This window comes from Planosporangium mesophilum (assembly GCF_016863255.1).
In the GTDB taxonomy this organism is placed as follows: domain Bacteria; phylum Actinomycetota; class Actinomycetes; order Mycobacteriales; family Micromonosporaceae; genus Planosporangium; species Planosporangium mesophilum.
This window is the reverse complement of the sequence record NZ_BOON01000002.1, coordinates 113019-170427: the sequence shown is the minus strand read 5'-3', so window position 1 is coordinate 170427 and position 57409 is coordinate 113019. Positions and strand designations below refer to the sequence as shown.

General features: G+C 72.6%; 55 protein-coding genes (2 of these 55 only partly in view). 42 read left to right on the top strand and 13 right to left on the bottom strand.

Translation table 11 applies throughout. From position 1 onward, the window contains the following. The 4 genes in view from Pme01_RS01535 to cofC are tightly spaced (at most 51 nt apart) and all read right to left on the bottom strand, a layout consistent with a single transcriptional unit that may run on beyond the window. A protein-coding gene (locus tag Pme01_RS01535; protein WP_205863596.1) for a CYTH and CHAD domain-containing protein crosses the window boundary here: on the bottom strand, positions 1-1055 show its 5' portion. It extends 472 nt beyond the left edge of the window; the window shows 1055 of its 1527 coding nt (coding positions 1-1055); its start codon is at positions 1053-1055; its stop codon lies beyond the left edge, outside the window. Then, a complete protein-coding gene (locus Pme01_RS01530) occupies positions 1048-3366 on the bottom strand; it encodes an RNA degradosome polyphosphate kinase (protein WP_373315429.1) in 2319 nt (772 codons plus the stop codon). Before Pme01_RS01530 ends, Pme01_RS01535 begins: the two co-directional genes overlap by 8 nt. Positions 3367-3417: 51 nt before the next feature. Beyond that, positions 3418-3615, bottom strand: coding sequence for a cold-shock protein (locus Pme01_RS01525; RefSeq protein ID WP_168113028.1), 198 nt, complete (start codon positions 3613-3615; stop codon positions 3418-3420). 23 nt (positions 3616-3638) lie between these two features. Then, on the bottom strand, positions 3639-4244 hold the full coding sequence (gene cofC / locus Pme01_RS01520) for a 2-phospho-L-lactate guanylyltransferase (RefSeq protein WP_239087964.1): 606 nt from the start codon (positions 4242-4244) through the stop codon (positions 3639-3641). A gap of 188 nt (positions 4245-4432) precedes the next feature. Here cofC and Pme01_RS01515 point away from each other — a divergent pair, with 188 nt between their 5' ends. The 5 genes from Pme01_RS01515 to Pme01_RS01495 all read left to right on the top strand — a co-directional run bounded on the left by Pme01_RS01515 (position 4433) and on the right by Pme01_RS01495 (position 9181). Beyond that, positions 4433-5161 (top strand): lysophospholipid acyltransferase family protein, encoded by a 729-nt coding sequence (locus Pme01_RS01515; protein WP_168113030.1) that lies wholly within the window; start codon positions 4433-4435, stop codon positions 5159-5161. A 49-nt stretch (positions 5162-5210) separates the two neighbouring features. Then, complete coding sequence (locus Pme01_RS01510) at positions 5211-6206, top strand: NAD(P)H-dependent glycerol-3-phosphate dehydrogenase (RefSeq protein ID WP_168113031.1); 996 nt, start codon at positions 5211-5213, stop codon at positions 6204-6206. Continuing rightward, on the top strand, positions 6203-7336 hold the full coding sequence (locus Pme01_RS01505; protein ID WP_168113032.1) for a cystathionine gamma-lyase: 1134 nt from the start codon (positions 6203-6205) through the stop codon (positions 7334-7336). Before Pme01_RS01510 ends, Pme01_RS01505 begins: the two co-directional genes overlap by 4 nt. A 9-nt stretch (positions 7337-7345) precedes the next feature. After that, complete coding sequence (locus Pme01_RS01500; RefSeq protein ID WP_168113033.1) at positions 7346-8020, top strand: uracil-DNA glycosylase; 675 nt, start codon at positions 7346-7348, stop codon at positions 8018-8020. A 69-nt stretch (positions 8021-8089) separates the two neighbouring features. Continuing rightward, the gene (locus Pme01_RS01495; protein WP_168113034.1) at positions 8090-9181 is read left to right on the top strand and encodes a D-alanine--D-alanine ligase family protein; all 1092 of its coding nucleotides are present in this window, start codon (positions 8090-8092) and stop codon (positions 9179-9181) included. Positions 9182-9216: 35 nt separating this feature from the next. On the opposite strand, the gene Pme01_RS01490 is transcribed toward Pme01_RS01495, so the two are convergent. Both Pme01_RS01490 and Pme01_RS01485 read right to left on the bottom strand, forming a co-directional pair. Next, the gene (locus Pme01_RS01490; RefSeq protein WP_168113035.1) at positions 9217-9756 is read right to left on the bottom strand and encodes a DUF3515 domain-containing protein; all 540 of its coding nucleotides are present in this window, start codon (positions 9754-9756) and stop codon (positions 9217-9219) included. Between the two features lies 1 nt (position 9757). Beyond that, positions 9758-9991, bottom strand: coding sequence for an Lrp/AsnC ligand binding domain-containing protein (locus Pme01_RS01485; RefSeq protein ID WP_168113036.1), 234 nt, complete (start codon positions 9989-9991; stop codon positions 9758-9760). A gap of 136 nt (positions 9992-10127) precedes the next feature. Between Pme01_RS01485 and Pme01_RS01480 the strand changes: the two genes are divergently transcribed. Further along, the gene (locus tag Pme01_RS01480) at positions 10128-11069 is read left to right on the top strand and encodes a thiamine-phosphate kinase (protein ID WP_168113037.1); all 942 of its coding nucleotides are present in this window, start codon (positions 10128-10130) and stop codon (positions 11067-11069) included. A gap of 28 nt (positions 11070-11097) precedes the next feature. Next, complete coding sequence (locus Pme01_RS01475; RefSeq protein ID WP_168113038.1) at positions 11098-11565, top strand: GNAT family N-acetyltransferase; 468 nt, start codon at positions 11098-11100, stop codon at positions 11563-11565. Positions 11566-11637: 72 nt separating this feature from the next. On the opposite strand, the gene rpmB is transcribed toward Pme01_RS01475, so the two are convergent. Then, complete coding sequence (gene rpmB / locus Pme01_RS01470) at positions 11638-11829, bottom strand: 50S ribosomal protein L28 (protein ID WP_168113039.1); 192 nt, start codon at positions 11827-11829, stop codon at positions 11638-11640. A 169-nt stretch (positions 11830-11998) separates the two neighbouring features. Between rpmB and fakA the strand changes: the two genes are divergently transcribed. Together fakA and recG are read left to right on the top strand one after the other, a co-directional pair. Further along, a complete protein-coding gene (gene fakA, locus Pme01_RS01465) occupies positions 11999-13783 on the top strand; it encodes a DAK2 domain-containing protein (RefSeq protein ID WP_168113420.1) in 1785 nt (594 codons plus the stop codon). After that, on the top strand, positions 13780-15963 hold the full coding sequence (recG, locus tag Pme01_RS01460; protein WP_168113040.1) for an ATP-dependent DNA helicase RecG: 2184 nt from the start codon (positions 13780-13782) through the stop codon (positions 15961-15963). Before fakA ends, recG begins: the two co-directional genes overlap by 4 nt. 43 nt (positions 15964-16006) lie before the next feature. Here recG and Pme01_RS30730 read toward each other — a convergent pair whose 3' ends face one another. Further along, positions 16007-16642, bottom strand: a complete 636-nt coding sequence (locus tag Pme01_RS30730) for a hypothetical protein (protein ID WP_239087955.1) — start codon at positions 16640-16642, stop codon at positions 16007-16009. A 613-nt stretch (positions 16643-17255) separates the two neighbouring features. Between Pme01_RS30730 and rsmD the strand changes: the two genes are divergently transcribed. The 9 genes from rsmD (at position 17256) to mutM (ending at position 23925) form a co-directional block, all read left to right on the top strand. After that, on the top strand, positions 17256-17816 hold the full coding sequence (gene rsmD, locus Pme01_RS01450; protein WP_168113041.1) for a 16S rRNA (guanine(966)-N(2))-methyltransferase RsmD: 561 nt from the start codon (positions 17256-17258) through the stop codon (positions 17814-17816). After that, on the top strand, positions 17813-18298 hold the full coding sequence (coaD, locus tag Pme01_RS01445) for a pantetheine-phosphate adenylyltransferase (protein WP_168113042.1): 486 nt from the start codon (positions 17813-17815) through the stop codon (positions 18296-18298). The genes rsmD and coaD overlap by 4 nt, the downstream gene beginning before the upstream one ends. Before the next feature lie 307 nt (positions 18299-18605). After that, entirely contained in the window at positions 18606-19100 is a 495-nt protein-coding gene (locus tag Pme01_RS01440; protein WP_168113043.1) for a hypothetical protein, read from the top strand. 95 nt (positions 19101-19195) lie between these two features. Then, positions 19196-19768, top strand: coding sequence for a YceD family protein (locus Pme01_RS01435; RefSeq protein WP_203935375.1), 573 nt, complete (start codon positions 19196-19198; stop codon positions 19766-19768). A 5-nt stretch (positions 19769-19773) separates the two neighbouring features. After that, entirely contained in the window at positions 19774-19947 is a 174-nt protein-coding gene (rpmF, locus tag Pme01_RS01430) for a 50S ribosomal protein L32 (RefSeq protein WP_168113045.1), read from the top strand. Positions 19948-20012: 65 nt separating this feature from the next. After that, a complete protein-coding gene (locus tag Pme01_RS01425; protein ID WP_239087954.1) occupies positions 20013-21014 on the top strand; it encodes a phosphate acyltransferase in 1002 nt (333 codons plus the stop codon). After that, positions 21011-21883 (top strand): ribonuclease III, encoded by an 873-nt coding sequence (gene rnc, locus Pme01_RS01420; protein WP_168113046.1) that lies wholly within the window; start codon positions 21011-21013, stop codon positions 21881-21883. The genes Pme01_RS01425 and rnc overlap by 4 nt, the downstream gene beginning before the upstream one ends. A 3-nt stretch (positions 21884-21886) precedes the next feature. Next, positions 21887-23062, top strand: a complete 1176-nt coding sequence (locus Pme01_RS01415) for a mannosyltransferase family protein (protein WP_203935374.1) — start codon at positions 21887-21889, stop codon at positions 23060-23062. Positions 23063-23070: 8 nt separating this feature from the next. Continuing rightward, positions 23071-23925 (top strand): bifunctional DNA-formamidopyrimidine glycosylase/DNA-(apurinic or apyrimidinic site) lyase, encoded by an 855-nt coding sequence (gene mutM / locus Pme01_RS01410; protein ID WP_168113047.1) that lies wholly within the window; start codon positions 23071-23073, stop codon positions 23923-23925. Here mutM and Pme01_RS01405 read toward each other — a convergent pair. Both Pme01_RS01405 and Pme01_RS01400 read right to left on the bottom strand, forming a co-directional pair. After that, positions 23922-24590: a spherulation-specific family 4 protein gene (locus tag Pme01_RS01405; protein WP_168113048.1), complete on the bottom strand. Its 669-nt coding sequence runs from the start codon at positions 24588-24590 to the stop codon at positions 23922-23924. The genes mutM and Pme01_RS01405 overlap by 4 nt on opposite strands. A 28-nt stretch (positions 24591-24618) precedes the next feature. After that, positions 24619-25419 carry a CAP domain-containing protein gene (locus Pme01_RS01400; RefSeq protein WP_168113049.1) on the bottom strand — a complete coding sequence of 267 codons (801 nt, stop codon included), beginning with the start codon at positions 25417-25419 and terminating at the stop codon, positions 24619-24621. A gap of 380 nt (positions 25420-25799) precedes the next feature. On the opposite strand from Pme01_RS01400, the gene Pme01_RS01395 reads away from it, so the two are divergent. The 6 genes from Pme01_RS01395 (at position 25800) to Pme01_RS01370 (ending at position 33685) form a co-directional block, all read left to right on the top strand. Next, positions 25800-25991 carry a hypothetical protein gene (locus Pme01_RS01395; protein ID WP_168113050.1) on the top strand — a complete coding sequence of 64 codons (192 nt, stop codon included), beginning with the start codon at positions 25800-25802 and terminating at the stop codon, positions 25989-25991. A 222-nt stretch (positions 25992-26213) separates the two neighbouring features. Further along, a complete protein-coding gene (smc, locus tag Pme01_RS01390; protein ID WP_168113051.1) occupies positions 26214-29789 on the top strand; it encodes a chromosome segregation protein SMC in 3576 nt (1191 codons plus the stop codon). Then, complete coding sequence (locus Pme01_RS01385) at positions 29786-30427, top strand: HAD family hydrolase (RefSeq protein ID WP_239087953.1); 642 nt, start codon at positions 29786-29788, stop codon at positions 30425-30427. The genes smc and Pme01_RS01385 overlap by 4 nt, the downstream gene beginning before the upstream one ends. A gap of 58 nt (positions 30428-30485) precedes the next feature. Beyond that, the gene (locus tag Pme01_RS01380) at positions 30486-31022 is read left to right on the top strand and encodes a SigE family RNA polymerase sigma factor (RefSeq protein ID WP_168113052.1); all 537 of its coding nucleotides are present in this window, start codon (positions 30486-30488) and stop codon (positions 31020-31022) included. Continuing rightward, the gene (locus Pme01_RS01375) at positions 31019-32428 is read left to right on the top strand and encodes a hypothetical protein (RefSeq protein ID WP_168113053.1); all 1410 of its coding nucleotides are present in this window, start codon (positions 31019-31021) and stop codon (positions 32426-32428) included. Before Pme01_RS01380 ends, Pme01_RS01375 begins: the two co-directional genes overlap by 4 nt. Before the next feature lie 60 nt (positions 32429-32488). Further along, a complete protein-coding gene (locus Pme01_RS01370) occupies positions 32489-33685 on the top strand; it encodes an MFS transporter (protein ID WP_168113054.1) in 1197 nt (398 codons plus the stop codon). On the opposite strand, the gene Pme01_RS01365 is transcribed toward Pme01_RS01370, so the two are convergent. After that, positions 33665-35338, bottom strand: a complete 1674-nt coding sequence (locus Pme01_RS01365) for an alkaline phosphatase D family protein (protein WP_168113055.1) — start codon at positions 35336-35338, stop codon at positions 33665-33667. The two genes, Pme01_RS01370 and Pme01_RS01365, sit on opposite strands and share 21 nt — an antisense overlap. A 127-nt stretch (positions 35339-35465) precedes the next feature. On the opposite strand from Pme01_RS01365, the gene ftsY reads away from it, so the two are divergent. The 12 genes from ftsY to Pme01_RS01305 all read left to right on the top strand — a co-directional run bounded on the left by ftsY (position 35466) and on the right by Pme01_RS01305 (position 51743). Then, positions 35466-36740, top strand: coding sequence for a signal recognition particle-docking protein FtsY (gene ftsY, locus Pme01_RS01360; RefSeq protein WP_168113056.1), 1275 nt, complete (start codon positions 35466-35468; stop codon positions 36738-36740). A gap of 48 nt (positions 36741-36788) precedes the next feature. Further along, positions 36789-37616 (top strand): aminoglycoside phosphotransferase family protein, encoded by an 828-nt coding sequence (locus tag Pme01_RS01355; protein ID WP_240947577.1) that lies wholly within the window; start codon positions 36789-36791, stop codon positions 37614-37616. A 100-nt stretch (positions 37617-37716) separates the two neighbouring features. Further along, a complete protein-coding gene (locus Pme01_RS01350) occupies positions 37717-38403 on the top strand; it encodes a J domain-containing protein (protein WP_168113057.1) in 687 nt (228 codons plus the stop codon). Positions 38404-38684: 281 nt separating this feature from the next. Beyond that, the gene (locus Pme01_RS01345; protein ID WP_205863732.1) at positions 38685-40004 is read left to right on the top strand and encodes an ammonium transporter; all 1320 of its coding nucleotides are present in this window, start codon (positions 38685-38687) and stop codon (positions 40002-40004) included. Positions 40005-40028: 24 nt separating this feature from the next. After that, a complete protein-coding gene (locus tag Pme01_RS01340) occupies positions 40029-40367 on the top strand; it encodes a P-II family nitrogen regulator (RefSeq protein WP_203935373.1) in 339 nt (112 codons plus the stop codon). Positions 40368-40404: 37 nt separating this feature from the next. Continuing rightward, on the top strand, positions 40405-42711 hold the full coding sequence (locus tag Pme01_RS01335) for a [protein-PII] uridylyltransferase (RefSeq protein WP_168113060.1): 2307 nt from the start codon (positions 40405-40407) through the stop codon (positions 42709-42711). 118 nt (positions 42712-42829) lie between these two features. After that, positions 42830-44371: a signal recognition particle protein gene (gene ffh, locus Pme01_RS01330; RefSeq protein ID WP_168113061.1), complete on the top strand. Its 1542-nt coding sequence runs from the start codon at positions 42830-42832 to the stop codon at positions 44369-44371. A gap of 299 nt (positions 44372-44670) precedes the next feature. Further along, positions 44671-46791 (top strand): transglycosylase domain-containing protein, encoded by a 2121-nt coding sequence (locus Pme01_RS01325; RefSeq protein WP_168113062.1) that lies wholly within the window; start codon positions 44671-44673, stop codon positions 46789-46791. 100 nt (positions 46792-46891) lie between these two features. Then, entirely contained in the window at positions 46892-47971 is a 1080-nt protein-coding gene (locus tag Pme01_RS01320) for an amidohydrolase family protein (RefSeq protein ID WP_168113063.1), read from the top strand. 58 nt (positions 47972-48029) lie between these two features. Then, positions 48030-49436, top strand: coding sequence for a proline--tRNA ligase (gene proS / locus Pme01_RS01315; RefSeq protein ID WP_168113064.1), 1407 nt, complete (start codon positions 48030-48032; stop codon positions 49434-49436). Continuing rightward, positions 49436-50095: a DUF402 domain-containing protein gene (locus tag Pme01_RS01310; protein ID WP_168113065.1), complete on the top strand. Its 660-nt coding sequence runs from the start codon at positions 49436-49438 to the stop codon at positions 50093-50095. The genes proS and Pme01_RS01310 overlap by 1 nt, the downstream gene beginning before the upstream one ends. Positions 50096-50168: 73 nt before the next feature. After that, complete coding sequence (locus tag Pme01_RS01305; RefSeq protein WP_168113066.1) at positions 50169-51743, top strand: alpha/beta fold hydrolase; 1575 nt, start codon at positions 50169-50171, stop codon at positions 51741-51743. 47 nt (positions 51744-51790) lie between these two features. On the opposite strand, the gene Pme01_RS01300 is transcribed toward Pme01_RS01305, so the two are convergent. Further along, complete coding sequence (locus tag Pme01_RS01300) at positions 51791-52738, bottom strand: GlxA family transcriptional regulator (RefSeq protein ID WP_168113067.1); 948 nt, start codon at positions 52736-52738, stop codon at positions 51791-51793. Between the two features lie 97 nt (positions 52739-52835). On the opposite strand from Pme01_RS01300, the gene Pme01_RS01295 reads away from it, so the two are divergent. Beyond that, positions 52836-53408 (top strand): cysteine hydrolase family protein, encoded by a 573-nt coding sequence (locus tag Pme01_RS01295; protein ID WP_168113068.1) that lies wholly within the window; start codon positions 52836-52838, stop codon positions 53406-53408. 38 nt (positions 53409-53446) lie between these two features. Here the strand turns inward: Pme01_RS01295 and Pme01_RS01290 are convergent, their stop codons facing one another. After that, the gene (locus Pme01_RS01290) at positions 53447-54661 is read right to left on the bottom strand and encodes a hypothetical protein (protein WP_168113069.1); all 1215 of its coding nucleotides are present in this window, start codon (positions 54659-54661) and stop codon (positions 53447-53449) included. A 282-nt stretch (positions 54662-54943) separates the two neighbouring features. Between Pme01_RS01290 and rpsP the strand changes: the two genes are divergently transcribed. From rpsP to rplS, 5 genes are all read left to right on the top strand, one after another. Continuing rightward, positions 54944-55420: a 30S ribosomal protein S16 gene (rpsP, locus tag Pme01_RS01285; RefSeq protein ID WP_168113070.1), complete on the top strand. Its 477-nt coding sequence runs from the start codon at positions 54944-54946 to the stop codon at positions 55418-55420. Continuing rightward, positions 55395-55652, top strand: a complete 258-nt coding sequence (locus Pme01_RS01280; protein ID WP_168113071.1) for an RNA-binding protein — start codon at positions 55395-55397, stop codon at positions 55650-55652. Before rpsP ends, Pme01_RS01280 begins: the two co-directional genes overlap by 26 nt. 6 nt (positions 55653-55658) lie before the next feature. After that, positions 55659-56186, top strand: coding sequence for a ribosome maturation factor RimM (gene rimM, locus Pme01_RS01275; RefSeq protein ID WP_168113072.1), 528 nt, complete (start codon positions 55659-55661; stop codon positions 56184-56186). A 69-nt stretch (positions 56187-56255) separates the two neighbouring features. Continuing rightward, positions 56256-57020, top strand: coding sequence for a tRNA (guanosine(37)-N1)-methyltransferase TrmD (gene trmD / locus Pme01_RS01270; RefSeq protein WP_168113073.1), 765 nt, complete (start codon positions 56256-56258; stop codon positions 57018-57020). 96 nt (positions 57021-57116) lie between these two features. Then, positions 57117-57409: the 5' portion of a 50S ribosomal protein L19 gene (gene rplS, locus Pme01_RS01265; RefSeq protein ID WP_168113074.1), read on the top strand. It continues 64 nt past the right edge of the window; the window shows 293 of its 357 coding nt (coding positions 1-293); the start codon lies at positions 57117-57119; its stop codon lies beyond the right edge, outside the window.

Below are 57409 nucleotides of genomic sequence, written 5' to 3'. Positions count from 1 at the left end.
AGTTCCAGGTAGCGCGGGGAGTCCAGCGCCGCCTCGAGGGCGCTGAGCGCCTCCTCCTGCCTGTCTGCGAGGTCGGCGTCGAAGCGGGTCAGCGCCGTCTCGTCGAGCGACGCCAGCGGGTCCGTACCCGCGGTGCGCTCCAGGCGCGACCGCAGCACCTCCGCGTCACGCGCGCCGCCGAGCAGGTCCGCCAGCCACTTGACGTCGGCGCGCAGCCCGTCCGCCCACTGCCGGTCGAGCAGGGGCCGGAAAGTCCGCAGGTCGCTGCGGAGCCGGCGGCAGCCGACCCGCATCCGGTGCACGGCGGTATCGCCGTCGGGGAGCGGTTCACGCAGGCGCACCAGCGGGTCGTACCCGAAAATCCGGCCGATATCACGGCGCAGCGTTTCCGTGATCGCGTTCGCCGCGCTGGCCTTGGGCGAGACCCGACCGGACGGCGGGGTCAGGTCGGGCGGCGTGGTCGCGGCGATACCCATGGCGCGTACATGTTTGGGCACGAAGTCGCCCTCGACCGCTCCCGCCTCGCGCAGCGCGTCGGCGACCTTGTTCAGCAACGCGCGCCGACCCGCGTACCGCTCGACCTCGACCTCCCGGAACGTCGACGCGACCCGCCGCCCCGAGAGCACCCGCACCGTGTCATCGGCGATCTCGGCCAGCAGTTGGTCGTCAGCGTCGCACAGGTCGTAGCGGCGGCGCACGGTGCGCATCGACGCCGACGGCGCGAGCGGGGCGCCCCGGTGCAGCGCGGTCAGCAGCCGTACGAACTCGCCGGGCACTGCGCCGGCCCGCCCGGTACGGGAGATCTCGCGCCGGATGCCGGTCGTGTCGGTGGGCAGCTTCACCGTCCACGGCGCGTCGTCGCCGTGGCGGTGCCGCAGCGACACTCCGGCGCGCGCCAGGCGCAGGTCGGTGGTGTCGTAGTAGGTGGCGCGCAGGGTGACCGGAGGTTTGGCCACCACCCGGCCACCGTCGGGCAGGCAGCCCGTCAGGTCCGGAACCGCGAAGGCCGGGTCGACCTCGAACTTGCGCTCCTCTTCAAGCACCTGTTCATTCAACCTTGCCCACGATGCGCCGCAGTAGTGCTTCCTGCGGGTCGACCAGAGGTTGGTCGCTGTCGGGTCGGCGCCGGTGCCAGGTGCCGTCGGCCGCGAGGTCGAACGCGGCGGTGCACTCGGCGAAGGCCTCCCGCATCACCCGGTCCAGTTCCGAGCGCGCGGCCGGGTCGACGACCTGTACCAGCGCCTCGACCCGCCGGTCGAGGTTGCGGTGCATCAGGTCGGCCGATCCGATCCAGAACTCACCGGCGACGGCGGCGGACGGGCTCTCGTCGTCGCGCGAGACGGCCCCGTCGCCGAAGCGGAAGACCCGCGAGTGCTCCAGGAAGCGGCCCACGATCGAGCGCACCCGGATGCGCTCGGACAGGCCCGGCACGCCCGGCTTGAGGGTACAGATGCCGCGGATGACCAGGTCGACGTCGACGCCGGCCCGGCTGGCCCGGTAGAGCGCGTCGACGATCTCCTCGTCCACCAGCGAGTTGGCCTTCATCTGCACCAGGCCGGGCCGGCCGGCCCGGACGTGCTCGATCTCGCGCTCGATCCGCTCGATGATGCCGCTGCGAACCCCGTGCGGCGCCACGAGCAGGCGCCGGTACGCGGTCTGCCGGCTGTACCCGGTCAGCACGTTGAACAGGTCGGTCAGGTCGGCGCCCACCTCCGGGTCGGCGGTGAGCAGGCCGAAATCCTCGTACAACCGGGCCGTCTTGGGGTGGTAGTTGCCGGTGCCGATGTGGCAGTACCGCCGGATCTGGTTGCCCTCCTGGCGTACCACGAGCGCGGTCTTGCAGTGGGTCTTCAGACCGACCAGGCCGTACACGACGTGGCAGCCCGCCTTCTCCAGCATCCGCGCCCACCCGATGTTGGCCACCTCGTCGAAGCGCGCCTTCACCTCGACGAGTACCACCACCTGCTTGCCGGCCTCGGCGGCATCGATGAGCGCGTCGACGATGGGGGAGTCACCGCTGGTGCGGTAGAGCGTCTGCTTGATCGCGAGCACGTTCGGGTCGGCCGCGGCCTGCTCGATGAAGCGCTGCACGCTGGTGGAGAACGAGTGGTACGGGTGGTGCACCAGGATGTCGCCCCCGCGCAGCCGGGCGAAGACGCTGAGGGGGATCTCACCCTCGGCGAACTGCGGGTGAGTCGCCGGTACAAAAGGGGGGTCCTTCAGGTCCGGCCGGTCGGTGTCGTTGTAGACCTGCCACAACGACGACAGGTCCAGCAGCGCCGGTATCCGCATCACGTCGTGGGCGTCCATGTCCAGCTCGCGGACCAGCAGTTCGAGAACGTGGTCGGAGATGGACGCGGCGACCTCCAGCCGTACCGGAGGGCCGAAGCGCCGACGCGCGAGTTCGCGCTCGAGGGCCTGCAGCAGGTCCTCGTCGCGGTCCTCGTCCAGCTCGAAGTCGGCGTTGCGGGTCACCCGGAACAGGTGGTGCTCGACGACCTGCATGCCGGAGAAGAGCTGGCCGAGGTGGGCCGCGATCAGGTCCTCGACCGGCAGGAACCGGGTCGACGGCCCGTCGCCGCGCTCGCGCTCCACCGCCACGAACCGGGGCACGTTGTTGGGGACCTTCACCCGTGCGAACAGCTCCGGGCCACCGTCGGGGTCGCGCACGACCACGGCGAGGTTGAGCGACAGCCCCGAGATGTACGGGAACGGGTGCGCCGGGTCGACCGCGAGCGGGGTGAGCACCGGGAAGACGTGCTCGCGGAAGTACGCCCGCATCCGCTCGCGCTCGGGCGCCTCCAACTCGGCCCAGCGCACGATCCGGATGTTCTGCGCCGCCAGCGCGGGCTGTACCTCGCCCGCGAAGCAGCGGGCGTGGCGCCCCACCAGCTCCGCCGCCCGCTCGGCGATGCGCTGCAGTTGCTCGCGGGGGAACAGCCCGTCGGCGCCACGCATCGCGAGCCCGGTCTGCTTACGGCGCTTCAGCCCGGCCACCCGCACCATGTAGAACTCGTCGAGGTTGCTGGCGAAGATGGCCAGGAACTTGGCGCGTTCGAGCAGCGGCGTCCGGGGGTCCTCCGCCAGGGTGAGCACCCGGGCGTTGAAGTCGAGCCAGGACAGCTCGCGGTTGAGGTAGCGGTCGTCGGGCAGCGCGTCGGTGGCCGGCCCGGTGGGCCGCACCCCGGTCGCGGCCGGATCCGCGGGGTCCACCACATCCGCGGGGCGGATGGTCGTGTGCCTCGCTACCCGAGCACCCCGGCGGGTCCGCTTCGCCCCGTTGGCCTGTTCGGTCGAGGCCGGGTCAGCGGATCGGGCAGTGGCGCCGGCACGGCGGGAGGAGCGCGGGCTCGGGCTGGTGGTCACCAGACAATAATGACCAGGAAAAGTGCGAGGGCCAACGAAATCGACCGGCGTTCACGGGAGAGTGGGCAGCGTAACCCTTGTCACAGCGCCGGAAGGGTCGCGGTCGAGGCGGACCCGTTGGCCGAGCCGCAGCAGCCGCAGCCCGGAGGCGGCGAACGCCTCGGCGGGGAACGCCATCTCCGATCCGTCGTCGAGCAGCACGGTGCCCGAGCCGGTCCGCTCGTCGAACGTCGCCACCGTTGCCTGCATCGCGGGTCCCTTCGCGTACCTGGCTACCGGCCACCATAGCGTGCGGCGCCCACGAGTTCGGCCGTGTGGCGCCCCAGTCCGAGTGCCGTCGCGGCGGCGAGGTCGGCCTCGGTGTCCACGTCCTGGCGCAGCGACGGCCAGTCCCCGTCGAGGCGTACCGCCCCGGACAGGGCGTGGGCGTGGGCCGAGCCCGGGCCGAACCGGGGGTCCAGGTCGACGCCGGGCCGCGCGGCCAGCATGGCGGTACCGGTACCCGTGGCGTCCGCGACGTATCCGCGTGGCCGGTGCGACAGCGCGGTCAGCGCGGCGGTCAGCTCGTCCGGGCGCAGCGCCGGCAGGTCAGCGGTGAGGGCGACCACCGGCGCGCCCGCCGCCAGCGCCGCGCCGCGGGCGAGCGCCGCGTTGAGCCCGGCGTCCGGACGGTCCGGTACCCGCTCAGCGCCCAGCTCGGCGAGGGCCGCCGCGGCGGCCGGCTCGTCGGTGACCACGAGTGCGCGCCTGACCAGCGGGCACGCCAGTACGGCGGCGAGGGTGTCGCGGGCCATGGCGAGGACGAGGCGGTCGTGAAGCGACGCCGGGACCGCGCCCCGCAGCCGCGTCTTGGCCATGGCCAGCCGTTTCACCGGCATCACCGCGACCCATCCCGTTCCCGTCACATCCGGCATCCTCGCGTACGCCGGTGGTGGCGGCGCGGGTCGGGTCGGACGGGTACCCGGATGGCCGGGCACCCCGGTCCGACCCTCTCTGGCCCAACGCGGGTGCGGGCAGGCATGATGCGGAAGCCGGTAGGCGACGGGTGGGTGACTGAGGAGGGGCCGTGGCGCGACGAAGGCTCGGTTTCTGGCGCCGGCTGGCGGTCGCCCTCGTCAAACCGGTGCTGTGGGTGCTGACGCGGCGGACCTGGTCGGGCATGGAGCACGTACCCGCGAGCGGCGGCGTCATCTTCGTGGCCAACCACAACTCGCACGCCGACCCGCTGGTGGTGGCGCACTACATCTACGACGCCGGGCGCTGGCCACAGTTCCTCGCGAAGTCGAGCCTGTTCAAGATCCCGGTGCTCGGGCCGTTCCTGGCCGCGGTGCGCCAGATCCCGGTCTACCGGGGCACCGCCGACGCGGCCAAGGCGCTCGACGCGGCGGTGGCCGCCGTCAAGGACGGTGAGACGGTCCTCATCTACCCGGAGGGCACCACGACCCGCGAACCGGACCTGTGGCCGATGCGGGGCAAGACCGGCGTGGCCCGGCTGTGGTTGGCCACCGACGCGCCGGTGGTGCCGGTCGTGATGTGGGGCGCCGAGCGGATCTTCGACCCGCGTACCGCCAAGCTGAGCCTGCGCCCGCGTACCCCGGTGACCGTGGTCGCCGGCCCGCCGATCGACCTGTCGAACTGGCGGGCGGCGGAGCCGACCGCCACGACGCTGACGGAGATCACCGAGACCATCATGCTGCGGCTGCGTGACATGCTGGGGGAGATCCGGGGCGGCACGCCGCCGCCGCTGTACACGCCCACGCCCACGGGCCGACCGCGGGTCGAGGAGCGTCCGTGAGCCTGCACGACCAGCAGAGTGCCGCAGTGCGTGGTGGAAGGAACGAGCAATGAGCCAGGTGGCTGTTCTCGGCGCGGGTTCGTGGGGGACCGCGTTCGCGAAGGTCCTCGCCGACGCGGGCCAGGCCGTGACCCTGTGGGCCCGCCGGGCGGACGTGGCCGCCGCCATCCGGGACGAGCACGTCAACCCCGACTACCTGCCCGGTCTCCGGCTGCCCGACGCCGTGACCGCCACCGCCGACCCGCGGGAGGCGATCGAGGGCGCCGACCTGGTCGTCATCGCCGTCCCGTCCCAGACGCTGCGCGGCAACCTCGGTGACTGGGCCCGCCACCTCGCGCCCGACGCCACCCTCGTCAGCCTGATGAAGGGCATCGAGCTGGGCACGCTGAAGCGGATGAGCGAGCTGATCGTCGAGGCCGCCGGCGTCGAGCCGGACCGGGTCGCGGTGGTGAGCGGGCCGAACCTCGCGCCCGAGATCGTCACCGAGCAGCCCGCCGCGACGGTCGTCGCGTGTACCGACCCGGACCGGGCCGCGCACGTCCAGAAGGCCATCGCGACGCGGTACCTGCGCCCGTACACCAACGACGACGTGATCGGCTGCGAACTCGGCGGCGCGGTGAAGAACGTGATCGCCCTGGCGTCCGGGATGGCCGAAGGGCTGGGCTTCGGCGACAACACGAAGGCCATGCTGATCACCCGAGGGCTGGCAGAGACGGCCCGGCTGGGCGTGGCGCTCGGCGCCGACCCGCTCACCTTCGCCGGGCTGGCGGGGATGGGCGACCTCGTCGCGACGTGTTCCTCGCCACTGTCGCGCAACCGTACCTTCGGCGAGCACCTCGGCCGGGGCGAGACGCTGGAGCAGGCGCAGGCCGCCACCCGCTTCACCGCCGAGGGCGTCAAGAGCTGCCTGGCGATCCGGGACCTGGCCGTCAAGCACGGCGTGGAGATGCCCATCACCGAGCAGGTCGAACGGGTCTGCCACGAGGGGCTCGACCCGCGGGTGGCGGTGGGGGCGCTGATGAGCCGGGAGCCGAAGTCCGAATGAGTTCTCCCGCTGACTACGGCGACAGCACCCGCAGCGTGCACGCCGGCCTGCCGGAGGCTGCCCTTCCGGGCCAGCCGTTCCTGCCCGGGCCGGTGTTCGCGGCCCCGTACCACCTGGACCCGGTCGCCGGACCGCAGGCGGGCGTGGACGGGTACGGGCGGCCCGACAACGCCACCCGGCGGGCGTTGGAGACCGCGATCGGGGAGTTGGAGGGTGGCGAGTGCGTCACCTTCGCCTCGGGCATGGCCGCGGTCTCCGCGGCGCTGCTCACCCAGGCGCGGCCGGGTGACGCGGTGCTGCTGCCGGCCGACGGGTACTTCCTGACCCGGTCCTTCGCGCAGGAGTCCCTGCCGGGCGTGACGATCCTGCTCGCGCCGACCGCCGGCCCGTACCCGTCCTTCGAGGGGGTCCGGCTGGTGCTGCTGGAGACGCCGGCGAACCCGGGTCTCGACGTCTGCGACATCGCCTCGCTGGCGTCGCGGGCACACGCCGCCGGCGCGCTGCTCGCGGTTGACAACACCACCCCCACCCCGCTCGGCCAGCGCCCGCTCGAACTCGGCGCCGACCTCGTCGTCGCGTCCGCCAGCAAGGCGCTCACCGGGCACTCCGACCTGATCCTCGGGTACGCGTGCACCGCCGACCCGGAGCTCGCGGCGCGGCTGCGCGCCTGGCGCAGCGGTACCGGCGGGGTGCCGGGGCCGTTCGAGGCGTGGCTCGCGCACCGTTCACTGGGCACGCTCGACCTGCGGCTGGCCCGGCAGTCCGAGAACGCCGCCGCGATCGCGGACCTGCTCGCCGGTCGGCCGCAGGTGTCGTCGGTACGGTGGCCCGGCCGGCCCGGCGATCCCTCGTACGAGATCGCCAGCCGGCAGATGCGCCGGATCCCCGGCATCGTCACGTTCACGCTGCCGTCGAAGGCGCACGTCGACGCGTTCCTGACGGCGTCGAGGCTGATCGCGGCGGCCACCTCCTTCGGCGGCCTGCACACCAGCGCGGACCGGCGGGCGCAGTGGGGCGACGACGCGCCGGAGGGGTTGGTACGCCTGTCGTGCGGGGTCGAGGACACGAGGGATCTGGTGGCGGACATCACGGCCGCCCTTGACGCCGCGGCTGTCGTACCCGGTACCTAGGGTTTGGGTATGGCCCTGGACCTGATGCAGTTGCTGCCGCCGGACTGGCGCGACGCGATGAAGCCGCACCTCGACGTCGACACCGTGGCGGCGCTCGGCGAGTTCGTCGAGCGGGAGTACGGGTCGCACCCGGTCTACCCGCTGCTGCCCGACCTGTTCACCGCGTTCCGCCTGTGCCCGCTCGAGTCGGCGCGGGTGTTGATCCTCGGTCAGGATCCGTACCACAAGGCGGGCCAGGCGCACGGGCTGAGCTTCAGCGTCCGGCAGGGGGTGGCGGTGCCGCCGTCGCTGCGCAACGTCTTCAAGGAGCTGCGCGACGACCTGGGCGTCCAGCCGCCGCCGCACGGCGACCTGACGGGCTGGGCGGCGCAGGGCGTCCTGCTGCTCAACGCGGTGCTGACCGTACGGGGTGGCGCGCCGGCCTCGCACGCCGGGCGCGGCTGGGAGCACGTCACCGACGCGGCCATCAAGGCGCTGGACGCCAAGGACAGCCGGGTGGTGTTCGTGCTGTGGGGCGGGTACGCGCGCAAGAAGGCCGGCCTGGTCACCGGTGCGCACCACGTCGTGCTGGAGGCCGGCCACCCCAGCCCGATGAATCCGCGCGGCTTTCTCGGCAGCCGCCCGTTCAGCGCCATCGACAAGGCTCTCGCCGAGGCGGGCCTGCCCCCGGTCCGCTGGGCCTGAGGCCGTCCACAGTAGACCCGACGGCCCGGAGGGGAGCGCGGGTGGTGCACGCACGGTAAGGTCTGGCGCGTGAGTACCCCACGCAAGACCCGCGTCGCCCTCGTGTTCGGTGGTCGCAGCTCCGAGCACGCGATCTCCTGTGTCAGCGCCGGTAGCGTCCTTGGTGCGCTGGACCCCGACGAGTTCGAGGTCGTCGGGGTGGGCATCACCCGCGAAGGGCGCTGGGTGCTCACGGATGGTGACGGAAAGTCACTGGCGATCGACGGGCGTACCCTTCCCGAGATCACCGACGGCTCGGGCTCCGCCATCGTGCTGGCCCCCGACCCGACGGTGCGGGAGCTGGACGCCCGCGACGCGATCGGCAGGCTGACCGACATCGACGTCGTGTTCCCGGTCCTGCACGGCCCGTACGGCGAGGACGGCACCCTCCAGGGTCTGCTGGAGATGGCCGGCCTGCCCTACGTCGGCGCCGGCGTGTTCGCCTCGGCGGCCGGCATGGACAAGGAGTTCACCAAGAAGCTCGCGGCGGCCGAGGGGATCCCGGTCGGGCCGTACGCGGTGCTGCGCGCCGGCCAGTCGCTGTCCGACACCGACCGGGAGCGCCTGGGCCTGCCCGTGTTCGTCAAGCCGAGCCGGGCCGGATCGAGCGTGGGCATCACCAGGGTGGACGACTGGGCCGACCTGGAGGCCGCCGTCGCGCTGGCCCGCCAGCACGACCCGAAGGTTCTCGTCGAGGCGGCCATCGTCGGCCGCGAGGTGGAGTGCGGCGTCCTGGAGGGGGAGTACGGCGGGGCGCCCGAGGCCAGCCTGCCCGCCGAGATCCGGGTGGTGCGCGACCACACCTTCTACGACTTCGAGGCGAAGTACCTCGACGACGCGTGCGAGTTCGACATCCCCGCGCAGCTCCCGGACCACGTCATCGAGAAGATCCGCGAGTACGCGTGCCGCACGTTCACCGCGCTCGACGGCGCCGGCCTGGCCCGGGTCGACTTCTTCGTCACGCCCGAGCTCGACGTGGTGCTCAACGAGATCAACACCATGCCGGGGTTCACCCCGATCTCGATGTTCCCCCGGATGTGGGCCGCGTCGGGGCTGGAGTACCCGAAGCTGGTCTCCCGGCTGGTGCGTACCGCGCTGCGCCGCGGCACCGGCCTGCACTGACGCTGGGTCCGTCCTCGCCAGAGCCGAGCCGCGTGTCAGCAGCCGGCGGGTACGTTCGCGGCCCTGGGTAGCGTGGTGGTGATCGGCCCGGAGAACTCGATCACCCACTGGCCGGGCGGGCGGTACGCGTCGGGCACGGTCACCCGTACCGGCGTCTGCCGGTCGACCGTGGTCCACACGGTGGAGCCGCCGCCCGACTGCGAGTACCAGCAGACGCCGGAGAGCAGGTACACGTCCGCGCCGGCGGGTGGCGAGACCGGTGGGGCGCCGCAGGACAGCGTGATCGGCGGGTCCCCGTACGCCGCGTTCTGCTCCGGACCCGCCGTCACCGGCCGGCGCGGCCGGTCGCGCAGCGCCCCGGGCAGGCGGTTCAGCAGCTCCCGGCACGCGGCCGCGTCCGCGGGGGCAAGCGAGGTGGCGGTCATCGGTACCGGCGCCGTCGACTGCGGGCGGGGGCGCTCGGACCGGTCGGATTTGAAGCCGCCCAGCGACCAGAACGCGATCAGCCCGACCAGGACGGCGACCGGCAGGGCGACGAGCGTCGCCAGTCGAGCCGGGGTGGTACGGGGAGCCATGTCAGAGGTGAACCACCGAACAGGTGAGGGTACGGGTGATGCCGGGCACCAGCTGTACCTTGCTGACTATCATCTTCCCCAGCTCGTCGACGTTGTGCGCTTCGGTGAGAACGATGACGTCGTAGGGGCCCGTCACCGCGTCCACCCGAACCACACCCGCGATGCCGCTGATCGCCGTGGCCACCTCGCGTGCCTTTCCGACCTCGGTCTGGATGAGGATGTACGCCTGGACCACGACAGAACTCCTTCCCGCCCGCCGGAACGCGGTTCGCACGTGAAACTACCGCACGGGTCACCGGGCTCGGCAGGTGTGCTTAGCTCAGCTGCCGGATAAACAAGGGTGGAGGCCCGGGGAGGAGTGGGAGTTCGCGATGACGGTGGCGAACACCGGCGAGTTCGGGCTGATCGCCCGGGTGACGGCGCGGCTGGGTACCGGCCCGGCGTGTCTGCTCGGTCCGGGTGACGACGCGGCGGTCGTCGCCGCGCCCAGCGGCCGGGTCGCCGCCTCCACGGACGTGCTCGTCGAGGGTCGTCACTTCCGGCGTGACTGGTCGAGCGCCCGGGACGTGGGTCACCGGGCGGCGGCGGCGAACCTCGCTGACATCGCCGCCATGGGCGGAGTTCCCACCGCTCTGCTGGTCGCCCTCTGCACCCCGCCGAACCTGGAGGTGCGCTGGGCCGAGGAGCTGGCCGACGGGCTGGCCGCGGAGGCGGCGAAGGTGGGCGCCTGCGTCGTGGGCGGTGACATGTCGGCGAGCCCGACCCTCACCATCGCGGTGACCGCCCTCGGGGACCTGGGGGACCGCGCGCCGGTCGTCCGGTCCGGCGCCCGCCCGGGTGACGTCGTGGCGGTCAACGGCCGGCTCGGGTACGCGGCGGGCGGGTATACGGTGCTGACCCGCGGGTTCCGCACCCCGAAGCTGCTCGTGGAGGCGTTCCGGCGGCCCGAGGTCCCGTACGCGGCCGGGCCCGAGGCGGCCCGGCTCGGTGCCACATCCATGATCGACGTCTCGGACGGGCTGGTCGCCGATCTCGGCCACATCGCGAACGCCAGCCAGGTGGGCATCGACGTCAAGCGCGAGGCGTTCGCCGTACCGGACCAGATGCGCAATGCGGCGGCGGCGCTCGGCGTGGACCCGTACCAGTGGATCCTGGCCGGTGGCGACGATCACGCGCTCGCCGCGACGTTCCCGCGGGACGTGGCGCTGCCGGCCGGGTGGGCGATCGTCGGGACGGTCGGCGAGGCCGGCGGCGGGGTGACCGTCAACGGCAGGCCGTACCGGGGCGCGGGCGGCTGGGATCACTTCAAGTAACGGGCGAATCCCGCCGTACCCTTTACCGGTGAACGCGATTCAGATCAGCACGACCCGCATCGACGACCCGGTGGCCCGCACGTTGGTCACCGCCGCATTGGCCGATCTCGGCGCCCGCTACGGCGGCGAGGGGGACGAGACCCCGGTCTCCCCGGACGAGTTCGAGCCGCCCGCCGGTCGCTTCCTGATCGCCTGGATCGACGGCGCGCCGGCGGGCTGCGGCGGCTGGCGGACCCTCGCCGAGGACGAGGCGGCGGCCGAGATCAAGCGGATGTACACCGTGCCCGAGTGGCGGGGCAGGGGCGTCGCGTCCGCAGTGCTGCGCGCGATCGAGTCCAGCGCCCGCGAGGCGGGCAAGACGAGGGCGGTACTGGAGACCGGTGACCGCCAGCCCGAAGCGATCGCCCTCTACCGAAAGCTCGGGTACGAGCGGGTGCCCAATTTCGGCTACTACAAGGACTACCCGGACTGCCTGTCGTTCGGGCGCCCGCTGTAAGGCGGATTCGGGGTACACGTAACCGCCGGGTCGCCATGCGGCGGCCCGGCGGTCAGCGAACTCAAGCGGGCGTCAGGCCCGGGCGACCTTGCCGGCCTTCAGGCAGGAGGTGCACACCTGCATCCGACGGGTGGTGCCACCGCCGGCAGGGACCCGCACCGTCTGGATGTTGGGGTTCCAGCGGCGGTTGGTCCGCCGATGCGAGTGGGACACGTTGTGTCCGAAGCCCGGCCTCTTGTCACAGACGTCGCACACGCTAGCCACGAGAATCTCCTGGGTTGGTCGCACTTGGTCACCCGCAGACACCCGGGCAACCTGACGAGAGTACCTGACACCGCGCAGGCCAAGCCAATCGGGCATCGGCGTGGAGCGCCACACCCGGCGGTGGGGCGGATGTCGTATCTCGGCACTAGGCTTTCCGGACGTGCCGGACGTGCTGCAAACCCTCGATGCCACGGTCGTACGGGACTGGTGCGCGACCGGGCTGGAGCGGCTGCGCCGGCACCAGCGGGAGATCAACGACCTCAACGTCTTCCCGGTACCCGACGGCGACACGGGTACCAACCTCGTGCTCACGGTGACCGCCGCCCACGAGGCACTGACGGCGGAGCCCGACGGCGGGGCCGGCCCGGCCACCGCGCTCGGCCGGGCGCTGCACTCGCTGGCCCGTGGCGCGCTGCTCGGTGCCCGGGGCAACTCCGGCGTCATCCTGTCGCAGATGCTCACCGGCCTGGCCGAGGTGTTCGCGGACAGTCCCGTCGCGGACGGCCGCGCCCTGGCCGCCGCGCTCGACCGGGCCGCCGTCACGGCGCGCGCGGCCGTGGCAGATCCGGTCGAGGGCACGATCCTCACCGTGGCCCGGGCCGCGGCCGACGCGGGGCTCGCCGCTGCCGATCGGGGGCTCGCAGTGACCGACGGCGGCGTGACGACGGCAGGCGGCGGCGAAACGACGGCGGCCGGAGGCCTGGCCACGGTCGCCCGCGCCGCCGCGGAGGCGGCCCGCGTGGCGCTCGCGCGTACGCCGGAGCAGTTGCCCGCACTCGCCCGCGCCGGGGTGGTGGACGCCGGCGGCCGAGGCCTGGTCGTCCTGCTCGACGCGCTGGTCGAGGTGGTGACCGGTACCGCGCCGGGGCCCGGTGAACCCGCCGCGCCGGGTCCCGGTGAACCCGCCGCGCCGCCCCGGCGCCCGCCTGCCGCGACCGCGCTCCGGGAGACCGGCTCCGACGAGTACGACTTCGAGGTGCAGTACCTGCTCGATGCGTCGGACGAGGCGGTCGACCGGCTGCGCGAGGTGCTGCGGGGGTTGGGCGACTCCCTGGTCGTGGTGGGCGGTGAGGGCACCTGGAACGTGCACGTCCACGTGAACGACGTGGGCGCGGCGATGGAGGCGGGCGTCGAGGCCGGCCGCCCGTACCGGATCTCGGTCACCCGCTTCGCCGACCAGCCCGGGCCGGCGCCGGAGGTGGCTCCGGTGTCGCCGGCGGTGGAGGCCGCGCGGGAGCCGGTACCGCCCGGGCCGGGAGTCGCGCCGGAGTCCGCCCGGGTGGAGCGGTCCGGCCGCGCGGTCGTGGTGATCTGCGACGGCGACGGCACCGCCGACCTGCTGGCGGCCGAGGGGGCCGCGGTCGTACGCCCGCACCCGGACGGCGCCGCGCCGTCGACCGGCGAGATCCTCGACGCGATCCGGGCCACCGGCGCCGTCGACGTGGTCGTCATGCCCAACGACCCGGACGTGCTCGCCGCCGCCACGGCCGCCGCGGACGAGGCGCGGGCGGAGCGGATCCACGTCGGCGTCGTCCCCACCCGCTCCGCGGTACAGGCGCTGGCCGCGCTCGCCGTACGCGACTCCGCCCGCCGCTTCGAAGACGACGTCATCGCCATGGCCGAGGCCGCCGGTGCCTGCCGGTACGCCGAGGTCACGACCGCGAGCCGGGACGCGGTGACCGTCGCCGGCCTCTGCCAGCGCGGCGACGTGCTGGCGCTGGTCGGGGGAGAGGTGACCCTGATCGGTCGGGATTTCGATGACGTGTGCCGGCGGTTGCTCGACCGGCTGCTCGCCGCCGGTGGTGAAATGGTCACGCTGCTGACCGGCGACGGGGTGCCGACGGGCCTGGTGGACAGCCTCACCGGACACGTGGGCCGGCGCTGGCCGTTCGTCGAGGTGCACTGCTACGAGGGCGGTCAGCCGCACTATCCGCTGCTGGTGGGGGTCGAATGACGACGACGACGCAGACGCCGCTGAAGGGTCTGGTGGGCGACAAGACCGCCAAGGCGCTGGCGGGGCATCTCGACCTCCACACGGTCGGTGACCTCATCTACCACTTCCCGCGGCGCTACGACGAGCGCGGTGAGCACACCGACATCCGTGCGCTGGAGGTGGGCGAGCAGGTCACCGTGATGGCCCAGGTGCAGCGCACGAACGTACGCCCGATGCGCCAGCGCCGCGGCCAGCTGCTGGAGGTGATCGTCGGCGACGGCAGCGGCGGGACGCTGACGTGTACGTTCTTCAGCCAGGCGTGGCGCGAGCGGGACCTGAAACCGGGCCGGTGGGGGCTGTTCGCCGGCAAGGTGACCGAGTTCCGGGGCAAACGCCAGCTCAACGGCCCCGAGTACGTGCTGCTCGACGAAGAGACGGCCACGAGCGAGGTGGAGGAGTTCGCCGGGGCGCTGATCCCGGTGTACCCGGCAGCCGCCGCCGTGCCCACCTGGGTGATCGCCAAGTGCGTCCGGGTGGTGCTGGACACGTTCACGCCGCCGGAGGATCCGGTGCCGGCGGGCGTACGCGCCGAGCGCGGCCTCGTCGGACTGGACACGGCGCTGCGCGAGATCCACCGGCCGTCCTCGCGCGAGTCGCTCGCCCGGGCGCGGCGGCGGTTGAAGTGGGACGAGGCGTTCGCCGTCCAGCTCACGCTCGCCCAGCGCAAGTACCGCGCGGCCGACTGGCCGGCCAAGCCCCGGCCGCGTCGCGACGACGGCCTGCTCGCCGCGTTCGACGCCTCCCTACCGTACGAGCTGACCGACGGCCAGCGCCGGGTCGGTGAGGAGGTGGCCGACGATCTCGCGGTGGCCCACCCGATGCACCGGCTGCTGCAGGGCGAGGTGGGCTCGGGCAAGACCCTCTGCGCGCTGCGGGCCATGCTCCAGGTGGTGGACGCCGGCGGCCAGGCGGCCATGCTGGCGCCCACCGAGGTGCTCGCCGCTCAGCACTACCGCAACGTGCTCGACCTGCTGGGCCCGATGGGCCGCGCCGGTGAGCTGGACTCCACGCCGGACGCGACCAGGGTCGCGCTGGTGACCGGTTCGCTCGGGGCCGCCGCGAGGCGGGCCACCCTCGCCGAGGTGGCCTCCGGCGCCGCCGGGATCGTCGTCGGTACGCACGCCCTGCTGTACGAGGGGGTCGACTTCGCCGACCTCGGCCTCGTCGTGGTCGACGAGCAGCACCGGTTCGGCGTGGAGCAGCGCGACGCCCTGCGGGCCAAGGCCGACCAGCCACCGCACGTCCTGGTGATGACCGCGACCCCGATCCCGCGCACCGTGGCGATGACCGTCTACGGCGACCTGGAGACCTCGGTCCTGTCGCAGTTGCCGCGCGGGCGGTCGCCGATCGCCTCCCACGTCGTACCCGCTGCCGACAAGCCGGCGTTCCTCGACCGCGCGTGGCGACGGTTGCGCGAGGAGGTGGCCGCCGGTCACCAGGCGTACGTGGTCTGCCCCCGGATCGGCGAGGCGACGGCCGGGGAGGACGAGGAGGAGGCGCCGCCGCCGGAGGACGGCCAGGAGCGCCGGCCACCGCTGGCGGTACTGGAGGTCGCACCGCTGCTCGCCGAGGGGCCGCTGCAGGGCCTGCGCATCGGGGTGCTGCACGGGAAGCTGCCGGCCGACGAGAAGGACGCGGTGATGCGGGACTTCGCCGCCGGCAAGCTGGACGTACTGGTGGCGACGACCGTCATCGAGGTCGGGGTCGACGTACCCAACTCCACGATGATGGTCATCCTCGACGCGGACCGGTTCGGAGTCTCCCAGCTGCACCAGTTGCGCGGCCGCGTCGGCCGGGGCAGCGCGGCCGGGCTGTGCCTGCTCGTCACCGAGGCCTCGGAGGGCACCCCGGCGCGGGAGCGGCTCGACTCGGTGGCGTCCACCACGGACGGGTTCCGGCTGGCCGAGCTGGACCTGGAGCAGCGGCGGGAGGGCGACGTGCTCGGCGCCGCGCAGTCGGGCCGGCGCTCGCATCTGCGGCTGCTGTCTCTGCTGCGCGACGCCGACCTCATCCGCGACGCCCGGCTCGACGCGCTCGCGCTCATCGAGGCCGACCCCGAGCTGGAAGGGCACCCGGAGCTGGCGGCCATGCTGGCGCACTTCGTGGACGAGGAGCGCGCCGAGTACCTCGAGAAGGGCTGACGGTGCGGGCCGACGGGAGGTCGGCCCGCACCGCTCGATCAGATCAGGCCTCGAACGTGACGCGGCGACGGCGGGCCACCACGAACAGGCCCGCACCGGCGGCGACCAGGACCGCCGCGCCACCGGCGTACAGCCCCGCCTGCGCACCGGTCACCGGCAGCGCGGGCGCGGGGGCGGCCTTCGCCGGCGGCTGCTGGGCGGGCGGCTGCTCCTGCGCCGGGGGCTGCTGCGCCGGGGGCTGCTCCGGGGCCGGCCCACCCTGCTCCGTGGCCTTGCACTGCCCGTCCATCGTGACGCTGCCCGAGTAGCGGTCGACAATGTGGCCGTTGCCCCAGGTCGGGTGGAAGCTGAGCTCGGCCTTCGTGGTGGTCCCGGCGACGGCCTGGGTGACCGTGACGGACGCCGGCAGGCCCTTGATCTTCTTTCCGTTCAGGTCCTCGCTGAGCGGCCCGTTCGGGGTCACCTTGACGTCCGAGATCGTCAGCTCGACGCTCGGGTAGTCACTGGTGATCGTCCAGGAAATGGTGTACTCGCCGTTGTCGCCGCAGTCGGCTTCGCCGGTGACCGTTGCGGTCGTTGCGCTGGCCGGGGCGGCGAACATGACGGTGGCGGCCGCGCCGACGAAGGCGGCGCCGGCGAGGGTGGTCATCCGACGGGTCGACGGCAGGAAGCGTCGCAAGGGGTACTCCCATACTCGGGTGCGGGTGGGGTGTGCGTTGCCGGATGTGGTCGCAGAGCTTTCCGCGCCACCACACCGGCCGTGTCGTGACGCAGCTCAATGCGCTCCCCGGCGCATGGCATCGAGGGGCGTGGCCTGGCTGATGCCGAGCGGAAGCATAGGGGCCGATAAGTCAGGAAGAAAAGCCCCGTAATACGAACAATTGCGAGAGTAATTGCATGATTACGCATTGAAATGAAGCGAGCTGACGCCGTTCGATGGGGCGGCGATCCGGTGGAATTCGAAGGGTGACGATCGCTCTTGCGGTCGCTGTCCTCTGTGGCTTCCGGATTGCTACAGGTGGGGGTTCTGGCAGGTGGCTCCGCTGGAATAAGCACGTCCACTGTGGATACAGCGCAGCTCCGTTCTCTTCCGCCGCACCTGTCGTGATGATGCTGGGCGGATAAGACCGAATTGAAACCATTAGTCGATAATGCGGCGGCGAACCGTGAATCACCCGTGCGGTGGAATCGGTCCGGCGTCATTTCACGGTGCCCTTGGACCGGCCGGCGGCGCCGACGGGTACCGTCACCGGCATGTACATCCGGCAGCTCAGTGCGGCGGGTGCGGATCGGTGAGCCGGATCGTCGCAGGCGTTCTTGGCGGTCGGCGCCTGGCGACCCCGCCGGGGCGCGGCACCCGACCCACCTCCGACCGGGTACGCGAGGCGCTGTTCAGCGCGCTGGAGACCATGGTCGACCTCGACGGCGCCCGGGTGGCCGACCTGTATGCCGGTTCGGGTGCGGTCGGCCTGGAGGCGGCGTCCCGCGGGGCCGCGCACGTACTGCTCGTCGAGGCCGACCCGCGGGCCGCCCGGGTGACGCGGGAGAACGTCGCGAATCTCGGGATGCGTGAGGTGGCCCGAGTCGCGGCGGCAAAGGTGGAGCAGGTGCTCGCCAGCCCGCCGCCGGAGCCCTACGACGTGGTCTTCGCCGACCCGCCGTACGCGATGCCGGAGACGGCGATCAATGCCATGCTGACCGGACTGGTGAAGAACGGATGGTTGGCGGAGGGGGCCGTGGTGGTGGTGGAGCGGTCGAGTCGGGACGCTCCACCGGTGTGGGTGGAGGGCATCACTGGGGAGCGCAGTCGGCGGTACGGCGAAACCACGCTTTGGTACGGTCGCGGATCATGAGACGTGTGGTCTGCCCGGGCTCCTTCGATCCGGTCACCAACGGTCACCTCGACATCATCGGCCGCGCGGCGCGGCTGTACGACGAGGTCGTCGTCGCGGTGCTGGTCAACTCGTCGAAAGCGGGTCTGTTCACGATCGACGAGCGGCTCGACATGCTGCGCGAGGTGACCAAGCAGTACCCGAACGTGCGGGTCGAGGCGTTCCAGGGGCTGCTGGTCGACTTCTGCAAGGCCAACGACATCGACGCGGTGGTCAAGGGCATCCGGGCCGCCAGCGACTTCGACTACGAACTGCAGATGGCCCAGATGAACGTGGGGCTGGCGGGGGTGGAGACGCTGTTCATGGCGACCAACCCCTTGTACTCCTTCGTCTCTTCGAGTCTCATCAAGGACGTGGCGAAGTGGGGCGGGGACGTGACGCAGCACGTACCCGAACTCGTCGCCACCCGGCTGCACGAACGGCTGGCGGGAAGGTCGCAGTAGCGCGGCCACGAGCCTGAGGGTCGCGGTGGAGAACCGGCCCGACCGACCTGGACGAGCACCCGGATAGGGATATTTTGTCCGAACTGCCCCGATCGGTCGGTGAGGACGGCAAACTCTGCGCAGGTCGGGTCGTCTTCAAGGCTCGCGCGACGGGGCCGGGCTGGTCGGGTGGGCCCGGCCGGCTGGTCGGCCGGTTCGCACGATCCGGACGGCGGGCCGCCCACCGTACGCGGGTGGCACGCGGACGGCATCATGGTGTGCGACCGCATCGGCCTCGGTGACCGATCGCTGACAGGAGTGACCTCAGGTGGATCCGCTCGATCGCATCGACGAGATGATTGCGCTGGTCGAAGGCGCGCGCTCGGTTCCGATGTCGCGCAACTGCATCGTGGACCGTGGCGAGATGATCGCCTCCCTCGAGCAGCTGCGCGTGGAGTTGCCGGCGGAGCTGCGGCGGGCCGGCGCGCTGCTGGAGGAGCGCGACAAGATCATTGATGCCGGCCAGCGGGAGGCGGAGCGGATCATCTCGGAGGGGGAGGCCGAGCACGCGCGGCTGGTCTCCATCAACGAGATCGTCGTCTCCGCCGAGCACGAGGCGGCCCGGATCATCGCCGAGGCGCGTACCGAGGCCCAGCGGCTGCGCGACGAGGTGGACGACTACGTCGACACCGCGCTGGCCAACTTCGAGCAGCTCCTCACCCGCTCGCTGGCCTCCATCGAGCGGGGGCGGGACAAGATGCACGCGCTGCGGGAGATCGGCTCGTTCCAGGTTGAAGAGGACGAGCGGCCGCTGCCCTTCTGACCACCCGTCCTCCGGAGCCGCAGCTACCCGGTTCGACGCTCACCCCGCCGTTCGGGTAACCTTGCCCGACGGCCTCTCCTTGGCCGGAGCCTACGATGCAGCATCAGACACAGACCCATCCCGACCCCCGGTCTCCGCTCGTCCTCGAAACGAGGGACCTGCCGCGACGCCCGGGGGCAATGCGTATGGTCGAACGGACGGTGCCCGCGCCCGACGGCCTCGGTCTGGAGATGATCGGGGTGCCAGCCCGCTCCGACCTCACCCTCAGCCTCCGGCTGGAGTCCGTTTCCGAAGGCGTTCTCGTCTCCGGCACGGTCACCGGCGAGCTGAGGGGGGAGTGCGGACGGTGCCTGGGCCCGATCGTCGACACGTTGGACGTCGAGATCCAGGAGCTGTACGCGTACGCGAACAGCACCACGGACGAGACGACCGACGAGGACGAGGTGGGCCGGATGCAGGGCGATCTGATCGACCTGGAGCCGGCTCTGCGGGACGCGGTGGTGCTCATACTGCCGAACAACCCGCTGTGCCGCGAGGACTGCCCAGGGCTGTGCCCCGAGTGTGGGGCGCACTGGGACGAACTGCCGGATGACCACAGTCATCGGCAGGTCGACCTGCGCTGGGCGGCCCTTGAAGACATGCATACGACGCATAAGACCGAGGAGTAACACCCGTGGCCGTCCCCAAGCGGAAGATGTCGCGCAGCAACACCCGCTCTCGCCGGGCGCAGTGGAAGGCGACCGCGGTGGCGACCGTGGCGTGCCCGCAGTGCCGTTCCCCGAAGCTGCCGCACGCGGCCTGCACCGTGTGCGGGACGTACAACGGCCGCCAGGTCATCGAGGTCTGACCGACGGCATCGGGTTGACACGATCCGAGCGGCAGCTGCACCTTCAGCCGGCTCAGGGTGGACCGGTGGCCCCGGATTCGGGGCCCCGGCAACCGGCACCCGTGACCGGTGTCGCGCGGATCGCCGTCGACCTCCTCGGCGGGGACAACGCACCCGCCGTCGTGGTTGACGGCGCTCTGCGCGCCTGTGGCGCCGATCCCGAGCTCCACCTTCTCCTCGTCGGCCCGCACCGGGTAGCCGACGAGGTCATCGCCGCGCTCCCCGCCGCCGACCGCCGCCGGGTCACCGTCCGCGACGTCGCCGGCGTTGTGGGCATGGCCGACCCGCCCCTGCGTGCGGTCCGCACCGACACCTCGGTACGGGCGGCCGTCGGCGAACTCGCCGAGGGGCGGGCCGACGCCGTCGTCTCGGCCGGGCACAGCGGCGCGTCGGTCACCGCCGCGGTCCACGCCCTCGGGCGACTGCGCGGCGTCCGCCGACCGGCCCTGGCCGTGACCCTGCCCGGACTGGCCGGGCCGGTCGTGCTGCTCGACGTCGGCGCCTCCACCGAGGCCAAGGCCGACGTGCTGGTCCAGCACGCGGCGCTCGGTGCCGCGTACGCCCGGCTCCTGCACGGCCTGCCCGCCCCGCGCGTCGGGCTGCTGTCCAACGGCACGGAGCCCGGCAAGGGTGACCGGGCGCGCCGGGCGGCGCAGACGAGCCTCCTCGCCGGCGGCGTACTGCCCGGCGATGCCACGTATGTCGGCACCGTGGAGGGGTACGACGTGCCGCTGGGGGGTCCCGCCGACGTGATCGTGACCGACGGGTTCACGGGCAACGTGCTACTCAAGGCCGTCGAGGGGGCGTACGCCCTGGCGGGCGGTGCCGAACAGCCGACCGTTCCCCGGGCCGCCGCGCTGCTGGGCGTTCCCGGTACGGTCGTGGTCTGCCATGGCAAGGCCACCGGCGCGGACGTCGCATCCGGCATCGCACTGGCCGCTCGTCTGCACCGGGCCGGCACGGTCAGCAGTATCGCGGAGACCATCCTGGTGGCCACAGCGGCCGACGCGGACGAGGTGACGACATGAGCAGCAGTGAGCGGATGAAGGGACGCCCTCCGGTCACCCATCTGGAGGCGGCGTTCGGCGTGGAGCTCGACGCCGCGCTGCTGCGCCGGTCGCTGACCCACCGGTCGTACGCGTACGAGAACGGCGGCCTGCCCACCAACGAGCGGCTCGAGTTCCTGGGCGACTCCGTGCTCGGCGTGGTGATCACGACGGCGCTCTTCCACAACCACCCCGACCTGCCCGAAGGTCAGCTGGCGAAGCTGCGTGCCAGCGTGGTCAACATGCGGGCGCTCGCCGACGTGGCGCGCGGCCTCGGCCCGGCCGGGCTCGGCCCGTACCTGCTGCTCGGCAAGGGCGAGGAGGCGACCGGCGGCCGCAACAAGGCGAGCATCCTGGCCGACACCCTCGAGGCGCTGCTCGGCGCGATCTACCTCCAGCACGGTCTGGGGACCGCGACCGAGGTGATCCACCGGCTGTTCGACCCGCTGATGGCGGACGCCGCCGGCCGGGGCGCCGCCCTGGACTGGAAGACCAGCCTCCAGGAGTTGACCGCGGGGCTGGGCCTGGGCGTGCCGGAGTACCGCATCGACGAGGCGGGGCCCGACCACGCCAAGACCTTCACGGCGTGGGCCGTGGTGGCCGGCGAGCGGTACGGCGGCTCCGAGGGGCGCAGCAAGAAGGAGGCCGAGCAGCGGGCCGCCGAGGCGGCGTGGCGTGAGCTGTCGGCCCGCGCCGAGCGCGAGACCGCCGCCGCGGCCGCGCAGGACACCGCCGCGCCCGGCAGCGCGGCCCAGGCCGGGCGCGCCGCCGAGGAGGCCCAGCGCGAGGTGCCCGGGGATGCCGGGCCCGCCGAGAAGCGGCCGGACGCCGATACCGACCCGGCCGCGTGAGCCATGGCCGTCGACCAGACCCGTACGGCCACCACGACGGGTACCGGGACCGGCTCGGCCGCCGGCTGGCGACGCCTGCGGTGGCTGCTGATCCCGCTGGCGGTCTACGCCGGTACCCGGATCGTCCAGGTGGCGTTGATCGCCTGGATGCTGCCTCCGGGTGACCGCGGCGTCGTGGCGCGGCTGCTGTCGTGGGACGCCGGCTGGTTCGTCCGGGTGGCGCGCAACGGGTACCCGCACGGCTCCCTCGCCGCGCTCCGGGACAGCGAGGACGGCGGCAGCATCGCGTTCTTCCCCGGGTATCCACTGCTGGTACGGGGCGTGCACCACGCGACCGGGCTGGGCTTCGAGGCCGCCGCGCTGACCGTCTCCTGGATCGCCGGGGCGGCGGCCGCGGTGCTCCTGTTCGCCCTGGGCCGGCGCCTGTACGACAGCCGCGCCGCGGCCGCGTGGACGCTGCTGTTCTGCGCCCAGCCGATGTCGGTCGTGCTCTCGATGGGGTACTCCGAGAGCCTCTTCGTCGCGCTCGTCGCCGGCGCGCTGCTCGCCGCCCACCGGCGATCCTGGCCGGCCGCCGGCCTGCTCGGCCTGGCCGCCGCGCTGACCCGGCCGACCGGTGCGGCGCTCGCGGTCGCGTTGGCCGTCGCCGCCCTGACCGAGGTGCGCGCCGGCCGGGCCGGCCGGTGGCGGGCCGTCGTCGCGGTGGCGCCGGCGCTGCTCGGTGTGCCCGCGTACCTGTGGTGGGTCGGCCGGCGGGCGGGCAGTTGGCACGCCTGGTTCGAGATCCAGACGGCCGGCTGGGGTACGACCTTCGACTTCGGGCGGGGCGCGCTGGCGTTCGTCCTGGACTCGCTGCGGACCGGTGACGGCTGGGTCCAGGTCAGCATCGCCCTGATCCTGATCGCGTCGGTGGTCGCCGCCGTGGTGGCGGTCGCCCGCCGGGTCTGGACGCCCCTGCTGGTGTACGGGCTGACCGCGCTCGTGCTGGCCGTCGGCCAGAGCGGTTACTACCATTCCAAGCCACGGCTGCTCGTACCCGTGCTGGTGATCCTCGTCCCGGCGGCGCTGGCGCTGGCGCGGGCCCGGACGCGCACGACGCTGCTGGTCGGGGCCTGCTACGCGCTGTTCGGCCTGTGGTACGGCGCCTACCTGATCACCGTCTGGCGCTTCGCCGTCTAGGAGGGACCGTGCCCGAACTACCCGAGGTCGAGACCGTGCGACGGGGTCTGGACCAGTGGGTCACCGGCCGCCGGATCAAGAGTGCGGAGGTACTGCACCCGCGTGCGGTGCGCCGCCACGTACCCGGCCCGGTCGACTTCGCCGCCGCGCTCGCCGACCGTACGGTCACCGGGGTCCGCCGCCGGGGCAAGTACCTCTGGCTGCCGCTGGACGACGACGCGGCGGTCGTCGGCCACCTCGGCATGTCGGGTCAGATGCTGCTCCAGCCGGTCGGTACGCCCGACGAAGTACACCTGCGGATCCGGTTCCGCTTCGACGACGATGGCCCCGAGCTGCGCTTCGTGGATCAGCGTACGTTCGGCGGCCTGTCGATCTCGCCCGGCGGCGCGGTGCTGCCGCCCGAGATCACCCACATCGCGCTCGACCCGGTGGACCCTTCCTTTGTGGAGGGCGAGTTCGTGGAGGCGTTGCGCCGCAAGCGCACCGGGGTGAAGCGGGCGCTGCTGGACCAGACGCTGGTCTCCGGGATCGGCAACATCTACGCCGACGAGTCGCTGTGGCGCTCGCGGCTGCACTGGGCGCGGCCGACCGAGACGCTCACCCGACCGCTGGCGCGCACCCTCCTGGGACACGTACGCGACGTGCTGAACGAGGCGATCGGGCAGGGCGGCACCAGCTTCGACGCGCTGTACGTCAACGTCAACGGCGAGAGCGGGTACTTCGACCGGGCGCTCGCGGTGTACGGCCGGGGCGGCGAGCCCTGCCCCCGGTGCGGCACCCCGGTGCGGCGGGAGGCGTTCATGAACCGCTCGTCGTACTCCTGCCCTCGCTGCCAGCCCCGGCCGCGCCGGGCGCACCCCTAGACGGGTACCGGGGTCGCCGCGGTCAGCCAGGCCGGCAGGCCCGCGTACTCCCGGGGCGGCGCGAGGTCGGTGACCATGCCGAACCCGGCGTGGCGGACGGCCTGCAGCAGCCAGGCGTCGTCCGATTCGGCCGGCGGCACGGAGTGGATCAGGTGGCCGTCGCCGGGTTCGCAGCCCGCGCCGTCCCAGCGCAGGTAGCGCCGCCAGTCGCCGTCGAAGACGCAGATCGTCGCCCCGAGGTCGCGGTAGATCGGGTCCGGGACCAGCCCCGGGTTGAGCACCGTCCGGCCGAACCCGGCGCGCCGGGCCGAGCTGACCGCGACGGCGGCCGGGCCGATCGCGTACGGGGTGCTGGGCGCCCGGTCGAGGAACACGCCCTGTACCGGGTAGCCCGCCCAGCGGTCCACGTCGGCGAGCACCCGGGCGACGGGCCGGGTGGCGAAGCGGAGGTCGACGTAGCCGAGCAGCGTGACCCCGGCGGCGGCGAGCCGGTCGGTCGCGGCCGTGTAGGACGGGTCACGGCCGTTGCCCGGCCCGTCCGCGACGTTGACGACGACGGTCAGCCCGTCGGCCCGGGTGGAACCGTACTCGGTGACGGCGTCCCACAGCTGCGGCGCGATGAGCGGATGGACGTCCAGTCGCAGCAGCGTCGTCACGAGAGGCACAACGACTCCCGACCGGAGCGGGTGTCGCCTACTGCCCGAAATCCTGGGTCCAGTACGGCGTGCCGTCGACGGACACGACGACCCCGACGCCGACCGACCGCGCGTCGCAGTCGAGGATGTTCCGCCGCTGTTCCCGGCTGTCCAGCCAGCGCGCCACGACGTCCCGCGCCGATTCGGGCCCGCGGGCGAGGTTCTCCGACAGGGGATCGTCGTGGCCGGCGGCCCGCATCCGGTCGGCGGCCGAGCTGCCGTCGCTGCCGGTGGAGCTGAGGAAGCCACCGGCGGCCATGTCGGCGCTGTGCTGACGTGCGGCCTCGCGCAGCCGGCGGTCGTTGCGGACCGGGTCGCACTTGGCCTTACGCCGTACGCCGTTGACCAGGGCGACGACGGCGTCCTCCACCTGGGCGTTGCCCGCCGCCTGCCTGGGGGTGGGCGCAGCCGACCGGGTCGGCGAGGGAGTTGCGCTGGGTGACTCCGTCGGTACCGGAATCTCGGGGTCGGACTGCGGCGCGAGGGTCGCGGCCGGCGGCTGGTCGAGCAGGCCGGGCAGGTTGGGGGTGGCCGTGGACTTGCTGGCGAACACCGGCCGCAGTAGCACCGCCATCAGACCGATCGAGATCACGATCGCGCCGACCATGCCGGCGATCCCGAGCGGGCTCAACCGGCGCTTGGCCTCCTCACCAGCCGGGTCGGGACCGCCGCCGGAGGGCGGGGAGCCGTACCGGGGGTCGCCGTACGGCTGTGATCCGTAGGCCCCGCCGCCGTACGGATCCTGGTACGGGCTCCTGGGCAGCGGTGCGGTGTGGGCCCAGGGGTCCGATGCGTTCATGTCAACCGTGTCGTCCGGCTCGTGGCCGCCCAACCGAGACAAGCGTCGCCTCCTACCCGAGGTGTTCAACGCGGCCGACCGTACGCGCGCGGGGAGTCGAGTGACAAACAGATGTCGAGGCGGACACGGGTGAGAGCCCGGTCACCCATAGACGCATCGGGATGTGCTGCTTCAGTATTTCCGCTACGATGGCACCCGTCGCTCGGCATCTCGGTGTGGCACGTTTGCGCTGGCCGTGGCTGAGCTTGACTCTGTCGCCTTGGCGACGGACTATAGAAGTGTCGCCAGTCGCGCCCATTCCTGCCTTTGTGCAGTGGCCGCGAAACCACTGGGCGCGCGCTTTGGCCGGCCGAACCGGCTGCGCATTACAAGGAGACGATATGGCGAAGGCCCTCTTCGGCCACGTTGGCAGCGCGCCTGACCGGCGTCTGCTCGACGAGGTCACCCAACTGCGTGCCAAGGTACGGGCACTCGAGTTCGAGGTCGCCAGGCTGCGGGCAGAGAACGACCGGCTCGCCGCCGCGGCGTCCGAGGCCGACCTGCTGCGCCTGCCCGAACCGGCGCTGGCCTGACGTTCGACGGACTGGCCCGCCGGTGCGGTTGAGGCGGGCCGTGCCGAAAGTCCGACGACCGGCACATTGAGAGACAAAGCGCGCCGACCCACCCCTCGTGGTGATCGGCGCGCAGCCGTGTCCAGGGCAGGTTTCACCCGTCTCAGCTGTGCCGCTGGACGTGCGGTCGCCATCGGCACGGTACCCTCGCGGTAACTGCCCGTTCGCCACACTCGGAGATTCGTGCACCTCAAGACCCTGACGGTGAAGGGGTTCAAGTCCTTCGCCTCCGCGACGAGCATGAGACTCGAGCCGGGTATCACCTGTGTGGTCGGGCCCAACGGCTCGGGTAAGTCGAACGTCGTCGACGCCATCGCCTGGGTCCTGGGCGAGCAGGGCGCGAAGGCGCTGCGTGGCGGCAAGATGGAAGACGTGATCTTCGCCGGTACGTCCGGCCGGGCGCCGCTGGGCCGCGCCGAGGTCACGCTCACGATCGACAACACCGACGGTGCGCTGCCGATCGACTACACCGAGGTGTCGATCACCCGCCGGATGTTCCGCTCCGGCGAGAGCGAGTACGAGATCAACGGCAACCACTGCCGGCTGCTCGACATCCAGGAACTGCTGTCCGACTCCGGCATCGGCCGGGAGATGCACATCATCGTCGGCCAGGGCCGGCTCGACGGCATGCTGCACGCCAAGCCCGAGGACCGCCGCGCCTTCATCGAGGAGGCGGCCGGCGTCCTCAAGCACCGCAAGCGCAAGGAAAAGGCGGTGCGCAAGCTCGAGGCGATGCAGACCAACCTCAACCGCCTGACCGACCTCACCGCCGAGCTGCGCCGCCAGCTCAAGCCGCTGGGAAAGCAGGCCGAGGTGGCCCGGCGCGCCGCCGGCATCCAGGCCGACCTGCGCGACGCCCGGCTGCGGCTGCTCGCCGACGATCTCGCGACGCTGCGCGAGACCCTGGACAAGGAGATCGCCGACGAGACGGCGCTGCGTGAGCGGCGCGAGCAGATCGAGCGGCAGGCGGCCGAGGTCGGCGCCCGGTTGACCGCGCTGGAGGCCGCGCACGCGGCCGACGCGCCGGTGCTCGCCCGGGCGCAGGAGACCTGGTACCGGCTCTCGGCCCTGCAGGAGCGGTTCCGCTCCACCCATCAGCTCGCCGGCGAGCGGCTGCGCAACCTCTCGATGAGTACCGAGGACGAGCGGCCCGGCCGCGACCCGGACCAGCTCGCCGCCGAGTCGGAGAAGGTACGCGAGCAGGAGGCGATGCTGCGCGCGGAGCTGGAGAGCGCGCAGGACCGGCTGGCCGAGGCGGTCGAGAACCGCCAGCAGCTCGAACGCCGCCTGGCCGAGGCCGAGAAGGCTCTCGTCGCCGCTCACAAGGCCATCGCCGACCGCCGTGAGGGGCTGGCGAAGCTGTCCGGCCAGGTCGAGTCGGCCCGCAGTCGGACCACCGCCGCCAGCGACGAGATCGCCCGGCTGGCCTCGGGGGTGACCGAGGCGCAGGCCCGGGCGGAGGTCGCGCAGGAGGCGTACGACGCGCAGGCGGCGGGGGCGAGCGAGGCCGACCGCGACGATGCCGAGCTGGAGCTGCGGCACAGCGAGGCGGTCCGCATCCACGACGCCGCCGCCGCGACCGTCAAGCAGTTGAGCGACGCGGAGCGCACCGCGGAGCGCGAGGCCGCCCAGTGGAAGGCCCGCGAGGAGGCCCTGTCGATGGGCCTGCGCCGCAAGGACGGCGCCGGTGCGCTGCTGGCCCGCGCCGACCGGGTACCCGGCCTGCTGGGCAGCGTCGCCGCGCTGCTGTCGGTCGAGGCCGGGCACGAGGCGGCGCTCGCCGCGGCGCTGGGCGCGCTGGCCGACGCCGTGGCCGTCGAGAACGTCGACGGCGCCATCGCCGCGGTCGACCTGCTCAAGACCGACGACGCCGGTCGGGCCGCGCTGCTGGTCGCTTCGGCCGACACCGACCAGGACGGGCTGCGTACCGAGCGGCCGCCGCTGCCGTCGGGCGCGCACTTCGCGCTCGACCTGGTACAGGCGCCCGAGCGGCTGCGGCCGGCGCTGAAGCGGGCCCTGAACAACGTCGTCTTCGCCCCGGACGTCGCCACGGCGCAGCGGGTCGTCGGGTACGCCCCGGCGCTGCGGGCGGTGACCCCGGACGGCGACGTGTTCGGCGCCTACGCGGCGGCCGGCGGCTCGGGCAAGGCGCCCAGCTTCATCGAGGTCCAGGCGGCCGTCGAGGAGGCCCGGCAGAAGAAGGTCGACGCCGAGTCGCAGGTGGCGCAGCTCAAGGGAGAGCTGGAGACCGCCCGGGAGGCGGTGGCCGAGGCCAAGGAGCGCGTCTCGGTGGCCGCCACGGCGAAGCGGCAGGCCGAGGGAGAGCGCAACGCGGCGGCCCGCAAGCTGGCCGAGCTCGGCGCCGCCGCGAAGTCGGCGCGGGCCGAGGCCGACCGGTTGTCCGCAGGCAAGGTGAAGGCCGAGTCCGCCCGCGAAGAGGCGCTGATGAAGCTGGCCGAGCTGGAAGAGCGGCTGCGCCTGGCCGAGGACAGCCCGATCGAGGACGACCCGTCCACCGTGGAGCGCGACGAGCTGGCCGCCAGCGTGCCGCAGGCGCGCCAGCGCGAGATGGACGTGCGGCTGGCCGTGCGTACCGCCGAGGAGCGGGTCGGCGCGATCGCCGGGCGGGCCGACGCCCTGGCCCGGCAGGCCGCGGCCGAGCGCTCGGCCCGAGAGAGGGCCGCTGCCCGCCGCGCCGCCCGCGCCCGTGGGGCCGCCGTCGCCCGAGCCGTCGTCACGGCCGCCGAGCGGGCGCTGGAGCAGATCGCGCGGACGCTGGAGGAGGCGGCCGCGCACCGCGACACCGTCGCCGAGGCGAGGGCGGAGCGCGAGGAGGAGCTGGTCGGGGTCCGTGCGCAGGCCGGCGAGCTGCGTACCGAGCTGGAACGACTGACCAGCGCCGTGCACCGCGACGAGGTCGCCCGCGCCGAGCAGCGGCTGCGCATCGAGCAGTTGGAGGCGAAGGCGGCCGAGGAGTTCGGGCTCGACCCGGACACGCTTGTCGCCGAGTACGGGCCGGACGTGCTCGTACCGCCGACCCATGTCGAGGCGGCCGCCGCCGAAGCCGCGGAGAAGCCGGCGCCGGAGCCGGTGCCGTACGACCGGGCCACCCAGGAGAAGCGCGCCGCCAAGGGCGAACGCGAGCTGGCCCTGCTCGGCAAGGTCAACCCGCTCGCGCTGGAGGAGTTCGCCGCGCTCGAGGAGCGGTTCAAGTTCCTTTCCGACCAGCTCGAGGACCTGAAGAAGACCCGGCGCGACCTGCTCACCGTGGTCAAGGACGTGGACGACCGGATCCTGGAGGTCTTCGCCGACGCGTTCCGCGACACGGCCCGCGAGTTCGAGCAGGTCTTCTCGGTGCTCTTCCCTGGCGGGGAGGGCCGGCTGATCCTCACCGACCCCGAGGACATGCTCACCACCGGCGTCGAGGTCGAGGCCCGGCCGCCGGGCAAGAAGATCAAGCGGCTGTCGCTGCTGTCGGGTGGGGAGCGGTCCCTGACGGCGGTCGCGATGCTCTGCGCGATCTTCCGGGCGCGCCCCAGCCCGTTCTACATCATGGACGAGGTCGAGGCGGCCCTCGACGACGTCAACCTCGGCCGACTGATCACGCTGTTCGAGCAGCTCCGGGAGAAGAGCCAGTTGATCATTATCACCCACCAGAAGCGCACCATGGAGGTCGCTGACGCCCTGTACGGCGTGACCATGCGCAACGGTGTGACCGAGGTGATCAGCCAGCGGCTGAACCGGGACGAGGCGGCATGACGACCCAGGCGATGCGGGCGCCGCGGCAACGGGCAGACGCCCTGTTGGTCGACTTCGAGGGCGTGGTGTTCCGGTACGACCCGGCGTCCGGCGTCGAGGTCGAGAAGCGGTACGGCCTGGAGCCGGGGACCGTCCGCGACATCGGCGGGCAGTGGGGCCGGCTACGCCAGGCCCTCGCCGGGGAGGTCTCCCGCGCCGACTGGATGGACGGGATCGCGCACGCCGTCGCTGACCGCGTCGGCGGGCTGGAGCCGGCCCGCACCCTGGTGGCCGAGGTCCAGGCCCACCGCGGCGAGGTCGTACCGGAGGTGCTCGCCTTCGTCGACGAGGTACGCGTCGCCGGCCGGCGGGTCGGGCTGGCCGCCAACGCCATGGGCGACTTCGACCAGGTCATCGCCGAGTACGGGCTGGCCGACCACTTCGACGTGATCGTCAACTCGTCGGAGATCGGCGTGCACAAGCCGGCGAAGGAGTTCTTCGTCAAGGCGTGCCTCGCCATGGAGAGGCCGCCGAGCCGGTGCCTGTTCGTCGACGACGACGACCGGGACGTCCGCGCCGCCCGGGTCGCCGGGCTGTCGGCGTACCGGTACACCGGGCCGCAGGACTTCCCGTACCTGCGCGCCGCCCTCGGCCTGTAGAGATCCGTCCTCAACCAAACACCCGCACCCAGGCGTTAACAGGGGTGAGGAGGTGCGGGTGAACCAGGACGAGGACCGCTACCCGGGCTTCGGCGAGTTCGTGGCGGCGCGGACGGCCGCGCTGTCGAAGACCGCGTACCTGCTGACCGGTGACCACCAGTTGGCGGAGGACCTGCTCCAGTCGGCGCTGGCCCGGGTGCTGCGGCACTGGCGGCGGGTACGGGCGCAGGACCCGGAGGCCTACGTCCGGCGCACCATGTACCACCTGCAGATGTCCTGGTGGCGGCGGCGCCGGGTGGCCGAACGGCTGGCCGCCGAGCCGCCGGAGCGCAGCGGCGGCGACCCGTACCCCGGCGCGGTGCTGCGCATCAGCCTCGACGACGCGCTCGTCCGGCTCACCGCCCGCCAGCGCACCGTCCTCGTGCTGCGCTTCTACGAAGACCTCAGCGAGGCCCAGGTGGCCGAGGCGCTGGGCTGCAGCCTCGGCACGGTCAAGCGCCACGCGCACGACGGGCTCCGCCGCCTGCGCGCGGTCGCCCCGCACCTGGTCGACACCGTCGGTTCGCCGGATCCGGTCAAGGAGGGTCGGCTGTGAACTCGCGACTACGAGAGGCGATGCGGGAGCACGCCGAGAGCGTGCCCGCGTACCGGGTGGACACCGCCGCGCTGGCCGGCGCCGAGCGACGCCGGCGGGTACGGACGGCGGTCGCGGCCGCCGTGGTGGTGGTACTCGTGGCGGTCGTACCGCTCGCGGTGCGCGGGCTCGGGGTGCGCACCGTGCCGCCGGCCTCGGGGCCGGCCGTACCCTCGCTGCCCGACCGGGTGGCCGCACCACCGCTGGGCACGACGGGCGCGCTATCCGCGCGGCCCGGACCGGCGGCGGTCCTCTTCGGCGGTAACAGTCGGTGGCAGGCCAAGGGTGAGGTCATCGCGGTGGGAGCCAGTACCGACCGGTACGGAGTGCTCGCCTCGGGGCACTACAACTACGCGGGCGAGCAGGCGCTGCTGTCGCCGGACGGCGGCCGGGTCGCCACCCCGGACGGGGTCCACGACCTCTCCAGCGGCCGCAGCCAGGCCTGGCCGGCGCTCGGCGGGGAGTTCACCATTCCGGCCGTCTGGTCGCCGGACGGGCGGTGGGCGGCCGTGATCGCTCTGGTCGCGCCGTACGACACCCGGCCCGGCGGGGTCATGGTGCCGACACCCAGGAGCGCCGTGCTGCATCTGGTCGACCCCGCGACCGGGGAGCACCACAGGATCGCCGACCTGGATCCCGGATCCGTGGTCGACGGGTACGTGGCGGCGTTCGCCCCGGACGGCGGGCGGCTGGCGTACCAGTCGGGCACCACCGTGTCCGTCGCGGATCTCGAAGGGCGGGTGCTCAACCGGTTCGCGGCGCCGCCGCGGACCCGCCTGGCCGGCAAGGGGGCGTGGACGCCGGCCGGCGACGCGCTCGTCCTCGCCGAGCAGCGCGGGTGCTGCCCGGGGGAGGCGTACCCGTCGCGCTGGCGGCTGCGGGTGGTCGAACCGGCCACCGGCGCGGACGCGGCACGGCCGGCGCTGCCCGAGTTGACCGGTCTGGTGGCGGTCCGGCTGCTCGGCTGGTCACCCCGGGGTGAGGCGGTGGTGGCGGCGCTGTACCCGGAGCCTGGCATCAAGGTGGTGGACTTCACCACGGGGGCCGGCGCGCTGTCGGGGTCGCACGTCGGGTTGACCGCGTACGACTGGGTACGCGCGGTACGGGTCCTCGCGTGCGCGCCCGGCGCTCGGCCGCGCACCCTGCTCACCGCGCCGGACCAGGACGTGCTCTCCGTCGACGTGGCGAGCGACGTGATCGCCGGTGGGGAGACCCGGCGTGGTGACCCGCCGGGCCTGCCCGCGGTGCTCGGCCGGTTCGCGGTGCCGGCGCTTGCCGGCTGGCTGCTGCTCGGTGCGCTGGTCTGCGGCGTCGCGGCGGCGCTGTCACGCCGGCGGTACCGCCGCGCCGGCGGCTGGCGTCGGTAGCGCGTGCTGTGAGTGATCACACACCGCTCGTGATGATCGTTAACGGGTTAGGGTGGCCGCGTGCGGAAGACCCGGCTGGATCGGCTCCCGGCCGAGCTGGCGCGGGCCAGGATCGGCAGCACCGCGACGTTCGGCCTTGCCGGAGCGCTCTGTGCGGTGTGGACCGTCCGCATCCCGGCCCTCACCGACACGCTGGAGCTCAGCCCGGCCGACGTGGGCACGACCGTACTGGTGTGGGGCATCGCGGCCCTGATCGCCATGCAGGCGACCCAGCGGGCGGTCGCCCGGCTGGGTAGCCGCTGGACGCTGGCGCTGTCCGCCCCCGCGGCGGCCGCCCTGTTGGCCGGGATCGGCGTCGCGCCGACGTACTCCACGCTGCTGGTCGCGGCGGCGCTGTTCGGCGTCGCGTTCGGTGCGCTCGACATCGGCATGAACGCCCAGGTCGCGGTGCTGGAGCGGAGAACCGGCCGGCACCTGATGAACGGCGCGCACGCCGGCTGGAGCATCGGCTCGGTCGCCGGCGGCCTCCTGGGCGCGCTCAGCGCGTACCTTCAGCTGACCTTCACCCAGACGGTGGTCGGCATGGCCGTCCTCGGTGTGCCCGTGGCGCTGGCGCTGCTGCCGACCTACGTGGCAGACCGGCCGGCGCGGGGCGACGCGCCGGTGGCCCGTGTCCGGGTACCGAGAGCGGTCTACCTGATCGGCGCGGTGACCTGCGCGTCGTTCATCATCGAGGGCTCCGTGGCCGACTGGGGCGGGCTCTACCTGCGCGACGAACTGCACGCCCGGGAGGCGGTGGCCGCGCTGGCGTACCCGTGCTTCGAGGCGGCAATGATCATCGGCCGGGTGTTCGGGGACGCCGTGCGGCGGCGCGTCGGCGCCCGCGCGATGCTGACCTGCGCCGGCGTGGGCGCCGCCGCCGGCCTGGTCGTCGTGGTGGCCGCTGCGCACTGGGGGCTTGCGCTGCTCGGGTTCTTCCTGGTCGGCCTGGCGATCTGCACCGTCGTGCCGCTGACGTTCTCGATCGCGGGCGCGCTCGACAGCACGGGGGCGTCCATCGCGCAGGCCGGCGCGATGGGGTACGGCGGCCTGCTCATCGGCCCGGTGGTGATCGGCTATCTGGCCAACGCCACGTCGCTGCGCGCCGGCCTGCTCGTCCCGGTCGGGCTCGCGCTCGTCACGTCGGTCCTGGGCCGGATCGTCGGGGCGGTCGAGCCTTCGACCGAGCCGGAGGCGTCACGGTCGGCGGTCGTGTAGCCGGACCGCGCCGAGCTGGTTCAGCCGCCCCTTCGCGTCCGTCCCCTCGATCAACGCGTACCCCTCCCGCCCCCGGTGGATCAGGGTGCTGACCGCGTTGCCGAAGAACGGCCCGGTCACCAGGTCCCATCGCACGCTCGGGCCGGGGGTACCGGCGAGCTTCGCCAGCCCCCGGGCGAACCGGCCGGCGCCCCGGCTCCAGCCCACCCGCGCCGCGACCTTGATCGCGCCGGGCAGCCCGTTGTGCACCGGTGAGCAGGTCAACTGGTGGACCGGGCTGTGCACGTCGGGGCCGTACCGGACGCGCGCGGCGTACGAGTGGTGCACGTCCCCGGAGAGCACACTGATCGTGGCCGGCCCCTCGGCGGCCGACCCGAGCTGGCCCAGCAGGGTGGCGAGGGCGTCGAACGAGCGGCCGAACGCGGCCCAGTGCTCCAGGTCCAGCAGCCGGCGCAGCCGCTCGGCGGGCGCGGCCACCCACGGCCGGGGTGAGTCGCACATCCGCTCGTTCATCGCCTCCACGTGGTGCACCGCGGGCGCCAGCAGCCACGGCAGTGACGAGCCCAGGACCAGATGGTCGAAATCGTCGGCGCCGTCAGCGTGACCGCGGTCACCTCCGGTGACGGTGCCGACCACCCAGTCCCACTCGTGGTCGGACAGCATCGCCCGCTTACCCGGCTCCAGCTGGCGACCGGCGCGGTTGTCGAGCATCACGATCCGGGTACGCCCGAGGTCGAGCGCGTAGCTCCACCGGTACCCACCGCGCTCGCTGTCGGCGCGCGCTCCGAAGTCGGCGAGCACCCGGGTGGCGTCGCCTGCAGCGGTGACCTCGCGGTAGACCGGGTCGTCGGCGAGCTCCTCCGGCGAGAGGTTCCCCAGGTGCTGGTACACCCAGTACGACGAGAGCCCGGCCGCGATCCGCTCCGCCCACCACGACTGCGCCCCCTGGTCGCGCCGCCACGACTCCGAGGTGTTCCAGTCGTCGATGATCTCGTGGTCGTCGAAGATCATCAGGCTCGGCACGGTCGACAGCAGCCAGCGCACGTCCGGGTCGGCCCAGGACTCCAGGTACAGCTTGGTGTACTCGTCGAACCCGACCACCTGGGTGGCGGGCGCGTCCGGGCGGCGCCGGTGCCTGCGCCGCCGCAGCCAGCCCCGGACCGCGGGGGAGGTCTCGTCGGCGTACACCTGGTCGCCCAGCAGCAGCAGGGAGTCGGGCCACTGGGTCGCCGCGGTGCCGTTGCGGACCGCGGCGGCCAGTCGGACCGCGTACGCGTCCAGCGCGTCCGGCGGGTGCTTGTCGGTGACGTGCGGGTTGGCCTGCCGGCAGGAGCCGTAGACCAGGCGTACCGGGTCCTCGGCGCCGCGGGTGCGGATCGCCGGTGCCGGATAGCGGTAGTTCGGCGGCGGCCACACCGACTCGCCGTCGAGCAGCACCTCGTACTCGTGGACGCCGGCCGGTCGCAGCCCGTCGACCACGACGAGCGCGTAGTGCCGCCCGTACGCGGTGAAGGTCTTCGCGGCACCACCCGCGCCGGTCGCGGTACGGATCTCGACGGTGGCCGGCCGGGCAGTCTGGACCCAGATCGTCGCGCGGGATCCGGCGATCCGGCGCAGGACGGGACCGAGGACGAGCTCGGCGGAGACGGGCATGGGGGCGCTCCACGGTGAGGGGAGAATCGATAATGCCCGCCGCAGCGGTGTTCGCCAAACGACGGCCGGAACCGCTGCCCGGTGACCCGACGGGCCCGACCACGGCGCGTCTGCCAGGATTTTGGGAATGGACACGTACGTAGCCATCGGTCTGGTCCTGTTCGTCCTGCTGCTCGCGGGGGCCGCCGCCCTGCTCGCGCCCCTGCGCCGGAGGCGGCCCGGGCCGCCTCCGGCCCCGCAGCGACCCGAGGCGGGGGCGCCCACGATCGAGGCTCCACCGGTACGGAAGCCGCCGGTCGAGAAGGCACCGCCAACCGGGAAGGCGCCGCCGGTCGAGCGGGTGCCGGTGCAGAAGGCACCACCGGCGGCTCCTCCGGCGCCGCCGGTCGAGAAGGCCCCGCCCGCGCCTCCCACGCCACCGACGGCTCCTCCGGTGGAGGAGGCGCCGCCCGCGCCCGCGGTCGAGACCCCCGCGCCGACCGCCGGCCGCCTGGTCCGCCTGCGCTCGCGGCTGTCCCGTTCCCAGAACGCCCTCGGCAAGGGCCTGCTGGCCATCCTGTCGCGGGACCGGCTCGACGACGACGCCTGGGACGAGGTCGAGGAGACCCTGATCGGTGCCGACGTCGGTGTCCAGGCCACCACCGAGATCGTCGAGCGGCTGCGCGAGCGCGCCCGGGTCCTCGGTACGTCCTCGCCCGCCGAGCTGCGCAAGCTGGTGGCCGACGAGCTGACGGCCGCGCTCGGCCCGGACATGGACCGCACCCTGAAGGCCACCCCGCACGACGGCCGGCCCGCCGTGGTGCTCGTCGTCGGCGTCAACGGCGCCGGCAAGACCACCACCTGCGGAAAGATCGCCCGGGTACTGATCGCGGACGGCCACTCGGTGCTGCTCGGCGCCGCCGACACGTTCCGCGCCGCCGCCGCCGACCAGCTCGCCACCTGGGCCGGTCGGGTCGGCGCCGAGGTCGTACGCGGTCCCGAGGGCGGCGACCCGGCCGCGGTCGCGTTCGACACCGTCAAGCGCGGTACCGAGACCGGCGTGGACAGCGTCCTGATCGACACCGCCGGCCGGCTGCAGAACAAGGTCGGCCTGATGGACGAGTTGGCCAAGGTCAAGCGGGTGATCGAGCGGCACGGGCCGGTCGACGAGACGCTGCTGATCCTGGACGCCACGACCGGGCAGAACGGACTGGAGCAGGCACGGGTGTTCACCGAGGTGGTCGACGTGACCGGGGTGGCGTTGACGAAGCTGGACGGTACGGCCAAGGGTGGCATCGTGATTGCCGTACAGCGCAAGCTCGGCATCCCCGTCAAGCTGGTCGGGCTGGGAGAAGGGCCGGACGATCTGGCACCCTTCGAGCCGGCGCAGTTTGTCGACGCGCTGCTGGGGGCAGAGGCGTAGATGCTCCGCGCGCACCGGCGTGGACGTGTGCGCCGTTCCGTCCGAACAATGGCCGCTACGCGAAGAATGCCGGAGGAGTCGCCGACCGTGACATCACAGGAGATCCCGCTTCTGGGCGGGAACACCTCGACGGTCGTGCGTGTCGGCGCCACCGTGCGCCGCAACGTCGGGCCCTGGACGCCCTCGGTACACGCCCTCCTGCGGCACCTGGAGTACGTCGGCTTCACCGGCGCCCCGCGCGCCCTCGGCTTCGACGAGCGCGGCCGTGAGGTGCTGTCGTACCTCGAGGGGGAGTGCGGGGAGTACCCGCTCGCCCCGCACTGGGTCACCGACGAGGCTCTGGTCACCGTCGCGACGATGCTGCGGATGTTCCACGACGCGCAGTACGGGTTCCGCCCGGCCCCGGGCGCCGTGTGGCGCTCGTTCGGGCCGCCGCCGCCGGACACCGAGGTGATCTGCCACCACGACGCCGCGCCGCACAACGTCATCTGGCGGCCGGACGGCACCCTCGCCCTGATCGACTTCGACCTCTCCTCGCCGGGGTCGCGGATCTACGACGTCGCGTACGCCGTGTGGACCTGGGTGCCGCTCTTCTCCGACCGCGACTCGTACACCCTGGGCTGGAAGCGGCCGGACCGGCCGCGGCGGCTGCGGCTGTTCGCCGACGCGTACGGGCTGACCCTGCGCGACCGGCAGCGACTGGTACGCACGATCCGCAAGCGGATCGTCGACCACATCGAGGGCATCCGGCGGATGGCGGCCGCCGGCGAGCCGGCGTTCGTGCGCATCGTGCACAAGGGCCACCTACGCCGACCAGTACGCGACCTGCGGCTGCTGGACTACGAACGGCACGCGTGGGAGTACGCCCTGCGCTGATACGCGCCCAGTTCGACCCGGCCGGTGTGCCGTGGCGGACGGCTGAGATAGGGTGCCGCCGTCAATGGATGCGGCGTCCACGGGAGGGAGGCCGGCACTCGTGAGCCAACCCTCGTTCGGCGAACTCGACGGGCATGACCCGTACGAGATCCTCCAACTGCCGTGGGGCGCCTCCGACGACGAGGTCCGCACCGCCCGCAAGCGGCTGCTGCGCCGGTACCACCCGGATCTGCCGAACGGCGACCTGCGCCGGACCCAGTTGATCACCGCGGCCGCCGACCTCCTGCTGGACGCGCCGCGCCGGATCGGCTACTACGACCTGCGCGACGAGGAGTCCAGGCGGATCGTCTTCGCGCGGGCCGACGCCGGTCAAGCGGCCGCGCGGGCCGAGGCCGAGCAGCCGGCCGCACCGTCGGCGGCCGGCCAGTGGGCCGACGCCGGGCCGGTGACCGCGCCGGCCGAGGAGTCGCCGGGCGCGACCGTCGGCCCGGGGCGGCCGATCCGCCCGACCTTCATCACCCCACGCCCGCGCCGGCGGGGCCGGTCGCCGTCGGCCGGGCGGGGGTACCGGGCGGCTCCGCCGCCGTACCCCACGGAGCAGCCGCGGTACCGGCCGGCGCCGCCGCCGTACCCGACCGCTCCCGCTCAGCCCTCGCCCGGGCCCGACGTCGCCCCGGCTCCGACCCCCGCGGCCGCCTCCCGGTGGAACACGGCCGCCGTCGCCTCCGTGGTCGCGATCGTCGCCTGTCTCGTCCTCGTCCTCGTGATCTCCGCGCTCTGGGAGTGAACCGTGACAGCTGGCGGTGTCCACGGGGCCGCCAGGTGTCCACGGTTCACGAGGGTGCAGCTTTCTTCACACGTTGGAAACAGACGGTCACGCGGTCGAAACCGGAGAACGTCGATCCTCGAAACAGCGGTTCGCGATTCTTTCCCGCATCCGGTAGCCGGTGGGCAGAGCCGCCCAGGTCACCCGGGAGACAGGAACACGAACCGAGAGGAGGCCGCGTGCCGCCGATAAACTACGGCGACACCGCCTGGGTGCTCGCTTCGAGCGCGCTGGTACTGCTCATGACGCCGGGCCTGGCCCTGTTCTACGGCGGCATGGGGCGGAGCAAGAGCGTGCTCAATATGCTCATGATGAACTTCGCGACCATCGCGGTGGTCAGCGTGCTGTGGGTGGCGTACGGCTACAGTCTCGCCTTCACCACGGACAACTTCCACGGATTGATCGGCGGCTCCGACGCGTACGGCCTGCGGGGCACGTTCGAGGCGCTGACCGGCGCCGAGGGCGACAAGATCCCGGTCCTCGCGTTCTCGTCGTTCCAGCTCATGTTCGCGATCATCACGCCGGCGCTGATCAGCGGCGCGGTCGCGGACCGGATCAAGTTCCGGTCGTGGCTGATCTTCGTGGCGGTGTGGACGACCGTCGTCTACTTCCCCGTCGCCCACTGGGTGTTCTTCTTCGACGCCGGCAACGGCGGCTGGATCGCAGACGGCCTCAAGGCGTTCGACTTCGCCGGCGGTACCGCGGTGCACGTCAACGCCGGTGCCGCGGGGCTGGCGCTCGCGCTCGTCCTCGGCAAGCGGGTCGGCTGGCCGAAGGAGAAGTTCAAGCCCCACAACCTGCCGATGGTGCTGCTCGGCGCGGGCCTGCTGTGGTTCGGCTGGTTCGGCTTCAACGCCGGGTCGGCGCTCGCCGCCAACGGCCTCGCCGCCATCGCTTTCGTCAACACGCAGGTGGCGACCGGTGCCGCGCTGCTCGGCTGGATCATCGTGGAGTGGCTGCGCGACGGCAAGCCGACCACACTCGGCGGGGCCTCGGGCGCGGTGGCCGGCCTGGTCGCCATCACCCCGGCGTGCGCCACGATCGAGCCGCTCGGCGCGATCGCGCTCGGCCTGATCGCCGGCGCGGTGTGTGCCCTGGCCGTGGGGCTCAAGTACCGGTTCGGCTTCGACGACGCCCTGGACGTGGTGGGGGTCCACCTGGTCGGCGGTGCGACCGGCGCCCTGCTGATCGGCCTGCTCGCGGCCCCGTTCATCCCCGGTACCGGTGGCGTGGCGGGCCTGCTCTACGGGGGCGGGTTCGCGCAGCTGGGCCGGCAGGCGCTCGCGGTCGTGGCGGTCGGCGTGTACTCCTTCGTCATGGCGTACCTGATCGCATGGGTGATCAAGAAGACCGTGGGGATCCGGGTCAGCGCCGAGGACGAGGTCGAGGGCCTGGACACCGCGGAGCACGCGGAGAGCGCGTACGACTTCGCGCCGACCAGCGGCTCGGGCGGCGCCTTCGCCCTGGCGGGGGTGGGCGCGACGAAGCCGGGCCCGGACGAGGTCGGTCCGGGGCCTGACAAACCCAAGACGGAGCAGGTCACCGAGAAGGTCGCCGGTTAACGTGCGGTGATGGAGGGATTAGGCATGAAACTGGTGACCGCGGTGATCAAGCCGCACCAGCTCGACGGCGTCAAGGAGGCGCTGCACGCGCTCGGCGTGGCCGGGCTGACCGTGAGCGAGGTGCAGGGGTACGGGCGCCAGAAGGGGCACACCGAGGTGTACCGGGGCGCGGAGTACACGGTCGACTTCCTGCCGAAGATCCGCGTCGAGGTGCTCACCGACGAGATCGACGTCGACAAGATCGTGGACGCGATCGTGACGGCGGCCCGTACCGGGAAGATCGGGGACGGCAAGGTGTGGGTCACCCCGGTCGAGGACGTGGTCCGGGTCCGTACCGGCGAGCGCGGCCTGGACGCCCTGTAGGCGGCGTGGAAGCCCTGCAACGGAGATCGGGAAGGCGATGACGATGATGCCGGCGGGCACCGTGGAGGTGCCCGCCGGCGTCGGCGCCGCCGCCCGCGCCGCCCGCGCCGACGCGCTCGACGCCTGGCTCGCCACGCTGCTGCCGGACGCCGACAACCCGGACGCCGGCACGCTGGCGCTGGTGGCCGTCGGCGGCCTCGCCCGTCGGGAGTGCGCGCCGCACGGCGATCTCGACCTCGTCCTGCTCCATGGCGGCGGCGCCGGGATCGACGGGGTCGCCGAGAAGTTGTGGTACCCGATCTGGGACGCGAAGCTGTCGCTGGACCACTCGGTACGCACGGTCGACGAGGCGGTCGAGGTCGCCGGTACCGATGTCAAGGCCGCGCTGGGCCTGCTGGACGCGCGGCTGATCGCCGGTGACGATCGGCTGGTCGCGCGGCTGCGTGAGCGGGTCACGGCGCATTGGCGGCGCGATGCGGCGCGCGCACTGCCGCGACTGCGGGAGCTGTCCGAGCGGCGCTGGGCGGCCCACGGCGAGCTGGCGTTCCTGCTGGAGGGCGACGTCAAGGAGGCCCGCGGTGGGCTGCGGGACGTCGGGGTGCTGCGCGGCATCGGGTACGCCGGGGTGGCGGACGCGACCCGGCCGGCGGTCCGGGCGGCGCAGCGGTGGCTGCTCGACGTCCGCGACGCGCTGCACACCGTGACCGGTCGGCAGATGGACCGGATGCTCGCCCAGGAGCGGGCCGAGGTCGCCCGCCTGCTCGACCTCGGCGGCCCCGACGACGTGCTCCGGCGGGTGACCGACGCGGCCCGCACCATCGCGTACGCCGCCGACGACGCCTGGCGGGCCGTGGACGGCTGGCGGCGGAGCGGGCACACCCGGCGGGGTGGCGCCACCCGCTGGGGCGGCTCCACCCCGTGGAGCGGATCGACCCGGTGGTCCACCGCCGCCCCGCGCAGTCCGATCGCCCGCGACGTCGTCGAGCAGAACGGTGAGGCGGTGCTCGCCCGGGCGGCGATCACGCCCCGGCCCGACCCGAGCCTGGCCCTGCGGGTGGCCGCCGCGGCCGCCCGGGCCCGGCTGCCGGTGGCCCGGCCCACCCTCGAATGGCTGGCGGAGTTCTCCACGCCGCTGCCGACCCCTTGGCCGGCGCCGGCCCGCGACGCCCTGCTGACGCTGCTGGGCGCCGGCGACCCGCTGGTGCCGACCTGGGAGGCGTGTGACCGGTACGGGCTGGTCACGGCCTGGCTGCCGGAGTGGGCGCGGGTACGCAGCCTGCCCCAGCACAACCCGGTCCACCGGTTCACGGTCGACCGGCATCTGGTCGAGACCGCCCGGATGGCCGCCTCGTACGCCCGCGAGGTGTCCCGGCCGGACCTGCTGATGCTGTCCGCGCTGCTGCACGACGTCGGGAAGGGGCTGCCCGGCGACCACAGCGTGGTGGGTGCGTCCGTGGCCGCCGCGGCCGCCACCCGCATCGGGCTGGCCCCGGCCGACGCGGCGGTGGTCGAACGGGTGGTACGGCTGCACCTGCTGCTGCCCGACACCGCGACCCGGCGCGATCTGGCGGACCCGGTGACCGTACGGGCGGTGGCCGGCGCGGTGGGCGACCTGGACACGCTCTCCCTGCTGTACGCGCTGGTCCGGGCGGACGCCGCCGCCACCGGCCCGACCGCCTGGTCGGCGTGGAAGGGGCGGCTCGTCGCGGAGCTGGTCGACCGGGCCGCGCACGCGCTGGACACGGGCCGGGTACCCGGGCTGCCCGTCACCGCCGCGCCGGTCGCGATCGGCCCGCTCCCGTCGGTACGGGTCGGGCGGGACCGGGTCGCGGTGACCGCGACCGACAGCGCCGGGCTGCTGGCGGCGGTGGCCGGGTGCCTGTCGCTGCACCGACTGGACGTGGTCGCCGCCGACGTCGCCACCGGAGCGGGTGTTGCCCGGGTGGTCTGTGCGGTGCAGCCGCGCTACGGCGGCGCGCCGGACGTGGAGGCGCTCGCCGCGGACCTGCGCCGGGCCGCGACCGGCGAGCTGGACGTGGCGGCACGGCTCGCGGCGCGGGAGCGGTCGGCCCGCCGGCCGGCGGGCGCCGCCGATCCCCGCGTCGTCTGGCAGCCGGCCACCGGCGCGGCCGTCCTCGAACTGCGCGCCGCGGACTCGCCGGGCCTGCTGCACCGGGTCGCGAGCGCGCTCGCCGGGGCGGGTGCGCGGGTACGCTCGGCGCGGATCTCGACCCTTGGTGGCGACGTCGTGGACGCGTTCTACCTGGTCGGTCGGTGGGACGATGCGGCGTCGCGGTCGGCGGTCGAGGCCGCCGTGCTCCGGGCCGTCGCACCGCCGCGGTGACGCGACGACACGGCCCCGTGCGGGCGACCACTCGGTAGGGCGCTCCGGCCCTATACCCTTGCCTCGGAGCGGTTGCTCCAGTACCAGCGATAAATCCGACATTCAGGGATGTAGCGCCGTGTTTGACACGCTTAGCGATCGGCTCTCCGGGATCTTCTCCAAGCTGCGAAGCAAGGGGCGGCTCACCGACGCCGACATCGACGCCACCGCGCGCGAGATCCGCCTCGCGCTGCTGGAGGCCGACGTTGCGCTGCCCGTGGTCAAGGCGTTCATCGCCCGGCTGAAGGAGCGGGCCCGCGGCGTCGAGGTCTCTCAGGCCCTCAACCCGGCGCAGCAGGTCATCAAGATCGTGCACGAGGAGCTGGTACAGGTCCTCGGTGGCGAGAGTCGCCGGCTCCAGTTCGCCAAGCAGCCGCCGAGCGTGATCATGCTGGCGGGTCTGCAGGGCTCGGGTAAGACGACCCTGGCCGGCAAGCTCGCCCGCCACCTCAAGGCGCAGGGGCACCAGCCGATGCTCGTCGCCGCCGACCTCCAGCGCCCCAACGCCGTCAACCAGCTTCAGGTACTGGGCGGCAGGGCGGGCGTCGAGGTCTTCGCCCCGGAGCCCGGCAACGGCGTGGGCGACCCGGTGGCGGTGGCCCGGGACGCGATCGAGCACGCCCGGCGCCACATGCGCGACATCGTGATCGTCGACACGGCCGGCCGGCTCGGTATCGACACCGAGATGATGGCGCAGGCCGCCGCGATCCGCGACGCGGTCAACCCGGACGAGGTCCTGTTCGTCATCGACGCGATGGTCGGTCAGGACGCGGTCGCCACCGCCGAGGCGTTCCGCGACGGTGTCGGCATCAGCGGCGTGGTGCTCTCCAAGCTCGACGGCGACGCCCGCGGCGGTGCGGCGCTCTCGGTGCGCCACGTGACCGGTCAGCCGATCCTGTTCGCCTCCACCGGTGAGAAGTTGGAGGACTTCGACGCCTTCCACCCCGACCGGATGGCGTCCCGCATCCTCGGCATGGGCGACGTGCTCACCCTCATCGAGCAGGCCGAGCTGGCGTTCGAGGACGAGCAGAAGGAGCGGATGACCGCCAAGCTGATGGGCGGTCAGCAGTTCACGCTCGAGGACTTCCTGGAGCAGATCATCGCGGTACGCCGGATGGGGCCGATCGCCAACATCCTGTCGATGATGCCCGGCATGGGGCAGATGAAAGACCAGCTCGCCGAGGTGGACGACAAGCACTTCGACCGCATCACCGCGATCATCCGCTCCATGACCCCCGGTGAGCGGGAGAACCCGAAGGTCATCAACGGGTCGCGGCGGCTGCGCATCGCCAACGGCTCCGGCGTGACCGTCATGGAGGTCAACCAGCTGCTGAATCGCTTCACCGAGGCGCAGAAGATGATGAAGCAGATGGGCGGCATGATGGGCCTGCCCGGGGGTCGGCGCAAGGCGACCAAGTCGCCCAAGAACAAGCGCAAGGGCACCAAGGGCGGCGGCCGCCCCCGCGGCGGCATGCCGGCCGGGCTGCCGGGTGGCTTCCCCGGGATGCCGGCGCTTCCGCCGGGACTGGACCCGAACGCCCTGGATCCGAACGCCGGGGGAGCCGACGGCTTCAAGCCCCCGAAGCTCGACTTCTCCAAGTTCACCAAGCGCGACAAGTAGTCATACCTGACGTTCTCCGGGCCCGCGGCGCGTCGTCGCTGCGGGCCCGGACCCTTCCCATGATCACGGAGACTCTTCCGTACCAGAACGCGGAAAGTCACCGCGATCATGGGAAGGGCGGGTACCGGGCGCGCCGGAATCGGCCGGGTACGCGATAATCATCGGCAGCGTTGGCTGTCACTGTGACGCAGACAACAGCTTCGATGTGAGCCGTAACGCGGCACGGCGGGTACGGCGTCTAGTGAGCGGGGCGCCCAATCACGGGCGACCGCAGGGTTGTGCCTATTTGGGGGCGGTGCATGCGCGAGCGCACGCTGAGGAAGATGCTGACGCTGCTCGGGTGCGGGGTGATCGCGGGCTTGGTCGTGGCGGCGGCGGCGCTTCCGGCCGCCGCGATGACCGGCGCACTGACGACGGCCGGTGTCGACGCGTTCGACAACCTTCCCAGCGACTTCACGTCGGTGCCCTCCCCGCAGAGCTCGTTCGTCTACGCGGCCGACGGCAAGACGCTGCTGGCGATGCTCTACGACGAGAACCGCCGCGACGTGCCGCTCTCCGAGGTGGCCCCGGTGATGCAGCAGGCCATCGTGGCCTCTGAGGACACCCGCTTCTTCCAGCACAACGGGGTGGACCTCAAGGGCGTGGCGCGGGCGCTGGTGGCCAACAACGGGGGCGAAAGCCAGGGTGCCTCCACCCTGACCATGCAGTACGTGCGCCAGAGCGCGATCTACTCGGCGAAGAGCCCCGAGGACGTCGTCGCGGCGAGCGAGAAGACCAAGACCCGCAAGATCCGCGAGATGAAGCTCGCCATGGCGCTGGAGGAGAAGCTCACCAAGCAGCAGATCCTCGAGCGCTACCTGAACATCGCGCCGTTCGGGCACGGTGCCTGGGGCATCTACGCGGCCAGCCACGTGTACTTCGGCAAGGACCCCAAGGACCTCACGCTGCCGGAGGCGGCGCTGCTCGCCGGGCTGGTGCAGGCGCCGTCGGAGTACGACCCGGCCGACGCGGCCCACCCGGAGAAGCGGGAGGCCGCCCTCAAGCGGCGCGAGCACGTGTTCGCCCAGATGGTCAGGGCCCGCAACGTCACGCCCCAGCAGGCCGACGAGGCGCGCAAGACGCCGCTGAAGATCACCGACCAGCGGCCGTCGCAGGGCTGCGTCTCGGTGCCGTACCCCGCCCTCGGCGCCGGCTTCTTCTGCGACTACCTGTACCGGTGGTGGCTGGAGGAGCCCGCCTTCGGCGCGGACGCGTTCGAGCGGGAGAACCGGCTGCGCAGCGGCGGGTACACGATCATCAGCTCTCTCGACATGGGCATCCAGCAGGCGATGAAGCGCAACGTCGACGAGAAGATCAAGAACACCGACCGGCGGGCGCTGATGCTCACCGCCGTCGAGCCGGGTACGGGCCGGGTGCTGGCGATGGCCACCAACCGCAACTTCAGCCTCGACGTCAGTGGCAACGCGCCCAACCCCGACAAGGCGAAGCAGGGGCCGGGCACCTTCCCGAACACCACCAACCCGCTCGTGTCCGGTGGCGGCGAGGTCCACGGCTACCAGGCGGGTTCGACGTTCAAGATGTTCACCATGCTCGCCGCGCTGGAAAAGGGCATGCCGCTCAACACCTCGATCGACGCCCCGGCGACCTACAAGTCGAAGTACATCACCGATTCGACCAACTGCCCCGGCACCCACAACTGGTGCCCGAGCAACGCCAGCAAGAGCGAGCAGGGCCGGTTCGACATGTGGACCGGCTTCGGCAAGTCGGTGAACACGTTCTTCGTGCCGCTGGAGGAGCGGGCCGGCGCGGACCGTGCGGTGGACGTGGCGACCCGCCTGGGCATCAAGTTCCGCGCCGAGAACGACCAGAAGATGGCGACCCAGGGCGCGGACCAGTGGGGCGCGTTCACCCTGGGCGTCTCGGCCACCACCCCGGTCGATCTCGCCGGGGCGTACGCGACCCTCGCCAACGACGGCGTGCACTGCCGGCCCACCCCGGTCGTGGAGATCCGCGACTCCAAGGGCAAGAAGATCGACGCCGGCAAGCCCCAGTGTGCCAAGGCGATCGACCCCGACGTCGCGCGCGCCGGGATCGACGCCGCCCGCTGCCCCGTCGGTGACAGGGGCGGCCTGGGGCAGTGCCGCGGGGCGTCGACCGCGTCCGGCGTCTCCGCGACCGTCGGCAAGCCGGTGTTCGGCAAGACCGGTACGACCGACACCAACGAGTCGGCGACGCTGGTCGCGTCGACCCGCCAGATCACGATCGCGGGCATGGAGGCGGACCCGGACTGGCCCGCCGATCCGAGCGCCGACCACAACCACGTGGACGCCTCGGTAGCCGAGACACTGCGCGACGCGATGGCAGGGCGCCCCGCCGAGGACTTCCCGACGCCGAGTCGACGCATCGCCTTCGGCAAATGAGCAGATGCCGCGCCTTCGGCAAATGAGCAGATGCCGCGCCTTCGGCACGTGAGCCGGCGCCTCGCCGCCGGCACATGACCCGACCGGTAGGTTGTGGCGCATGACGCTGCATGTGCGGGGCGTGGTGCTGCCCGACGACGAGGTACGCGATCTCTGGCTGATCGGCGACCGGGTGACGCTGCGGCCGGTACCCGGGGCCGAGACCATCGTCGACGGTGGCTTCGTACTGCCGGGGCTGGTCGACGCGCACTGCCACATCGGGATCGCGCGGGGCGGCAGCCCGATCGGCGGGCTCGACGAGGCGCGGGCGCTGGCCGCCATCGACCGCGACGCCGGCGTGCTCGCCATCCGGGACGCCGGTTCGCCGTACCCGTACCCGCAACTCGACGACGACCCGCAGGTGCCGCGCCTGGCCCGGGCCGGGCGTCACGTCGCCCCGCCGCGCCGCTACCTGCGCGACATCGGGGTGGAGGTCACCGCCGACCAGCTGCCCGGTGAGGCGGCGCGGCAGGCGGCGGCCGGCAACGGCTGGGTGAAGCTCGTCGGCGACTGGATCGACCGGGACACCGGCGACCTCGCGCCCGCCTGGGACCCGGCCGACATGGCGGCAGCGATCAAGTCGGCGCACGAGGTCGGCGCCCGGGTGGCGGTACACACGTTCGCCGAGGAGTCGGTGGCCGCGCTGGTACGCGCCGGGGTGGACTCCGTGGAGCACGGCACCGGCCTGGCCGACGACGACATCGCCGAGATGGCGCGGCGGGGGACCGCCCTGGTGCCGACGATGATCAACATTGAGACGTTCGGGAAGATCGCGGCCCAGGCGGACGGCAAGTTCCCGGAGTACGCCCGGCACATGCGCGCGCTGGGCGACCGGTTCCCGGACGTGGTGGCGGCCGCCCACGAGGCCGGCGTGCCGATCTACGTGGGCACCGACGCGGGCGGCGGTATCAACCACGGTCTGGCCGTACAGGAGATGCTGCGGCTGCACGAGCGGGCCGGGATGTCCGCGCTCGACGTGCTGCGGGCCGGGTCGTGGGGCGCGCGGGAGTGGCTGGGCTTTCCCGGCCTGGTCGAGGGTGGCCTGGCCGATCTGGTCGTCTACGACACCGACCCGCGACGCGACCTGCGGGTACTCGCGGCACCCCGGCGGATCGTGCTGCGCGGCCGGGTCGTCGTCTGACGGCTTCCCCCGAGGTCGGCGGGCGGCCGGAGGGGGCGAGCGCCTAGGATGACCGGTCATGGCGCGTGTGCTCACACCGAGGGCAGAAGACTTCCCCCGCTGGTACCAGGACGTGATCGCAAAGGCCGAGCTGGCCGACAACGGTCCGGTCCGCGGCACCATGGTCATCCGCCCGGCGGGGTATGCGATCTGGGAGCGCATGCAGTCCGACATGGACAACCGGATCAAGGCGGCCGGCGCGCAGAACGCGTACTTCCCGCTGTTCATCCCGGAGAGCTACCTGCGCCGGGAGGCCGAGCACGTCGAGGGCTTCTCCCCGGAGTTGGCCGTTGTCACGCACGCCGGCGGCAAGCAGCTCGCCGAGCCGGTCGTGGTGCGGCCGACCTCGGAGACCGTGATCGGCGAGTTCATGGCCAAGTGGATCAGCAGCTACCGTGACCTTCCGCTGCTGCTCAACCAGTGGGCCAACGTCGTGCGCTGGGAACTGCGGCCGCGGATCTTCCTGCGTACCAGTGAGTTCCTCTGGCAGGAGGGCCACACCGCGCACAGCAGCTACGACGACGCCCGCGCCTACGCGCGGGACATCCTGCACAACGTGTACGAGGACTTCATGCGCCAGATGCTGGCGATCCCGGTCATCGTCGGGCTCAAGACCGCCCGGGAGCGCTTCGCCGGGGCGACCAGCACGTACACGCTCGAAGGCATGATGGGTGACGCCAAGGCCCTGCAGTTGGGCACCAGCCACGAGCTGGGGCAGAACTTCGCGAAGGCGTTCGACATCGTGTACTCCTCGGCCGAGGGCCGCTCCGAGCACGCCTGGACGACGTCGTGGGGCGTCTCCACCCGGATGCTCGGCGGCCTGATCATGTGCCACGGCGACGACAACGGCCTGCGGGTGCCGCCGCGGATCGCGCCGGTGCAGGCGCACATCATGATCGTCAAGGAGGGCGACGGCGTGGCCGCGGAGGCCGCCAAGCTGCGCGACGCGCTGCGCGGCGCCGGTATCCGGGTCGGCTTCGACGACCGGACCGACACCCCGTTCGGGCGGCGGGCGGTCGACGCCGAGCTCAAGGGGTACCCGGTGCGGATCGAGGTGGGGCCGCGCGACCTCGCCGCCGGCAACGTGGTCATCGTCCGGCGCGTCGCCGGTACCAAGACGCCCACGCCGATCGCCGACGCGGTGTCGGCCGTGACCGCCGCGCTCGAGGAGGATCAGCAGGCGCTGTACGACGAGGCCCTGGCCCGCCGGCAGTCGCTGACCGTCGACGTGTCCGATGTGGACGCTGCGATCGAGGCGGCCACCACGGGCTGGGCGCGGGTGCCCTGGTCGGCCGTTGGCGCCGAGGGCGAGGCGAAGGCCAACGCCGTGGGCGTCACCGTACGCTGCCTGACCCGCGCCGACGGGTCGGTACCCGGTTCGGAGGACGAACCCGACCTCGTCGCCTACCTGGCCCGCGCGTACTGATGCGCTTCGCGCCCGGCCGGGTGATCGTCCACCGGCACTTCCAGCGGGACCGGCTGGCCTGGGTCCGCGTCATGCGCGTGGTCAGCGACGACGAGCGTGGCCTGGTGCTCTGGATCGCGCCCGGCAGTCCGGTGCTCTACCTGCGTCACGAGGACGGCCGCACCATCAGGTCGATGCCGTTCATCGAATGGGTGGCGAAGGAGCGACGGCTCGCAGCCGGCACCTGGGAGGGCACCGGCATCCTGAAGTTGATCCCACCGGGCGCCTCGCACTCGGTGTGGTGGTTCTGGGGCGACGACGGGTTCAACGGCTGGTACGTCAACCTCGAGGAGCCGGGCGTGCGCTGGGACGACGGCGACGTCGCGGGCGTGGACATCGTCGACCAGGACCTCGACATCTGGGTCGAGCCGGACCGGTCGTGGCTGTGGAAGGACGAGCACGAGCTGGCAGAGCGGCTGCGGTCCCCGGACCACTACTGGGTGGCCGACGCCGATGCGGTCCGGGCCGAGGGGGAGCGGGTGATCCCGCTCATCGAGGCCGGTCGCTTCCCGTTCGACGGTACGTGGTGCGACTTCGAGCCGGACGCGGAGTGGCTCACGCCAGCGACGCTGCCCGCGGGCTGGGATCGGCCGCGCGCGTACGGTATGTCGGGAATCTGATAACGGGTCATTGCTGGGTCGCCCCATCCGTCTAGGGTGCCGGAAGGTGCCATCGACGGATGGAGGTCAATCAATGCGGCGACAACTCCTCGCGTTGCTGGCGGTCACCGCCGTGACGGCGGTGCTCACGCCGGCGACGCCGGGGCACGCGGCGGCCAAACCACCGGCGCTGAGCTGGGGGGCCTGCCCGCCGGCGGAGCCCGGCGTCGAGCGCGATCCCCGCCAGCAGTGCGCCACCCTGCGGGTGCCGCTGGACTACCGCAGGCCGCAGGGGCGGCAGATCGACATCGCGGTCTCCCGGATCCCGACCGCCAAGCCCGGCCTTCGGCACGGGATCCTGCTGTTCAATCCGGGCGGCCCGGGCGGCTCCGGCCTCGACTTCCCGGGCATGCTGCTCCCGCTGCTGCCGGCCGACGTCACCGACCGGTTCGACCTGATCGGCTTCGACCCGCGCGGCATCGCCAACAGCACGCCGGTCACCTGCGGCATCGACCCGAACACCCCGACCGAACTGATCCTGCCGTACCCCGCGCCGGACGGCTCCATCGGCCGGAACGTGGCGTACGCCCGCCGGACGGCCGCGGACTGCGCCCGGCTCTCCGGTGACCTGCTGCCCTACCTCACGACCGCGAACACCGCCCGGGACATGGACCGGATCCGGGCCGCGCTCGGCGAGCCCAAGCTGTCCTACCTCGGGTACTCCTACGGCACCTACCTGGGCGCGGTGTTCACCTCGCTGTTCGGCGCGCACAGCGACCGCATCGTGCTGGACAGCGCGGTGGACCCGACGAAGGTCTGGTACGACATGTGGCGGACCTGGGGGTCGGCGATCGCGCTGCGACTGCCGGACTTCACGAAGTGGGCCGCCGACCGGGACGCCACCTACCAGCTGGGCGCCACGCCGCAGGCGGTCGAGCACACCTACTACGAGCTCGCCGCGCGGTTTGACCGCGACCCGCTGGACATCGGCGGCCTCGTGGTGACCGGCAACCTGTTCCGCGAGATCACCCGCAGCGCGCTCTACAACGACCACAACTTCCCGGACCTGGCCTCGATCTGGCAGACCCTGGCGCAGGCGCCCGCTACGAAGGTCGGGTCCGCGGCCGAGGCGATGCGGCAGTTGCTGGCGCCCGCGCCGGCCGCGGCACAGGTACCGGTCGACAACGGGGTCGCGGCGCTGTACTCGGTCGTCTGCGACGACGCCGCCTGGCCACGCGAACCCGGCGTGTACGCACGGAACGTGGCGGTCGGCCGGCGGCTGTTCCCGGCGACCGCCGGCATGCCGGACAACATCTGGCCCTGCGCGTTCTGGAAGAACGGGCCGGTGGAGCCGCCCGTCAAGGTCACCGACAAGGGGCCGCGCAACGTGCTGATCCTGCAGAACCTGCGCGACCCCGCCACGTCGTGGAGCTCGGGCTTCGGGCTGCGCCGGGCGCTGGGCCAGCGGGCCGACTTCATCAGCGTGGACCAGGGCGGCCACGGGGTGTACCTGCTCACGCAGGCCCCGTGCGCGAACGACGTCGCCACGGCGTTCCTCGCCCACGGCAACCTGCCGGCCCGTGACGCGTTCTGCCCCGGCCAGTCGCCGGGTGACGTGACCGGTCTGACGACCGTGCCGCGGGTCAAGCTGCCCGGCCCCCTGGGGTAGGTAGCGGTTCGAGGAGGGCGTCCCGGCCGGGACGCCCTCCTCCGCGTTCACGCGGCCGCGAACCGCGACCGGTACGCGGTGGGCGTCGTCCCCACGTCGCGGCCGAAGTGCCGGCGCAGCACGGCCGTGGTGCCGAATCCGGCCCGCCGCGCCACCTCCTCGATCGGTAGGTCGCTGCGTTCGAGCAGTTCCTGAGCGAGCTGTACGCGCTGGTGGTGCAGCCACCGCAGCGGCGTCGTACCGGTGGTCTCCACGAACCGCCGGGCGAACGTACGCGGTGACTGGTGGGCCCGGCGGGCCAGCTCCACGACGGTGAGCGGCCGGTCGAGGTGCTCGCGCGCCCACGCCAGTACGCCGCCGAACTCGTCGCCGGACGGCTCGACCACCACGCGGGGCAGGTACTGCGCCTGGTCACCGTCGCGGTGCGGCGGAGTCACCATGCGCCGTGCGATCGCGGCCGCCGCCGTCGCGCCGTGCGCCTCCCGTACCAGGTGCAGGCACAGGTCGATGCCGGCGGCGGTACCCGCCGACGTCCACAGCGGACCGTCCTGTACCCACAGTGGACCGTTCGCGACCGTCACCGCCGGGTGCCGGTCGGCCAGGGCGGCCGTCAGCATCCAGTGCGTGGTCGCCCGGCGCCCGTCGAGCAGGCCCGCGTCCGCGAGCAGGAACGCCCCGCTGCACAGGGCGGCCACCGGTACCCCGGCGTGGTGGACCGCCCGCAGCGCCCGGCGCTCGGCAACCGTGGCCTCCGGCGGCGCGGGCTCGGCGCCGGGTACGAGGACCAGGTCGGCCTCGGTGAGCGCCGACAGGCCGTGCGTGGCGGACAGGCTCGCCCCGCCGACCAGGGTGACCGGCCGCTGGCCGGGGGAGCAGCGGCGAAGCTCGAACGTCGGCACCCCGTCGTCGCGCCGGTCGACGCCGAACACCTCGTGGATCACGCCGTAGTCGAACAGCCGGACCGCGTGGTGGAGCAGGACAGCCACGGTACGCATGCCGCAATCATGCCAGGTGAGGGCGTGGCAGTAATCAGCGCATGATGGTCAAAGCTGCCACTGTCGGCCGGCCCGGCGTCGTCCGACGATTGACGGCATGACCAGCCACATCGAGCCCAACGCGGCTCTCGTCGTCATCGACGTCCAGACCGGCTTCGACGACCCGTACTGGGGCCGTCGCGGCAACCCGGCGGCCGAGGAGAACATCGGCCGCCTGATCTCCGCGTGGACCGCCACCGGCCGCCCGATCGTCCGGGTGCGCCACGAGTCCCGGTCGCCCGGTTCGCCCCTCGCGCCCGGCGCGCCGGGCCAGGCGTTCAAGCCGGTCGTGGCCGACCTCGTACCCGCTCTGGACGTGGTCAAGAGCGTGCACTCGTCGTTCCACGGCTCCCCGGACCTGCACGCCTGGCTGACCGGCGCCGGGGTCCGCCAGGTCGTGATCTGCGGGATCCAGACCAACCGCTGCTGCGAGACCACGGCCCGGCTCGCCGGCGACCTCGGGTACGACATGCTGTACGCCCTGGACGCCACGTACACGTTCGACGAGGGTGGGCTGACCGCCGAGCAGATCATGGCCGTGACCGCGGTGAACCTGGACGGTCACTTCGGCCGGGTGCTCACCACCGACGACCTGTTGTCCCGGTCGGGGGAGCTCGAGCCGGCGCTGTGATGTGAGGGGGTGCGCCCCGTCCGGGGCGCGCCCTCTCGCTACACCAGGGTCGAGACCAGGAAGAGCACGCCCAGCGCGTACGCGAGCGGGACGGCGGCCAGCGCGAACAGGCCCGACCCGACCGCCGGCAGGCGGCGGAGCACCAGCACCACCGGCAGCATCAGGGCGTGGGACCGGGACTGGGTGATGTGCGGTCCCACGATGAGCGGCACCGTGAAGATCAGGAATCCGTACAGCGTGAGCGCGACGTCGAGTGCGTTCGCCCGGCCGCGCGCGGCCTCCACCGCCACCACCAGTACGGCGACGACGACCAGCGCCAGGGCGGCGTGCAGCTCCCAGCCGAGGGTGGTGATGACCTTCGGTACCGGCCACGCGTGCGGGCCGGTGCCCGGGACGGGCAGCGCGTGCAGAAGTTCCCGGTACGACGTGACCGGGTTGTGCAGGCCTCCGCCCCAGCGGCGGTGGTAGTCCATGAAGACCATGGGGCGGCCGGTGTCGTGCCAGAGCAGCGCGAAGGTGGCCGCCACGCCGAGCGACGTGAGACCGCACGCCACCACGGCCTGGCGCAGCCAGGTCCACGATCCCCGGGATCGGGTCAGGAACAGGTACGCCAGCATGGCCGGCGCGATCAGCGCCGAGATGCTGTACGTCATCGCGGTGAGCATTCCGGCGAGCCCGGCCAGCGCCCACCAGCCGCGCGAGAGCAGCGTCCAGGTGACGAGCGCGAGTAGCACCGACAGGGCGATCGGGAAGGTGGCGTGGTAGTAGATCGCGCCCGGCCAGCAGGCGGCCAACGCCAGGCACGCCACGTTGCGGGCGGTGGCGCGCGCGCCGAGCAGGTGCCAGAGCAGCAGCAGCACCCCGAGCAGGCAGACCTCGGCGACGACCACGCCCGCGACCGCCCAGTCCAGGCCGAACAGGTCGTGGACCGGGCGCAGCACCAGCGGGTACAGCGGGAACCAGCCGATGTTGCCGCAGGCCTCGGTCAGGCCCGGCACGGACATCTCCGGTGGACAGTGCTCCGCCCGGTAGCCGTTGCGGGCGATGCTCAGGTACTGGAACGCGTCGTACCGCGCGTGGGTGGCCGCCTTGAGCCAGTCGAAGCCGTGGCGGTGGGCGGCGTACCAGAACAGCACGTTGCTCGCCAGGTGGACGAGGAACGGCGGGGTCCAGTGGATCAGCGTCGGCCGTCGCGCCGCGATGCCCCGTCCGTTGACACCGGTGACGGGAGCAGCTTCGAGGGTGGAGAGCACGAGCTACAGGCTATGGGAATTGCCCATGATCATGGTGAATTGGTCGATTTTTCATGATTCTTTAGACCGGTTGGGTCCGTGCGGGTGGCGGTCGGACGATTGTCGGGCGGGGCCGTTCGGCGGAACGGCCACCCGTCTGGCACAATGGTCGACTGGTATCGGTACGTGTCCGGCGCCCTCTAACCCGGGCACGCCACCAGTCCACCCGAACTGCCGTTCGCGCGATCCCCACCGCGTGTAGTCGGCGAGGATCTCAACCACTAATCCAGGAGCGAGCAGACAGTGGCCGTACGTATCCGGCTTCTGCGGATGGGCAAGATCCGCAACCCGCAATACCGCATCGTCGTCGCGGACTCGCGCACCAAGCGCGACGGCCGGGCGATCGAGTTCGTCGGGATCTACCACCCGAAGGAGGAGCCCTCGCTGATCGAGGTCAACTCCGACCGGGTGCAGCACTGGCTCAAGGTCGGCGCGCAGCCGAGCGAGTCCGTGCAGGCGATCCTGTCGAAGACCGGCGACTGGCAGAAGTTCAAGGGCCTGCCCGCGCCCGAGCCGCTGAAGGTCGCGGCCGCCCGTGCCGACCGGCGCGCGGCCTACGAGGCCGAGGCCCAGGCGGCGGCCGGCGTGGCCGCTGCGGCCAAGCCGGCGAAGAAGACCGCGGCCAAGAAGGCGGAGGCGCCCGCGGCCAAGACGGCGGAGGCGCCCGCGGCCGAGCAGTCGGAGGAGCAGGCTGGTGCCGGCGCCGGCGAAACGGCCTGACTCGTTGCGCCCGGCGCTCGAGCATCTGGTCAAGGGCATCGTCGAGCACCCGGACGACGTGCGCGTCCGGATGGTCGACTCGAGGCGCGGTCAGCGTCTCGAGGTCCGCGTGCATCCCGAGGACCTCGGTACGGTGATCGGCCGTGGCGGGCGTACCGCGAAGGCGCTGCGCCAGGTGATCACGTCGATCGGTGGGCGTGGCATCCGCGTCGAGATCGTCGATTCGTACTAGGTGCAGATGCAGCTCGTAGTCGGTCGGATCGTGCGCCCGCACGGCATCCTCGGTGAGGTTGTCGTCGATGTGCGCACGGACGAGCCCGGCGAACGCTTCGTACCCGGGTCGGTGCTGGTCACCGACCCGGGTAGGCGCGCTGCTCCGGGCGTACCCCCGACGCTGACCATCGAGACCGTCCGGCCGCACCAGAACCGGCTGCTGGTGGTCTTCGACGGCGTGTACGACCGCGACCTCGCCGACGGGCTGCGCGGAGTGCTGCTCTGTGTCGACAGCGCGGACGTGCCGACCAACGACGACCCGGACGAGTTCAGCGACTTCGAACTGGTGGGCCTGGCGGCGGTCTCGCCGGAGGGGGAGACGTACGGCGAGGTGGTCCGCATCGACCACGCCCCATCCTCGGACCTGCTGGTCCTGCGCCGTCCCGACGGCCGCAACGCGCTGGTGCCGTTCGTCAAGGCGATCGTGCCCGAGGTCGACGTGGCCGGTGGTCGAGTGGTCGTGACCCCGCCCGAGGGCCTGTTCGACCTCTAGGCCTTTCCGCGATCTTGGACATTGTGCCGCCTGTAGGTCGCATCACTGTCCACGACCGGGGAGGACATCATGAAAATCGACATCGTCACGATCTTCCCCGAGTACTTCGCGCCGCTGGACCTGTCGCTGGTCGGGCGGGCGCGGACCACCGGGCTGCTCGACGTCGACGTGCACGATCTGCGGACGTGGACCCACGACGTGCACCGGACCGTCGACGACACCCCGTACGGCGGTGGCGCCGGCATGGTGATGCGCCCCGAGCCCTGGGGTGAGGCGCTCGACGCGGTGGCGCCCGCCGGTGCCCGCCTGGTCGTACCGACGCCCGCCGGTGCCCCGTTCACCCAGGAGACCGCGTACGAACTGGCGTCGGCGGAGCACCTGGTGTTCGCCTGTGGCCGGTACGAGGGCATCGACCAGCGGGTACTCGACCACGCCGCGACCCGGATGCCGGTCACCGAGGTGTCGCTCGGCGACTACGTGCTCTTCGGCGGCGAGGTCGCGGTCCTGGTGATCCTCGAGGCGGTGGTACGGCTGCTGCCCGGCGTGCTGGGCAACGCCGACTCGCTGCTGGAGGAGTCGCACACGGGCGGGCTGCTGGAGACGCCGGTCTACACGAAGCCGGCCAGCTGGCGCGGGCATGACGTACCTGACATCCTGCGCTCCGGCGACCACGGTCGGATCGCGCGGTGGCGGCGCGACCAGGCCCTGCTTCGCACGGCGGAACGCCGACCGGATCTCCTGGCGGCGCTGCGGTCGGATAAACTGGACAAACGTGATGTGACACTCCTGTCGGAGGCCGGATTTCAGGTACCGGGCTCCGATGTGGCAAAGTAGTGGGGTTGCCGCGGGCTGATGCCCGCCGCGAATCAGTTCTGATCTCAGCTGCGCACCGCGATTCGGTGCGCCTTGAGCAACGAGGATGTAGCAGCGATGAACCTGCTGGACGCACTGGACGCCCAGTCGCAGCGGACCGACATCCCGGCCTTCCGTGCCGGTGACACGCTCAAGGTGCACGCGCGGGTGGTCGAGGGTAACCGTTCCCGTATCCAGGTCTTCCAGGGCGTCGTGATCGCTCGCCAGGGGACCGGGCTGCGGGAGACCTTCACCGTCCGCAAGTTGAGCTTTGGTGTCGGCGTCGAGCGGACCTACCCGGTGCACAGCCCGGCGCTGGACCGCATCGAGGTGCTCACTCGCGGTGACGTCCGCCGGGCGAAGCTGTACTA

Coding starts and splice junctions, on each gene's coding strand:
- Pme01_RS01525 (WP_168113028.1), bottom strand. CDS start 3,615: ATGCAGGCAACGGTGGCGACGTTCGACGAGCGGACCGGCTCGGGCACC.
- cofC (WP_239087964.1), bottom strand. CDS start 4,244: ATGCCGGTGAAACGGCTGGCCATGGCCAAGACGCGGCTGCGGGGCGCG.
- Pme01_RS01510 (WP_168113031.1), top strand. CDS start 5,211: ATGAGCCAGGTGGCTGTTCTCGGCGCGGGTTCGTGGGGGACCGCGTTC.
- Pme01_RS01505 (WP_168113032.1), top strand. CDS start 6,203: ATGAGTTCTCCCGCTGACTACGGCGACAGCACCCGCAGCGTGCACGCC.
- Pme01_RS01500 (WP_168113033.1), top strand. CDS start 7,346: ATGGCCCTGGACCTGATGCAGTTGCTGCCGCCGGACTGGCGCGACGCG.
- Pme01_RS01490 (WP_168113035.1), bottom strand. CDS start 9,756: ATGGCTCCCCGTACCACCCCGGCTCGACTGGCGACGCTCGTCGCCCTG.
- Pme01_RS01480 (WP_168113037.1), top strand. CDS start 10,128: ATGACGGTGGCGAACACCGGCGAGTTCGGGCTGATCGCCCGGGTGACG.
- recG (WP_168113040.1), top strand. CDS start 13,780: ATGACGACGACGACGCAGACGCCGCTGAAGGGTCTGGTGGGCGACAAG.
- coaD (WP_168113042.1), top strand. CDS start 17,813: ATGAGACGTGTGGTCTGCCCGGGCTCCTTCGATCCGGTCACCAACGGT.
- Pme01_RS01435 (WP_203935375.1), top strand. CDS start 19,196: ATGCAGCATCAGACACAGACCCATCCCGACCCCCGGTCTCCGCTCGTC.
- rnc (WP_168113046.1), top strand. CDS start 21,011: ATGAGCAGCAGTGAGCGGATGAAGGGACGCCCTCCGGTCACCCATCTG.
- Pme01_RS01415 (WP_203935374.1), top strand. CDS start 21,887: ATGGCCGTCGACCAGACCCGTACGGCCACCACGACGGGTACCGGGACC.
- Pme01_RS01400 (WP_168113049.1), bottom strand. CDS start 25,419: ATGAACGCATCGGACCCCTGGGCCCACACCGCACCGCTGCCCAGGAGC.
- Pme01_RS01395 (WP_168113050.1), top strand. CDS start 25,800: ATGGCGAAGGCCCTCTTCGGCCACGTTGGCAGCGCGCCTGACCGGCGT.
- Pme01_RS01385 (WP_239087953.1), top strand. CDS start 29,786: ATGACGACCCAGGCGATGCGGGCGCCGCGGCAACGGGCAGACGCCCTG.
- Pme01_RS01365 (WP_168113055.1), bottom strand. CDS start 35,338: ATGCCCGTCTCCGCCGAGCTCGTCCTCGGTCCCGTCCTGCGCCGGATC.
- ftsY (WP_168113056.1), top strand. CDS start 35,466: ATGGACACGTACGTAGCCATCGGTCTGGTCCTGTTCGTCCTGCTGCTC.
- Pme01_RS01355 (WP_240947577.1), top strand. CDS start 36,789: ATGGCCGCTACGCGAAGAATGCCGGAGGAGTCGCCGACCGTGACATCA.
- Pme01_RS01345 (WP_205863732.1), top strand. CDS start 38,685: ATGACGCCGGGCCTGGCCCTGTTCTACGGCGGCATGGGGCGGAGCAAG.
- Pme01_RS01340 (WP_203935373.1), top strand. CDS start 40,029: ATGAAACTGGTGACCGCGGTGATCAAGCCGCACCAGCTCGACGGCGTC.
- Pme01_RS01335 (WP_168113060.1), top strand. CDS start 40,405: ATGACGATGATGCCGGCGGGCACCGTGGAGGTGCCCGCCGGCGTCGGC.
- Pme01_RS01325 (WP_168113062.1), top strand. CDS start 44,671: ATGCGCGAGCGCACGCTGAGGAAGATGCTGACGCTGCTCGGGTGCGGG.
- Pme01_RS01320 (WP_168113063.1), top strand. CDS start 46,892: ATGACGCTGCATGTGCGGGGCGTGGTGCTGCCCGACGACGAGGTACGC.
- proS (WP_168113064.1), top strand. CDS start 48,030: ATGGCGCGTGTGCTCACACCGAGGGCAGAAGACTTCCCCCGCTGGTAC.
- Pme01_RS01310 (WP_168113065.1), top strand. CDS start 49,436: ATGCGCTTCGCGCCCGGCCGGGTGATCGTCCACCGGCACTTCCAGCGG.
- Pme01_RS01305 (WP_168113066.1), top strand. CDS start 50,169: ATGCGGCGACAACTCCTCGCGTTGCTGGCGGTCACCGCCGTGACGGCG.
- Pme01_RS01300 (WP_168113067.1), bottom strand. CDS start 52,738: ATGCGTACCGTGGCTGTCCTGCTCCACCACGCGGTCCGGCTGTTCGAC.
- Pme01_RS01295 (WP_168113068.1), top strand. CDS start 52,836: ATGACCAGCCACATCGAGCCCAACGCGGCTCTCGTCGTCATCGACGTC.
- rimM (WP_168113072.1), top strand. CDS start 55,659: ATGCAGCTCGTAGTCGGTCGGATCGTGCGCCCGCACGGCATCCTCGGT.
- trmD (WP_168113073.1), top strand. CDS start 56,256: ATGAAAATCGACATCGTCACGATCTTCCCCGAGTACTTCGCGCCGCTG.